Raw genomic sequence first — 57,671 nt, 5'->3', positions numbered from 1 at the left:
TGGCAATGAGCAATAATAGTTGGCGAATAAAGGCAAAGCGCTGACGAAAAGACAGCGCTACATAAAGCGCGATAGTAATGGTTAAAGCGCCTTCGACTAAGGCGAATTTACCCATTTTGCCCATGTATAGCCAGTTATAGGCGATAAAGAAAACCAGCGAAAGTACCAACGCTACCCCACCGACAATCAAAAGCGCTTTATCAAAAAATTGCAGCCATGTGCGCTTACTGGGATAAACGTCTAAAAGTAGTGCTGCGGTATCTGCCTTTTCTATAGGAAGTGTACCTTGGTTAAGCAACTGCTCGATTGTACGCCTTGATTGAGTCATAGCGCCCTCTATATAAAAACGGTGTGGCTTATCTTAGCTGTTTTTATATGGTAGAGGTGGACTTAAGTTTAAAATTTATCTGGCTCGTTTAACTCAATAAAACTCAATTTTACTCAACACATGCTCCTGCACTAGGTAGGCGCAGATATAAGCGCTGGGCCATGCAAAGATAAAGGCCAGTCCCCATGAGTGCATCAGCTCCATAAAGAAACCATCTATAAAGCCTACTTTGACCAATATCAATGCTGTCGAGATAATGAGCGACATCATCATCGCCATCAAACCCGTAAAAATAAGTCGGTAGTATTTGCGGCGCGTGCGTATTCTAATAGTGGGAAAATTGGCCATAGTATTCGGTTGTCCTACATGGTTATCGCGATGCTCAGCCTATGATGCTGGCATATATTATGTATATAATTTTTAGATGATCAATGATCAATGATCAATGATCATAACTGACAAAGCAGTTGGCTATCAGCGTTTATCATACTCTGTGAAATCGAGCGGGTAAAATCGTTATTACTCATCTCAAAGTTCGCCATATCTTAACGACCCTAATGTTTATCTTAAGAAAGCATTTTTTCAAAAATTAGCAGGCTTTAGTATGCTATTTTTGCTAAGATAAAATCGATCACCACAAACAAATAAGGCAGTAACATGACCGCTCAAAAGCAACGACACGCTCAACAAAAAACCTTAGGGATCATCGGCGGTATGAGTTGGGAGAGTACCGAGAGCTATTATCGTCTGATTAATGAAGGGATAAAGGATAAGCTGGGCGGATTACATTCAGCAGATTTGCTCATACATAGCGTAGATTTTGGCCCCATTAATGAGCTCCAAGAGCAAGATGAATGGGCTGAACTGGGTGTAATAATGGCCAGTAGTGCTCAGCGTTTACAAGCCGCTAGCGTAGACGGGATAATGATTGCTTCTAATACGATGCACAAATTGATCGATGACGTGCAAGCCGTGACCAGTGTACCCGTGATTCATATTGCTGATGCGACGACTGACGCTATCAAAAAGCAGAGTCTGACTAAAATTGCATTATTAGGTACGCAGTTTACGATGACCCAAGATTTTTATAAACAGCGTTTAATCGATGCAGGCTTGCGAGTGCTCATCCCTGAAAATGATGAGCGCGTAGAGGTACATCGGATTATCAAAAAAGAGCTGTGTGTCGGTCAATTTAAAGACAGCTCACGAGAATATTATCGCCAAGTGATTAAGGATTTAGCAGCACAAGGGGCAGAGGGCGTGATATTAGGCTGTACTGAGATTGGCTTGCTGATTAAACAAGCCGATAGCTCAATACCAGTGTTTGATACTACTGCCATTCATGCGGCAGCGGCGGTAGCATTCTTGCTGGGTGAAGACTAACGCATTTCCTCCACTCGCTTATTTAAAACACTATCAATTGCATAGAACATTGTCGATTGAATAAAGTAGATACCTTAATATCCTCGTTGTCGTAAAAACATTGACTTGCGCGTAATCATAAACCAATTTGCCATAAATGGGCTTATGCTAAGATTAAGTATTCAAGATTTTTTGCCAACCATAAACGAGGATGTTTCAATGACATTACTGCGCACGAGTTTAGCTGCTCTACTGACTCTTTCTGTCGTAGGATGTACGACGCCCAATAGTTTTACCGTCGCCACGACCCAAAAGCTCGTACAGTATGAGCGCAATAAATCAGACCTTGAGACCAAAGCTATGACGCTGGCATCTGGCGAGCAGATGACTTATTTAGAGGGCGGCAACTTAGCTGGCGAGCCTTTACTATTGATTCATGGTTTTGGTGGTAACAAAGACAACTTTACCCGTATCGCCGATAAATTAGGAGATTATCATCTGATTGTCCCTGATCTACTAGGTTTTGGTAACTCTAGCAAGCCATCAGAGGGAGACTACCGCGCAGATGCTCAAGCAAAGCGCCTGCACGAACTGCTACAAGCCAAAGGGTTGGCATCCGCTATCCATGTCGGGGGCAACTCGATGGGCGGTGCTATCAGTGTCGCCTATGCAGCGATGTATCCTAATAGCGTCAAAAGCCTATGGTTATTGAACAGTGGCGGATTTTGGTCAGCCGAGACACAACGAGAGTTCAAAGCGTCAGACCTTGATAATAGCCCGTTATTGATTGACAACACTGAAGAGTATTTTGCGATGTATAAGACGGTCATGTACAAGCCGCCTTATGTTCCAAAAAGCGTGCAAGCGGTCTTTGCCCAAGAAAGCATCGCCAATCGGGCGCTAAATACTAAGATACTCAAACAGATCATCGAAGACAATGTAGAGGCACGTGCCAAAGTGGTCGCTCAATACAACATTCCGACGTTAATCGTTTGGGGAGAAGAGGACAAGGTCATCAAACCTGAAACTGCCAAAATAATGAGCGAGCTGATGCCACAAGCACAGGTCATCATGATGTCAGAAGTGGGTCACGTGCCGATGGTAGAAGCGGTGGAAGATACGGCAAAAGATTATAAGAAGTTTCGTGCAGGACTAAAAAAGTAGTAATTTAGAAAAATTGTACTCAAAAAAAGGAACACTAGAATCAATGTCTGGTGTTCCTTTTTTTGTTTAGAGTAATAATTTGAATGATTTGACTATAATCAGTTCAGAATAAAATCGATACATTACTAGTTAGGTGCGACTGGTATAAAGTGAATCCACTGGACATAGTTAGGCCTGAAATTTAGCTATTATAAGCTGGATTTTTAATCCTGAAAAATGGCAAAATTAAAATGCTGAATTAGAACCTAACTGACGTCAATCAAACTATAGCGTTTTCACCAGTCGCTCTAACAACTCAATCGTTCTTTCTTGTCTGACCAAAGCGACCCCTTGTCCTGCCCATAAAGACTGATGTTCTGGGTCAAGATTATTGGTCGCATGGCCACGCAAAACTTTGGTCATCGCATTTAATTGTGGGTAAGGCGGCAGCTCATGCGCGCTTTCAAATTGCGCAAAGTCACGCAGATAATCGTTCAATAAACCACGTGCCTGCTTACCTGAAAACAGTCTTGTCAAGCGTGTCTCAGCACTGCGTTTATCTTGACTGGCATCGAGTAGCGCTTGCTTATAAATATTATTAATGCCGCATTTATCGGTGGTCAAAAAAGCCGTACCTATTTGTGCCAGCTCAGCACCAGCTGCTTGAATCGCTTTGATGGCTTGCTCAGTCATGATGCCACCTGCTGCGATTAACGGAATATCGGTACACGCGCGCGTTTGACTAATCAGCGTCAATAATCCCAATGGATCATTTTCACTTTGCGCGAGCCAGCCACCACGATGTCCACCCGCTTCGACCCCTTGTACACATACCGCATCTGCACCAATATCGGCCCATGCTTTCGCTTCTAATGGATGATTGGCCGTACCGATGACGCGCGTACCGAGACTCTGTAAACGTTGCACTTGCTCGGTGCTGATAATGCCAAAGGTAAAACTGGCAATAGGGACTGGATTGTCATAGAGCACTTGTAGCTGCTCTGCAAAGTTTGGCGCTGGGCGCTCAGGTAGCGCCATGTCTATGTCATTTACTTGATAGTACTGGCTCAACCAAGTAGGAATTTCGCTATCCAAGGTATTAGAATCACGCTCAGATAACACCATTAGATTGATCATAAAAGGGCGATCGGTGAGCGATTTAAGGCTATTAATGTGATCATGCAAAACATCTGGTGCCGTCGTCCCACTCCCTAACGACCCCAGTCCACCAAAGTTACTGACCGTTGCCGCCAGCTCAGGTGTGGTTGCGCCTGCCATGGGCGCTTGCACGATAGGGTAGGTTAGATTAAGGGTGTTCAGTAAGGTCATGACTGGCTTCCTTTTTATTTTTTACCAAACCCAAAAATACGATTAGCGGTATCAAACTCGCTTAGTCTACCAAATGTAGTACTTGCACTCGTTTTCCTTGCTACTCGGATTTTTAGGAATGGTATTATTAGAAAATTTTCATGACTTACTTTAGCAAAGCTGGATGGCGTGCGTGTTAGATAATGTGTATTTAGTTGCTGAATAGAAGGGAAGTGGATTTTAACTACAGTTTTGTAGTTAAAATAGTTGACTATAAAACTGTAGTTAAAGCTTATTAATACATATACTTGATATTACTAAATATCTAGCCAAAGAAAGTTGAAATAAATAATGAATAAAATATCTCAAATTACTCGACGTGACATATTTGATATCTTAAAAATAGAAGAGATTTGGTGGGCAGGAAAGCTAGATGAAATGGAATTTTTATCTAGACTGTACGATTTAGAAAGTATGCCTTCTAGAGACCCTAGATTTTCGGATGCAGCAGGTGATATTTGGCAACACAGACTTAATAATGATGATTGGGAAGATAATTGGATATTTAATGATGAAAGATTTAATTTATTAAAATGTAATGATGCGTCTTTTTTAAATTTTTTATGTGAAATGATACACCCAGTGGTAAGAGGATATTTACACGAAGTGGATAAGCTTCATCGTATATTCAATGATAGCCTGAGTAATGATGGGTTTGAAATTATCGAGAGAACACGTATCTCTAATAGACCAGTTTTTAGCGGTAGAATAAAGTTTACAGGCAAATCATCGATCGAGAAAAAGGGTAACGAAATTAAAGTTATTTTTAACGCTGATTACGTTTCTCAACAGATTAATTTAATGGAATCGTCAATTGAAACTTCTCCTTATCAGGCTATAGGAGTAGCGAAGGAGTTGATTGAAACTGCTTGTAAGTCAATATTTAAAGATAGGCAAGAAGAGTATGATAAAAACTGGGATTTATCTAAATTAATGAAAGAAACGACTAAACTGCTTAAAATTACGCCTGATGATATATCTAACGAAGCAAAAGCGGCAAGGTCAATAAGACAGATTTTAGGTAGTTTATCCGCTGTCGTACAAGGAATTGCTGAGGTGAGAAACGAATATGGTAGCGGTCATGGTAAAGATAGTGATTTCAAAGGTCTACAACCTAGGCACGCTAAGTTAGCAGTGGGAGCATCATCCACTTTAGCTATATATTTACTGGAAACACACGAAATTAGAAAGATAATTAAAATTTAGTTGCTAAAGTAATTATGCTTATTCAAAAGGTAAAAAATAGGTCAGCCTCCAAACCATCCAAACGATGACTAAGAAACTAACCCATTCTTATAACTTTGCTTTTTAACTTTTGCTACTAGTTCAACTGCAATGAACCCTTCGCATTCATCAGCAGCTCAACCACATCATCACCACTAATAACCGTGAAGCGTTTATCAATGGCCGATTCTTCTACGCCACCATGTTTCATACATGCGCTACAGACCAATACTTGACCGCCTTTTTCGATAAAGGCTTCTAACAACTCGCCAGCAGGTTCAAATGGCGCGCCAATATTGACGTCATCTAAAGCGTTCGGCAATGCCAAATGTACCGCATCAACCATCAATATCACTGAGGCAGAATGACCTTTTTTAAGCGCCACGCCTGCCATCGTGAAGGCTAGGGTAATTTTGCTTGGATTTGATTCACTATTATCAAATAATGTACCGACATAATCTGTTGTGTTAATCATATGGTTCTCCTATTAGCGTTTTGTCATAGTAAATAACTGACTGACTAATAGACTACCATTTATTATACTTTTTTATATAGTGTATTGTTATCAAATAGTATTGCTTAAGTTACTTAACCTACTGGTGGCCATGGACGATCACTATCACTCTCTATCCATTCAGCGACATAGCCAGTTGGCGGTAGTTCCCAGTCAGACTGATTTAACGCTGCAAGCACACGTGCCGTTTCGATGACTTTACCGCCTTCGGTCACGCCAGTACGTAATAGGGCAGACGAGCAGGGCTTGCCTTTGACCCACATCGACTGCTCGATATACATCCAGCGTTCATCGAAGCCTGCAATGTGCGTTTTCATCGTGACTTTATCAAAGGCGCGAATACGCTTGCGATACTGAATGGTACTGCCTGCGACCACCAAGCCCCAGCGATTTTTTAATAGCTGTTTGCCCAGTCCGGTACGTACCGCAAAGTCCGTACGCCCCATATCATAAAGGGTTAACACACGCCCATTATTCATCTCAAGGAAGTTATCAATATCTGACAACCGGCAGCGCAACTTAATCTCGCTGGTATCTTTAAACGTTAAGGTATTGCCCCTCTTTACTTGCAGCGCGGCATAGGCGATGGTACTGGCATAGCGAAGAAAAGGATACATAGAGCAGTCTCAAAAGTTAAAAGTTAGGATTTAGCGTGTCAGATTATCATTTATTATTAGAAGGTACGCCAATAGAGTTGAAATAAGCACTGACGGTTTCGGGTATCCAATTAATATCAAATTTTGAGGCTTTGGCTTTTTTACCCTTTGCCTGTTCACTCTGCGATTGTTTTTTGTCTGAGCGATAACGCAGATAGCCGATATGACCACCGTGCTTAGTGTCGAGGATGGTGACGCTGTCAGACACATCATTTGGCGTGGCGGTAAAGCCGATAAAAGGGTCGTCTTTGGCGCTGATTAATAGTAAAGGCTTGGTCACAGTGATCAAATAAGGGAGGGCAGAAGAAGATTGATAATAGTGATTGTTGGAGCGGTAGCCATGACGCGGCGCGGTGAAGATATCATCAAAGTCGCTGATGCGATTGACCGCTTTGATCGCATCGATTTCTTCTTTGGTAATGTCGTTTGCCAACGCTTTTTTGATAATGGGGTTGAGTAAGTAAGGGGTGTAGATGCGATGGCTCAAAAAGCTGTGCATACTGAGCGCAGCCGATGACATATCGACGGGCGCAGAGATGACAGCCGAGCCTTTGCAGATGGCTTTATCTCCATACTCGCCCATGTATTTTGCCAAGGCATTGCCACCGAGTGATACCCCAGCCGCATAAATATGGGCGTATTGCTCGCTGAGATTTTGTAGCGCGTGATGCAATTCATTGGTATCGCCCGCATTATAAAAAACTCGACCATTGGCTGGAATACCGCCACAACTGCGAAAGTGTGCCACCACAAAATGCCAGCCTTGTGCATGCATTTGATACGCTAAAGCGCGCGCATAATGGCTGTCGCTACTGCCTTCCATGCCATGGAACAGCACAATTAAAGGTGTCTGTTCACGCTCGTCATTTTCGGTTGCTTTTACAGGATGCGCATCATAAAAGTCATAAGCGATATCGGTCTCACCTAGTGAGTCTTGCATCACCATCCGACGATACTTCGGTGTTTTTGGCGCAAAAAACTTGGGCAAGATGCTTTGTAAATGCGGATTGGTCAGCCAAAATGGGGGGTTAAAAGGGGCGGGTGAGAAAGATTTGGTGGATTTTGAAGTTGGCATAGGGTGGTCTTATTTAATTATCATTGAAAAGCAATGGCTTATCATAACGCTAGCAATGGTGAAAACCAACGGTTTTCAGTGAACGTCTGGTTACTCAAAATCATCAATAGTTTAAGGGTCATCCAACACCCGTCCATCCATCGCAAGGCGTTCTTTTAAAGTCTCAATATCTGCCTCAGCGAGCGTCACGGTCAGGGTGACTTGCTTACTATATGTGACCTCATCAATACGACCGTTTAGACTCTCGACCACATAGCGGCATTGCGCTTCGGTTGCAAACTCTGCGAGTATCTGTACTTGCGCCATGGCTACATAAGGGCTTAAGGTCATCTGGTCGACCGCCGCTTGCGTTGAGCCAGCATAAGCACGGGTGAGACCGCCAGCACCTAACTTGATACCACCAAAATAACGCACCACGATGATGATGACGTTGCCAATAGATTTGTGTTGTAGGACGTTTAATATAGGTCGACCTGCGGTGCCACTTGGCTCGCCGTCGTCGTCGAAGCCTGCACTGGTGGTATTATCAGGGTCGCCAATGATATAGGCCCAGCAGTAGTGACGGGCATCCGCATATTGTACTCGTAGCTGTTCCACGTGAAACATTGCTTGCTCGCGTGAATGCACCGGATACGCATAAGCGATAAAATCAGATTTCTTGATTTCTAGGCGGGCAGTGACGGCACGTTTTAGCGTTTGATAGCTCATATTTCATCAGGTCTAGGTAGGATATGGTAAACTTGTCTAACTTTCACTGTCGCCATATTGGGTGCAGTGTTCATTTAATTTTTCATTATAGTACCATTTCTCACGCTTAAAGATAACGAGCGAGTCGCGCCCGAGTGCTAATCTAGTAGCCTCGGCGTGGCGGATAGAATTAGCGATTTCGCTAAGTTCATCCCGTTAGCGGTAGGGTTGGAAGTGGTAACATAACACTGATGGTAGTCAATCGTATGCGTTTAGATAAATTTATTAGTAAGGCCACCGAGCTGTCGCGCAAAGAATCCAAAAAGATTATGCACGCGGGTGAAATCACGGTCAACGATCAGATAATCAAAGATCCTGGCGTCCATGTCGATATCGTCAATGATGATGTCATGTGGGCAGGCGAGCCGCTGTCGGTCGCAGCGGGCAATCGCTATATCCTATTGCACAAGCCTGAAGGCTTTGAATGTACCTTAAAAGCGAAAGAATACCCCATCGTCACCGAGCTGATTTCGGTACCAGAATTGGGTAGCTTACGTATCGCGGGTCGTTTGGATGTCGATACCACGGGTGCTTTGCTCATCAGTGATGATGGCGGCTGGTTGCACCGTGTCACTAGTCCCAAGCATGAGCACGCCAAAGTCTATGAGCTGACTTTAGCTGATGCGATGGATAGCGCAGCGCAAGAAAATGCGGTCAAAGAAGTCGCCGAAGGAATTCTACTAGAGGGCGATCACGAAGAGACCAAACCTGCCGTCCTTGAGTTCATGGATGAGACGCATGCCCGTCTGACCCTAGAGCAAGGCAAATATCATCAAGTCAAACGGATGATGGGCTACTTTGGCAATAGAGTGACGGAGCTGCATCGTGCCAGTATCGGCCATATCAGTTTAGACGGTCTCGATAAAGGGGATAGCCGCTTCTTAACCGAGGAAGAAGTTGCCAAATTCTAAATTTTCGCCTTATTGAACCCTAAAATAATTTGTGAAAATAAGATTTAACATGAGCAGCCACTATTAAAGTGCGCTGCTTTTTGCTGTCTGTTATTTCTTTCAGTTATAGTCGATAGTGAATAAAGTAGATACAAGATATAACGCACGAAGCTGGTACAAATTTTTCTTGCTTGCTGTACCTACGCCGACAGAGGCTGCAAAAAATTATCCCAGCCTCGCTTTATCCTTTTTATATTGACCTATCTATATTGACCTATCTATATTGACCTATCTATATTGACCTATCTATATTTGTATTGCCTGTCTCTTAAAGCTCAGTAGCAATTTTGCAAATTTGGCCTTTTAATCGCTGTCAAAGTTAGCGCATATGCTAAAGTCCCGTTATCTTTTTAATCTATGTTTTTGCATAATGAAGTGGATGCTTGTTAGAGAAACTTGCCGAACACGTCTGTTAAAACATCTCTTTTATAACAAATGGGACTGTCTCCGTGAAACAATTTTTATTAAAGTCTGCTGGTTTGATGAGCGCGATACTATTGGCGACGACAGCTTGTGCCGAGCCGAGCGCCACTGATGCTACCAATAACAAAATCAGCTCAAGCGCGCAAACCACGCCAGCCGCTGGCACGGTAAGCCAGTCGGTGGACAAGCGCTTGCGCCAGTTGCTAACGCAAGCAGGGATTAAGACGCAGATAACCTCAATTGTGCCTTCTAAGTTGCCCAATATGTATCAAGTCAACCTAGCAGGACAGCTGCCATTGCATATCACTGAGGATGGCCGCTATGTCATCCAAGGCGAGCTACAGAAAAACCCCAGCAAGCGCGTAGTAACCAAAACGCCAGTACGCAGTAATCGTGACCAAATAGGCAAGCCAGTTAGTGCTGCTGTCAAATCATCGTTACTTGCCAATATGAGTGCGCTGAAGAATATGAGCGCTAAAACGCCTTTCTTTTATACGGCAGTGCCGGGCGTTATCTGGGGAGCAACGTTAGAAGGAGTGCCTTTCTTGCTATCGGACGATGCGCAATACATCACTGATAGTGAGATATCCGTCATCGAAAACGGTCAGTTTATCGGACTTGATGAAACGTTTGAAAAACGCAAAAATCAATCGGTGTTTGCCGCTTTAGATGAGTCGCAACTGATTACTTATCCAGCCATCAGCGCAGAAAAAGCCATTATCTATGTGGCTACCGATGTCAATTGCCCTTATTGCCGTAAGCTACATCAACAATTTCCTATGCTCAATACCAAAGGTGTCACAGTAAAAACCATTGCCTATCCGATATATGAGCAGTCACCTGCGCAAATGCGTGGTATCTGGTGTCAAGCTGATGAGGACAGCCGCCGCAAAGCCCTTAATAGAGCCATGCTGAGTGGAAAAATGACGCCAGCCGCTGCCAGCTGTAATGTTGATTATGTGACGCCCAATCGCGAAAAAGCGGCGGGACTGGCAGTCATAGCCACGCCTGCTATTTACCGTGAGGATGGCGTACTCTACCAAGCGAGCTTTGAGAGTCCTGAATTTTTAGAGTTTCTAGGTATTAAATAACCTTTGGGCATTAAATAACTTATCGTCTGTCAATTTTCATAAGTTATTTTTCATAAGTTACTTTTAAAATGACCTTTTTTATAAGTTACCTTCCTTAAAAAACGCATACCAAAGGCGACGACCTTCACTATTGAAATGCCTGACGGTATCAAAAAACTGTTGCCGTGCGCGCTCATTGACCAGTGGTGCAGGCAGCAATGGATCAAAAATCACACTGCGGATACCAGCATCACCGAGCATATAGACTTCACGTAGGGCAGTATCACGCGGTAGTGTATCTTTAGCAGCCAACCAGTCATGCAACCGTTGCGAGATTTCTTTATAGCTTTCTTCCAGCTGCATATCGGACCAGAGTGACAACGCCTTGTCCTGTCGAACGCTATCAAAGGCGCTGGCTTTAAAGACGGCGGCTTCCTCTCCTAAGCCGAGATCTAACAGTCGCGCGCGTATGGTTTCGACGCCGCCCGATAGATTGTTGGGGCGCAGATAAAGACCGGTCTGCAGCTCGCGGAAACCTAACAAAGAAAGCGCGCGAGCACGGGCGCGGAGCACTTTACGGTCGCTACGTGGTAGGCCGCCCGTGGTAACAGCAATCCATGAGTTGTCCCACTCTGTCACGCGCTGATCAGCCGTCGACCATGCCGCTACATCGGCACCCAGTTTTTGCCCCTCAGCACCCAAGCGATAAATAGCAGCATCGACTGCCTCGACCAGTCCCGCTTGCGTCAGCCGTGCCATGGTCACGCGCACGCTATTTTCGGTCATATCAAATAGCGCACCTGCGCGAACGGCCTCAGCAGCCGTCAAAGTTTCCTCGTCCGCTACAGTCAGTAGTCGCAAAAGGAGAAGGCGCGGCGTTGGCCAAGAAGTATTACTATTTTTGACAATATTTGATTCCATATGTAATATTAACATTGTACTATGGAAGGTACAAGCCAAAGCGATCTATCAAGTAAGGATGTTGTCGATGATGAATCAATTCAATACACATGAGGTGTGCAATCAGCCGGTTGCGCTAGAAAATTATAATGCATGGCAGACAGACATAGCCTTGATGGAAGCGGTTGCTCGCGAGGGCGGATCATGGGCGCAGGATCATCTGAGTGCATTTGGCGCTCGTACTGGTGGCGATTTAATTGATAGTGGTTTTGCTGCCAATGAAAATCCTCCTAAACTTTGCAGTTTTGACCGCTATGGTCATCGGATAGATGAGGTCGAGTTTCATCCTGCCTATCATGAGCTGATGGCAGCTGGGATGGAATACGGCATGAGTAGCTTTGCTTGGCGCCATGAAAATCGTGAAGGGTCGCATGTGGCACGGGCGGCGGTGATGTATCTTGGCTCGCAGGCGGATGCAGGCTTTGGTTGCCCGATGTCGATGACTTATGCAGCAATTCCTGCGCTACGCCATGCACCGGCATTGGCAGAAAAATGGTTGCCCAAGCTGTTATCAGCAGAATATGATCCACGTAGCCTACCGATGGAACAAAAGACGGGCTGTACCATCGGTATGGGCATGACTGAGAAACAAGGCGGCTCAGACCTACGGCGTAATACCACCAGAGCGCTTCGTCAAAAGGATGGAAGCTATGAGATCATCGGTCACAAGTGGTTTTTTTCAGCGCCGATGTGTGACGCGCATTTGGTGCTGGCACAGACCGAAGGCGGGCTTAGCTGTTTCTTAGTACCGCGCTTTTTGCCCGATGGCACGCGCAACGCGGTTCGGATACAGCGATTAAAAGATAAGCTGGGTGATTGGTCCAATGCCTCATCCGAGGTCGAGTTTCATGGCGCGTTCGGTGAATTGGTTGGTATAGAAGGGCGCGGCATCGTCACAATTTTAGAGATGGTAGCGTTAACCCGTTTGGATTGTATGATTGGCTCGTCAGCGCAGATGCGCCAAGCCGTTGTACAGGCGATTCATCATACTAGCCAGCGCGAGGCTTTTGGCAAACTGCTGGTCGATCAGCCTTTGATGCGCAATGTGTTGGCTGATTTGGCGTTGGAGTCTGAAGCCGCCGTTGCTCTGACCATGCGCGTTGCTCGCGCGGTTGAAATGAGCGGCAAAGATCCGCATGAGACTGTGTTGGCACGCATTGCGACCGCCATTGGTAAGTACTGGATATGTAAGCGCGCACCCGTATTGATCAATGAAGCGCAGGAGTGTCTAGGCGGTATTGGCTATGTAGAAGAGAACATTTTGCCACGCCTTTATCGGCAAGCGCCATTGAACTCGATCTGGGAGGGCAGTGGCAATGTGCAGTGCCTCGACGTACTGCGCGCTTTGCGCAAAGAGCCAGAAACGCGCGAAGCCCTATTCGCTGAATTGCAAAATGCTGCTGGCAAGAATGTGCATTATGATGCCGAACTTAAATGCTTGGCAGAACGTTTCGAGGATTTTGAGACGCTTGAGTTCCGAAGTCGCTATGTGATTGAGCGCTTGGCATTGACGCTACAGGCGTCGATTTTTCTGCTAGGAGATCATACAGACATCGCGACAGAATTTTGCCGCTCGCGCATTGCAGGCGAACACGGGCTGACCTTTGGCACCTTGAGCCCCGACGCACCAGTGGCGCAATTAATTGAACGTGCTGCGGGCGCAACCACAGCAGTACTATAGATTATCCAGCTAGGGTGGCGTCATGTATGGCGATTTTGAGAACTTTAAGGTAACTCGCAGTATAAATACCAGCGTCACTTTTTTACGGTGTATCTTTTATATGCTGGGCAAGTAAGGCAATGTGCTCGACGCCAATCCCGCAGCAGCCACCGATGATATCCGCGCCAGATGCTTGCCAAAGTGTGGCCCATTTTAGGTAATGCTTAGGTGTGGTGTCTGTGCGTATTTGGCGCAATTGAGCATTGGCTTGCTTATGGACTTGCTTGGAAGCAAAGGCATTGGCGTAGACACCAAGTTGTTGCGTGTCTCCTGCTTCGTTGACAATGGCTTTGGCGACCTGCAATGCTGAATCCATGACCTCAGGTTGACTACAGTTGAATAGTATTGCCGTCACATCCAGAGCCATCATGGCGCGAACGGCCTCTGCTACTGTTTCGCCAGAACGTAGCGTAGGTGTATTTACTGGGTTTGCTTCGCTGCTGTTATCAGCGATGTCTAGCTGACTGTCGTCTAGCGTAAAGGCAATCCAAATAGGTTTTGGCGTCGTTTTGTTTTCATTTTCTGTAAATTCGGTAATCAACTGCTGCCATGTTGTCGCTTCTATAATGCTGCTTTGTGTTTCCACCAGCCAAATATCCACATAATCTATCTGCGCGGCTAATAATGGACGGGCTATCACCGGTGCTTGCTTTGGGTCGAATAGATCGGGTCGATAAGAGCCAAACAATGGCGGCAAGCAACCAGCGATTTTTACGGGGGCTATTATAGGGGCAGCACTGGCAGTAGAGGTTACGCTAATAAGCTTTTTGCTTTCTTGTACAGCTTCAAAAGCGAGCTTGGCGGCCGTTTCTATCAGCTGTTCGCCCTCACTAAAGAATTTATCGCCCAAATGGTAAGGGGTCACCGCGTAGCTATTGACCGTGATGACAGTAGCACCAGCTTTTATATAATCTAAATGGATATCACGAACGCTCTCTGGTGCCAAGCTCAGTGCCAGCGCCGACCATTCAGGCTGCCGAAAAGGCGCACCGCGCCGTTCAAGCTCACGTCCCATTCCACCATCTAACAACGTGGTTGGAGGACGAGCGTCAGATTGAGCACGAATGCCCTGAGGTCTTATTTGAGTTGGCATGACAGTCTCACTTCTAAGATAGTGCAATAGTAAAGCACGCGTATTAAGGCAACAAGATATCAACGATTTTCCAATGAATCAGACCGTCGCGCTGCATCTCTATCGTGAGCGGATAGCCTTTTACTTGACCGCTAATAGTGAAGCAATTAATACCACAATAGCTCAATGTCGGCTTGTCACTGTCTGATCCTTGTGCCGCCTGCTGCTCGAGTTCCGCTGCTTGTTTTTTCATGATTTGCTGCATTTGGCTTTGGACCACCGCATTGACATCGCCGCGCTGGATGATTAAGTTTTGAATCAGGTTTTTAAGGTCGACTTGATTGCTCGCGATAGCCCATGCAGCGGCCAGCTCTTTGGTCGCGCTATTGGCTTGACCTTGAGTATTGATGACTTTTTCGATGTTTTGCGGGGTGATGGCACCCGCGACTGCCTGCGTGATAAAGCCATTGGCTGCGTCAGTTAACGGCGCACCGCCCAGCTCAGCAACCAATGGATATTGAGTCATGGTATTGGCAAATTGATCGGTCAGCTGAGCTTCGATACTCGGACGCAGCTGCTCATAATCAATGGCGGCAGCGATGGTGGCACCGTCTTTGGCATCGTAAGCGTTTTTGAGCTGATAAGCACTATAATAAGGTGAGCCCGCATAGATGGTCACAGCAATTGTGATCAATAAAACCAGCAGTTTTTTCATAAAAATTCTTACCTTATTGCAAACTTAATCGGCATCAATATGGCGCTAAATATTAGCACGACTTAACCTTGGGCGGGTATAAAAAGCTTTGTCCATTTACTACTAGGGCGTGTCCTCAATTCAAGCGATTGTATCTAAATGGGCTAAAAATGTCTAAATTTTACCAAACATCGTCAAACAGCTGATTAATATCCCAATATTATTTGCGCTATTTTCCTCGTTTGACTGCAATTTATCTCATTTTTATACCCATTTTTAAAATGAGGACACGGCCTAGAATCTTTTTTAATCTGACCAAACCTAGCGAGTCGGTAATTTCATGACGTCAAAGCTTGATAAATTACTCAGCTATCTCCATAAATAGCGCAAACTTTTAATAATTGATTTGGCTAAGCAGCATCCCGCCGTATTCGCTTATAAGATTCATACCATTATTGCTTCCATTCGCTCGTGTTCTGCTATGTTTCATGTGAAACCTAAAAGAACAATCGAGTACAGAAACAAGATGATAATTGATTTGGTTTGGTGAATCGACCAGCAGGCGGCACTGTAAAGACGATAGGAGAGCCCATGAGTAAGCGCGATTTTTATGAAGTATTAGGTGTCAATAAAACCGCTGATAGTAAGGAAGTGAAACGAGCTTACCGCAAGCTGGCGATGAAATATCATCCAGACCGCAACTCTGATGATCCTGATGCCGAAGACAAGTTTAAAGAAGCGTCGATGGCTTATGAAGTGCTTAGCGATGAAAGTAAGCGCTCCGCTTACGATCGCATGGGGCACTCAGCCTTTGAAAATGGCATGGGCGGTGGCGGCGGTGCTGGTGGCGGCAACTTCCAAGACATCTTTGGTGATATCTTTGGCAACTTTGGCGATATCTTTGGTCAATCACGTGGCGGCGGCGGTGGACGTTCACGTCGCGGCTCGGACTTGCGTTATGTCATAGAGCTGACCCTAGAAGAAGCAGTGCGCGGATGTAAAAAAGAAATCAGCTTTACCGCACCTGCACCTTGCGATACTTGCGATGGTAAGGGTGCAAAAAATGCCTCTGATGTCGTGACTTGCCAGATGTGTCATGGTCAAGGTCAAGTTCGTATGCAGCAAGGATTCTTTGCCGTTCAGCAAGCTTGCCCACAGTGTGGCGGCTCTGGAAAACAGATTAGAAACCCTTGTTCTGACTGTCATGGTAATGGCGTCAAAGACAAATCACGCACGTTAGAAGTATCTATCCCAGCAGGCGTTGATGATGGTGATCGCGTCCGTTTATCGGGCGAAGGTGAAGCTGGCGGCGCAGGCGTGCAAAATGGCGATCTATACGTTGAAGTACGCGTCAAACCGCATAATGTCTTTACCCGTCAAGGTGCCGATCTCTATATGGACGTGCCAGTGAGCATTACCGATGCGGCATTGGGTAAAGAAGTTGAGATTCCAACCCTAGATGGCAAAGTCAAAATCAAGGTCGCCGAAGGGACGCAAAGTGGTAAATTATTACGTGTCCGTGGCAGAGGTGTGACGCCAGTACGTACGACTATGAAAGGTGATTTGATCTGCCGTGTGGTCATCGAGACGCCAGTTAATCTGACTCGCGAGCAAAAAGACTTGTTACGTCAATTTCAAGATACGCTCGATGGTGATAGCAAGCATCAGCAGTCACCGCATAAAAAATCATTCTTCAAAAAGATTGGTGACTTATTCGATTAACTGAGTTGTTTTAATAACTCGTTTGGTTGAATGACTAGATACAAAACCCCCAGTGTTTCACATGAAACACTGGGGGTTTTTATTGGAAGTATAAAAAACCATTCAGGCGGTGATATTTGCTAAACTTACGACAAATAGTATTCAAAATCTTTCTTATTAATATAGAGCTTTTAGGGTAAAAATATGAGCCAACAGATAACTGAGCAAGTAATCACTAGTGGAAACAAAGAAGCCATCAAAGTCGGTGTCATCGGTGCTGGTGGTCGTATGGGGCGTATGCTCATCGAAGCCGTACAAGATAACACGCAAACCACGCTTAACGCCGCGATTGAACGCCAAGGATCTAGCCTTGTGGGTGCAGATGCTGGCGAAGTCGCTGCTATCGGATGTTTAGAGGTGCAAATTGTCGACGATTTGCAGACAGTGATAAATGACATCGATGTGCTGATTGATTTTAGCTTGCCTGATGCCACTGAACAAAATATGCAGATTTGCGCGGCCAACGATGTGGCGATGGTCATCGGCACGACTGGCTTCAATGAGCAACAAGAGCAAGTATTGGCAAAGGCAAGTGAACAAATTGCCATCGTCTATGCGGGTAATTATTCAACAGGCGTTAATCTGTCATTAAAGTTGCTCGGCATGGCGGCAAAAGCATTTGGCAATGATGCAGATGTAGAAGTCATTGAAGCGCATCATAAGCATAAAATCGATGCACCGTCGGGTACGGCTTACATGATGGCAGAAGCGGTCGCAGAAGCACGTGGACAAAACCTAAAGGACGTTGCTGTCTATGGTCGTGAAGGGCAAACGGGCGAGCGCGAAGCAGGCACTATTGGTATTCATGCCATTCGCGGTGGTGAAATCATTGGTGATCATACCGTGATGTTTATTGCTGACGGTGAAGTCGTCGAGATTACCCATCGCGCGCGCGCACGGATGACCTTTGCAGCTGGCGCTGTACGTGCCGCAACTTGGGTTATTCAGCAAAAAGTCGGGCAATATAATATGCAGGATGTGTTGGGTTTAAATGACTAAAATTTGAATGATTAATGTTTGAGTGATTATAGCTTCTTGATTGCTGGTGTGATGGGTGCTGAATAGTGGTGAGGATAGGCGTATGAATAAGGCTAAATTGACTATAAGAGCTAAGCTCAGTAGCGCTTTGACTTCTCTCAAAAGTGCTAGCTACGTACTTCAAACAGTATTTACCCTGACCTTTAGCGTAATCATAGCTATCTTACCAGCCACCGTACAAGCGGCCACTTACCAAACCTACGTCATTCATACCTATGGTGGCGATGCATTATTGCCATCAGTGCGTCAGCAGCTAAATACCAGTCGCGATGGTGGCACAGTTGCAACTTATCAGGATAAGCTGGTACTCCGCACGACTGCTGCCAACTATCAGGCAATACAGCAGCTATTGAGCCAAATTGACCGCCAACCACAAGCGTTAACGGTCGCTGTGCGTGTGGGCAATAATAGCAGTGCTAAAGATAGTATCCAGCAAGGGCAGGTTATTATCACCAATCGAGGTATTCAAGGCGCAGGCATGATTAACCAGCGCAACAGCCAACAGCAAACAAATAATTTATATCAAGTACAAACGCTGTCAGGCAGTGCCGCGAGTATCAGCACAGGCACGCTCTATGCGCTGACTCAGACTAATACGTACCCAACTTATAATCGCCCGTCGGGACAAATTATTATTCAGCAGCAAGTATTATTGCCAACGACGCAAGGTATTGCCGTTACGCCAAGGCTGCTTGCTAATGGTCAAGTCGAAGTGCAGTTATCACAAGTTGAAGAGAGGCTCGTGCGTTCTAATGCGTCTTATGATCAAAATAGTCATCAAGCCATTCAAGGTCAGCGCTTAGATAGTACCATTATCGTGCCACGTGGACAGTGGGTGACTATCGGTCAGATTTCACAGAATAGCCAAACCCAACGCTCAACTTATGCAAGTAATCGCGCTATGAATAATACTAACAGTACGCCAATCTGGATAATGGTGCAGTAGCATTGCATGGATTGATATTGTTTTTGTCATAAAAAAGCGCGGCACTGCTAGTCACAGTACCGCGCTTTTCTTATTTCTGACCATTCACTGAGAATTAGTCAATATAAATCACTTCTAACGGTGGAAAACCATTGAACTCAACAGATGAGTAAGAATTAGTATAAGCACCAGTGGTTAACCAAAAGATTTTATCACCAATTTCCAGCTCTTCTGGCAACTGATAGCCTGCTTCTTCATACATGATATCAGTCGAATCACAAGTTGGACCGGCTAACACGACCGTACCTTCGCTGGTTGACGTTTCCATCTTAGGCGTATAAACCGGATACTTGATCGCTTCACCCAAGGTTTCAATTAAGCCTTGGAATAAGCCCACATCGGTGTATACCCAACGCGTCAAGTCGGTGTTCGACTTACGCGAAATGAGCACCACATCGCTGACCAGCACCCCTGAACCACCAACCAATGAACGACCGGGTTCTAGGATAATCTCTGGCATGTCTTCGTCATTATAGTCATCCGTCAAATAACGAGTGATTTCTTCAGCATAGACTTTTACCGGATTGACTTCACTGATATAGTTGGCTGGAAAACCGCCACCTAGGTTAATCATTTGCAGCTTAATATCTTCTTCGTTTTTCATCCAGTCAAACATATATTTGACTTTGGCTAAAGCATCATCCCAAGCGGCAACGTCTTTTTGTTGGCTACCCACATGGAACGAGATGCCATAAGGCACCAGACCTAAATCACGGGCTTGAATCAACAGCTCAATCGCCATATTCGGATGACAACCAAATTTGCGGGATAATGGCCATTCAGCGGTCTCAGAGCCTTGTACTAAGATACGGACAAAGATTTTTGAACCAGGGGCATGCTTAGCAATATTTTTTAAATCGGCTTCTGAGTCAGTCGCATACAAATCAATGCCTTTCTCAAATGCATATTTGACATGTTCCGCTTTTTTGATGGTGTTACCGTAAGAAATACGCGATGGCTCAACGCCGCAGTCAAGGACACGGTCAAGCTCATAAATGGACGCACAATCAAAGTTTGAACCAAGCTCGGCCAGTAAATTAATGACCTCAACTGCAGGGCTGGCTTTCATCGCATAATGCAACTTGGCATTCGGAAAAAAACCAACCATTTCATGATATTTGGTTTTGATACGGCTAAGGTCCACCACTAAAAATGGGGTTTCGCGACCTTCGGCAGCTTTGGTGAATTTCTGCCAGCCGGCAGGGTCAAAATATTGGTCAATTTTGATCATGGTCATGGTAGGAAACCTTTAATAAAAACAATATGTGGTGGATAATAAAAAATAGCGTCGCTTTAGAATGATCGAGCAAAAAATCCCCAAACGCTCTAAAGACGGGTTGTATTAAGCATTGGTGGTTTGCGGCTGTTTTTCAGCGGATTGCTCACCCTGTTTTTCACGTATTTTGAGCACTTTACGAACTTTGTCACGCGCTCGAGTTTGTTTGAGACGTGATAAATAATCGACGAATATGACCCCATTCAGATGATCCATTTCATGCTGAATACAGACGGCAAGCAAGCCTTCTACTTCTTCATCGATTTTTTGACCATTCTCATCTAAGGCTTCTATACGCACTTTGTTTGGGCGCTCAACACTGTCATAGACTTCAGGTACGGACAAACAACCCTCTTCGTATGGTTGCTTTTCTTCCACTAATGGCGTGACTTTCGGGTTAACAAAAACCTTAGGATCATTTTTGTCTTCTGACAAATCGATAACGATGAGCTGGATATGACGATCTACTTGACTGGCAGCCAAACCAATACCTTGGGCATCATACATGGTCTCAATCATATCAGCGATTAAGGTTTTTATTTCAGCAGTGACTTCCTTGACAGGCTTTGCAAGGGTGCGTAAGCGCGGGTCTGGATAGCTTAAGATAGGGAGTAATGCCATACGGCTCACCTCAATAATAAATATAAAATAGTGGAGCTATTATAAGATAAATGGGGACAAAAGTAATGCTTATCAATGCCACCTGTTGATATCGCTGTGTTTATGTCGCTATGGATAAGCGCAATACAGCCAGACAATAAAAAAGGTCTCGCTTATCGCCAGACCTTTTTTTGTGAATCGTATATCACATTAAACGTGATTAGATACGACGCTTGCTCATAATCATCTCATAGATGAATAGTAAGATTATGGCACCGATTACTGAGAATATTAGACCAGTAAAACCACCGTCAGCATTTATGCCGATTAGTCCAGCCAAGAAGCCACCTACTAAAGCACCAACAATACCCAATACGATGGTCATTATCCAACCCATAGGGTCGCTACCTGGCTTGATAGCTCGTGCCAATAAACCTGCGACCAAACCTACAATAATCATCCAAATAAAGCTCATATCATTCTCCTAAATTTATTATCAATTATATGTTATTTATTAATTCGTTTATTAATTTCGATAACTACATTGTAGGGACTGTCTAGAACTAAAGGTAAGCGCGAAATGTTACCAGTGTATGAGCTGTGTGAGGAAAACTATCGATTTGCTAAGATACACGTAGGATAGGTAAATGAAAGGTTAAGAAGGTAGCGAAGTCGCAAACGCAACTCATGACTTATCAGTTGCGTTTGCAAATGCTGAGACATTCCAAAATAATCAAAAAGTCTGATAATAAAAAAGCGTTGCTCTTTCATAATAAGCAACGCTCTTATTCAAAACCAAATCTGTACTAGCTTGGGCATGTCATCAATTGGCACATTGATACATTTTACATAGCCTTGTTACGTGGCCTTTTTATATAGCTTTTTTATATAGCTTTTTTATATAGCTTTGTTATATAGCTTTGTTATGTAGCGCAGTTAATAAGCGTTGATGAATACCTTCAAAACCACCATTAGACATAATCACAATGGCGTCACCAGCTCTTGCATGCGTGTCGATATGTTCGATAATGGCATCGACACTAGAGAGCACTTGTTGGTTGCTCATAGTGGAGTTTGTAGTATTAGTGCCTGTAGCAGTGGCCTGATCAATGACGTCTTTTAGACCCCATTCTAGTCCTGTCGGCTCATACCACAGTGTATAGTCGGCGAGAGCCGCGGACTCAGCCAAGCTGTCTTGATGAATGCCCATTTTCATGGTGTTACTACGTGGCTCAATGATGGCCCAAATACGTCTGTTCGCTAGTTTCTTTTTGGCACCATCTAACGTAGTGGTAATGGCAGTGGGGTGATGGGCGAAATCATCAAAGACCAAGATGTCATTTACCTCACCGATCAGCTCCATGCGACGTTTAATACCAGCAAAGGCAGACAATGCAGCGCAAGCCGTTTTGACACACACACCAACATTATAAGCTGCCGCAACAGCCACCAGCGCATTATTCACGTTATGAATACCGCTCATCGACCAATCCACGACTCCCGTGGCGTCTTTATCCGCAGCGTCAGCAACAAAACTTACGCTAAACTGACCACCATCTTCGCTGATAAGCTCAGCCTGCCACTCGCTGTTATTGTCTAAATTATCATCTTTTACATTGGTAGTGTTTGCTGCTGAATCGAGCACGGTGGTTCGCCAAACGGGTGTCCAAACGCCTTTTGCCAACGTATCCTCTAAGCTAGCAGTCGCCGCGGGCATAATGATTTTACCAGTGCTCGGAATCATGCGCACCATATGATGAAATTGGGTCTGAATAGCATTGAGATCCGCAAAAATATCCGCATGGTCAAATTCAAGGTTATTTAAAATAGCCGTACGCGGGCGGTAATGAACGAACTTTGAACGCTTATCAAAAAATGCAGAGTCATATTCATCTGCTTCAATGACAAAATAGCCAGTATTTGCCGAATCGTCATTATCAATTTTGTCAGCGCCCAAATAACTGCTGTGAGCGAAGACCTGCTGTAAACGCTCATCAGTGGTATCGACAAGTGGCACACCGCCGATTAAAAACCCAGTGTCGATACCTGCATAATGTAATATCCAAGCGAGCATGGTCGTCGTCGTGGTTTTGCCGTGAGTACCGGCAACAGCTATCACATGACGCGATTGCAATACCTGCTCAGATAAAAACTGCGGCCCTGAAGTATAGCGTAGACCCGTGTCCAGCATATACTCGATGACATCCATGCCGCGCTTCATGGCATTACCAACGACGACCAAATCTGGCGCTGGTTGCAAATGCGCCACCAGATAGCCTTGCTCAATGGTCACGCCCGCGTTTTCAAGTTGGGTGGACATCGGCGGATAGACATTGGCATCTGAGCCTGTGACCGTATGTCCAAGCTCGCGCGCCAGCAAGGCCAACGAGCCCATAAAAGTACCACAAATACCAAGAATATGAATATGCATAGACGTTCCGTGCGAGCTTAAATGAAAAGAATAAAAATACAGTATTATCCCAAAAATTACCGATATCAACCGTGGCTTTTTAGGACACACTTAACCTAAATGTCGCTATTACTGGTTATATTGCTGTAGCAAGAACTAAAAGTAATCGCCAACCAATCAGGAGGGCAGACAAGGGCTTATTGTAAAGTAAACACTGTTGGATGACCAATAAAAAACGCCCGATAGATAGGCGTCATTCAACGGATGGTTTGGCTTATTTAGCATCATTGGATGCCGCGATATTAGGGTGTGTTTGATCCTTCGACGATAGTATTAAAAGCGCCTATTTACGACTGTCCAACATACCCTAAATATTTTGTGCCGCTGCTTTTTTATTTGCGTGACAGCGTGTAGTCGTTGTCAGGTTTTTTATACTCGTCTATCATCACCAAATGGTTGTCTTGGATATGGTAAGTTTCGATATTTTTGCTTTCATAAACAATCGTAATCGTATCATTGTCTTGTCTATAGATACCCGACTCAAGCAGTGGCTGGCGCGGCGGCTCAGCATTGTTATAGAGGCTCTTTTTTAGTACTGAGCCATCAGCAAACAAGTTCAAAGTAATGTCGATATTATCGCAAGACGAGCAAGGAACCATACCACCATAATCGCCCATCAATGTAGCTTGTAGCGCACTATCATTATTCGACTCTGAAATCATCGGTGCGCTACGTGCATGCGTGTCATCAGTGGGCTGTGCGGCGCTAATAAGGGATTGTCCAGTATCTGCATTAGCCAGCGCATCAGCGTTCGCTTGCCCATTGTCTTGCGAGTCATCGGCGACCCCTTGCAGGTCAGAGCGCTCCGCATTATCGACGGGGGCAACTTTAGTGCTCACCCCTTTATTAGTCGTAGACGAAGAACTGTCGCAACCGAGAAGTAGCAAACAGATGGGCACCGCTAACAGCAGTCGACCAGAGCGTTTTATGGTTTTAGAAGTAGTAGAGAAAATAGACGTAAGATATATCATGGCATACCAAAAACAGTTTTTAATATAGATTCTAGAAACGTTACGAGTATTGTCAGTTAAGATCGATTTGGCGCTATTATCAGGGACAAAAGCGGACAAGCTTACCGAGACTAAATCAGCATTAGGCGCTGATAGTATGCGTTTATCGGTTGGTATCGATCAGTAATAGGGTCAAGCTTATTAGGGCGTGTCTTCAATTCACTCGATAGTCATCTAAATGGGCTAAAAATGGCTAAATCTTGCCAAACATCGTCAAATAGCTGGTTAATATCCCGATATTATCTGCGCTATTTTTCTTGTTTGACGGCAATTTATCTCATTTTTATCACCATTTTTGAAATGAAGACACGCCCTAGATATTTAACTTATTAGACATGGTACTTATTAGGCAATGGCTTGCAGTTAATGACAGGATAGCCAAAGCATATCCTTATGCCAACTGTGCACATAAGCTTTCATACAATATCAAAGCATCACAGATGCCTATGTGGACTTTTTGTTATCAAGCGGTATGATAAAGAGGATAAGTGGGATGAAGGGGCAGTGAATGCAGTGAACAAGGGCGTTTAGAATTAGTAATGACGATAAAGAAAGAATAAAAAAATGGCAAACCTCTATATCTAGAGAGTTGCCATTTTATGAAAAGATAAAGGGTTACCGTTTTATTGAACCGTCAACCGCTTCAGTTATCATTAAGCACAACGAACAGCTGCGGTAGGGCGGATGATACGCCACAATATCAGTACGTGTACGATTAATAGAATACTAAAAAGAATCAGTGATTGCTCAGGAATACTTAAGCCCATAAGTGTCCAGTCGACAGAGGCGCATTCGCCAGAACCTGCAAAAACTTCTTTAAACACTTGCAGAATAGGAAGGGTGTCCATCCAATAGTTCAGACCTGGACCACACGAAGGGACTTGATCAGCAGGTAGATGTTGTAACCAGACATGACGCGCAGCAACCGCAGTCGCCCAGCCAATACCTGCTAAGCTACCAAGCCATAATATGAGTCTTACCACTTTAGATTTTGGATTAAACAGTGCTGATATTAAGGCAAAACCGCCCATTACTATGAGGCCAACACGTTGAAAAATACAAAGTGGGCAAGGTGATAGACCCAGATGGCGCTGTAAATAGAACAGTGCAAAACTCATTCCTATCACTGCCATTAATACTAAAAATACTTGCAAGTTACGATAAGTGGTTAGCTGTTGCATTGGTCGAGTACTCTTATAATATAATCAATAAAACACTATCAGCAATAACAAAGGTTAATTAGCGGTACTGTTGTAAGAAGTCCATAAAGTCTTCTGTTTCAGCCACTTCAATCTCTGCTTGCTGTAGTATTGATTTTTCAGCCAATACTTCATATTTGGCTTGGGTATTGGGGCTAAGGGTTTGCTGCAATAGAGAGTCACGATGCTGCTGCGCTAGGGTAAAGCCCAGCTGCCATAAACTGCCTAGACGCTTGCTATCAGAGTTTACTTGCGCCGATATGGTCGACTCAGAATGTCCTGCTTTGCCTTGCATCAACGCCACCGCCGCACGGTAATCATTGCCACCATAATGCGCATCGAGTAGGGCTGCTAGTGGTTGCATACGACCTAAGTGCATCAGCATCCAGCTTTCTAGTGACTGCTCCGCACCATTGTTAATGATGTGCAAATTGTCACGGCGACCTTCATTGACCACGCGCTCAAGATTGATGGCCAAAGCTTCTTCCTCTTCAGGCATCAATTCAGGCGAATCATTTAGCAAGCAATACAGCGCCATCACTTCTAAGAAACAAGCACTAGATAGACGGATACCGATATCGCTATACGGATCAAGATCGATGGCGCGGAACTCGACGTAAGCAATCCCGCGACGCTCCAGTGCCTCGGTAGGGGTCTCGCCACTCATCGCAATTTGTTTAGGACGTATCGGGCTATAGTATTCATTTTCTATTTGCAGAATATGATTATTAATCTGGATAGGATTGCCATCAGCGTCATTTAAACCAAGCTTCTCAAAGCTCTCATGTGGCGTTTGAATCGCACGGCGCAGTCCAGCGACATATTCTGGTAGATAGTTATAGCGGATATCAAGGTGTTCTTGCACACTATTGGTATAGCCAAGCTTGCCCATACGTAGGCTAGTGGCGGCAGGCTTATAATAGGTTGAATCGTTCAGCAGCTCCAAATCGTGCTCGCGCCCTGATATAAAGCAAGGGCACACACTTGGACTGGCACCTAACAAATACAGTACCAGACTGGTTAAGCGCTTGAAGTTGCGAATAAGCCCTAAATATTTCTCGTTCTTGAAATCTGTCAACGTTTGGGTTGGGGCGGCGGGTGCTTTCGCTTGCCACGCTTCAAACAGGCCATCACCGAAAGATAAGTTGTAATGTAGACCAGCGATGGTCTGCATGCGGCGACCATAACGAATGCCTAGACCACTGCGATATAGGGTTTTTAGCTTACCAGTGTTAGAGCTGCCATAATTCGCCAATGGGATATCTTCATCTTTGGACGACAGCATACATGGCATAGACAGTGGCCACATCAGCTCACCCTCAGGCATACCCTGATACACCAATACGTGCAGCTGACGCAGCATGTTTAGCGTCTCTTTTGGGGTGGCTTTTGGGTCGGTGATGAGCTCAAGCAAGCTCTCTGAATAATCAGTGGTGATAAACGGATGGGTGAGTTTTGAGCCAAGTTTGGCTGGATGCGGGGTCTGTGCCAAAAAACCATCAGGCTTAACGCGTAAGCCCTCTTTTTCGATACCGCGGAGCATACCCGTTAAATGCTGAGTATCAAACCAATTGGGGATTTCAAAGCTAACAAAGCTAGGCACAAAATTACTCATAATAGTCATCTATTGTTATTTGTTATGGCGGCTCAAAACACGACTGGTGTATGACCATCAAAGAGGTGGGTATTTAGGTTGATAATGACGTCAGTTTAGCTCAAAGCGGCCCTGAAAACCACGGACAATTACAAATACAATAAGCTTTAGGCGAAGTGATTTGTCTGGATTTCGGCACTTTTTTTTAGGAAAACTGGTCAAGAATACAGCTTGGTTATTACTACTAGGTCTTTATAAAAAAAGCATCTACCCGAGAGATAGATGCTTCGACTGTCATATTTCGGGCTATTTAACATAGTGCTACAGTCTATTCAGATTAAATAGAGAATGACGACCCACAGCCGCAAGTCGTGGTTGCATTTGGATTGGTCACGACAAAGCGTGCGCCTTCTAATCCTTCGGTATAGTCAACGGTAGAGCCTTGCAGATACTGATAACTTAGCGAATCGACAACCAAGGTCACATCGTCATTGTCAAAGTTGGCATCATCTTCATTCAACTCATTGGCAAAGTTGAAACCGTAAGAGAAACCTGAGCAGCCACCGCCAGTCACATAGACGCGTAGCATAAGATCGCTATCACCTTCTTCTTCACGTAGGCGACGTACTTTTTGTGCGGCACTATCAGTTAGGCTTAATATCGTTGGATCTACTGGCTGGCTTGAGCTTGGGCTAAATTGGTTGGCTGATTCGTTCATATCTACCTCAGTTGCTAGGATCAAATGCGGTCGTCGTCCTGTTTGGGTTTGCAACTGACATCGTTGCAAATAAAGATACGCGCGGCGTTTGATTCGATTGGGTGCTGTCGTTATGGCAAAGTCGTTGCAATATTATAAGGTTGGTATTTGGGCTACTACTATATTAATAGTCTGCTGGCATTAATCTTTTGGCAGTATATCATAATGGGGGTGACGATTCGTTTGTCAAGAGTGACAGTCGTCAACGCGGGTTTTATGACAGGCTTTTTTAGTATAATAACTGATTGGTTTTGAAATAGTTATTTAATCGTTTGCCTATAAGGCAAGCGTTTGAAATAATAGCCGCCAGTCAGCATGCCAGATGTGTGTTTTTCTTATTGCCTTATATTTTATATTACTGTTGAGATGAAGAAATTATATGATCGAATTTAAAGACGTTGGTGTTCGCCGTGATGGTCGTGAATTGTTTGCAGGTGCAAGCTTCCAGCTCCATCCGGGCCACAAAGTTGGCTTAACGGGTAACAACGGCACTGGTAAATCGACCTTGTTTGCTTTACTGCTGACTCGAATGGGCACTGGCGATACCGAGGTCACACTTGATAGGGGCGAAGTGAGCATCCCTGATAGCTGGCATGTGGCGCATATGGCGCAGGAAGTTGGTGCAAGTAGCCAGTCTGCGATTGATTATGTATTGAGCGGTGATGAGCAATGGTATGAGATTAATGCCTCTTTGAATGATTTGAGCAGCGTTAGTGATGAGCAGATTGGGGTGTTGCATCAGCAGTTCGACGAAATTGATGGGTATCGCACACCGACCAAAGCCGCGCAAATCATGGCAGGTCTTGGCTTTAATACGAGTCAGCATGAGCTACCGGTAGAAGGGTTTTCGGGTGGCTGGCGCATGCGTTTGAACCTTGCCAAAACCTTGATGAGCCGTGCTGATCTTATGTTACTCGATGAGCCAACCAACCATTTGGATTTGGATGCGATCCTTTGGCTAGAAACGTGGATCAATGCGTTTACCGGTCTAGTGATCGTCATCTCGCATGACCAAGCATTTTTGGATGCGACGGTTGGTCATATTCTTCATGTAGAACAACAAAAAATCACCCTTTATACGGGTAACTATCAGCAGTTTATTCGTACTCGTCATGAGCGTATGGCGCAGCAGCAGCAAGCATTTGAAAAACAAGAAGCGACTAAGGCGCATTTGGATGACTTTATTCGTCGTTTCCGTGCCAAAGCCAGTAAAGCCAAGCAAGCGCAGAGCCGTATCAAGCAACTTGAGCGTATGGCTGAGCTGTCACCAATGATGGCGGACAACCCGTTCTCGTTCCGCTTTTATGAGCCAGCAAATATGAGCTCACCGCTGATTGAGTTGACCAAAGCAGATATTGGTTATAGCGACGTACCACTGCTGCATAATGCCAATGTGCAGGTGACGCCGGATACGCGTCTCGGCTTGCTAGGCATGAATGGCGCAGGTAAATCAACACTTATTAAGGCATTGGTGGGCGAGCTTGGCGTATTAACAGGAACGTATCGTGTCTCTGATACCCTTAAACTTGGCTATTTTAACCAGCATCAAATGGATATTCTTGATGCAAAGGCCACCCCAATAGAGATGTTGCGTCGTCTAGCAGGCAAAACGTCTGATGCGATGCTACGTTCGTTTTTGGGTAGTTTTGACTTCCGTGGAGAGCGCATTGATACCCCAAGTGAATTATTCTCTGGTGGTGAGCGTGCGCGTTTGACGCTAGCATTAATTGTCTGGCAACGTCCGAACGTCCTTGTCCTTGATGAGCCAACCAACCATTTAGACTTGCAAATGCGTCAAGCATTGACCATCGCGCTACAGGGCTTTGAAGGGGCAGTGGTACTTGTTTCGCATGATCGCGAATTGATTGCGAATGTCTGTGATGATCTGTTTTTGGTACATGATGGTATTATCGAAGAGTTTGATGGTGACATCAGCGACTATGGCAAGTGGCTGGCAGAAAAGCGTAAACAAGAGAATGCACCAGATAAAAACACTGGCAAGAAAAAAAGCAAAAAAGAGAGCAAGAAGTTCGTTTCACGTGAAACAACTGACAGTCAAATCAGCAATAAAGCGTCTAATGCACCCTCAAAAAACAAAGCCGCTGAGCCTACGCTTAGTAAAGAAGAGCAGCGGAAACTGGCCGCCGAACAACGTAAGCTGACCGCACCAATTCGCCGTGAAATTGAAAATATAGAGAAAGCACTGGCTAAAATTGATGCGCAGTTAATTGCTCTAGAAAAAAAACTGGCCAACACGGATCTCTATGAAGACAGTCGAAAGTCTGATTTATTGGTGTTGCTCAATGAGCAAACCGCGCTACAGCAGCAGCACAGCGACCATGAAGAAAAGCTATTGCTAGCGATGACCACGCTAGAGGAAATGGAAGCAAATGCTCGTTAAGCAATATGGTTAGCACAATTAACGGCTTATTGTATGGTCGCTAATTGATAAAATCAGACATAAAAAAGGGAGAGCGTTAGCTCTCCCTTTTTCATTACATTATTCCTTACGGTATCTACCATCACCATAAGAGAGTATCTTCATACTGGTCGTACAAAGTTGACAGTCTATCTTACCAGCAGCTGCTTTAGATAAATCAAGAATGCGTCCTCGGATGAAAGGTCCTCTATCCGTAATTTTTACTATCACGCTCTGCTTTGTCTTTCTATTGGTCACTTGTACCTTCGTACCGAATGGCAACGTTCTGTGCGCCGCAGTCAAGGAGTTCATGTTGAAGATACTGCCACTGGCTGTGCGCTTACCATGAAACTTATTACCATAATAGCTGGTGTTACCGGCAAAAACGGTGGTAGTCAGCAGTAGTGATAAAGTGATAACTAAAGACTTGATGAAATAAGACATTTAATACCTTTAAACGATTTATAAAATAGACAGATAAGCTTGCCTATATTATTCATACTCCCTATGAGTATAAACATTATATTCATTTTACAATACATAGCTTGTCATATCCTTACCGTTCTGTAAAAGAACGCTAGAGGTCACATATTCACATATCGAAAATTAAGAAAATGGACCGTTAAAGTGCAAAATACAGCACGAAATCCAAAGAAAAACCATTGTGTTGTAGATGATATTAGCAGTGATTTGAGCAACATTTTTATAGTGGTTAGGCCTTATAAAATAGTGGCTGTGGCTGAATCTTTAATCAATTTATTAAAAGAACTTAACGCTGTTATATTTTTAGTAAAAACTGAACATAAGTTAATGTAAATAAAACTTGCCAGATTCTTACATTTTTGTAAAGCGTATCAACTGGGATATTATTCTAGGGCGTATCTTCATCTCAAAAGTGGTATGTTGAACAAGTTGCGATGGTTTTAGTCGCTGCTGCCATGATTTTTTTTGGCGAGAATTTCAGCAGACCCCAATATAATGACGCAGGCGAAAAATTAAATATTTATTCATTATCCCCATATTATGTATTAACTGAATTTATTAGAAATAAATACGATAAGGAAAAACAATATGGCAGAGAAAAATTACTATGACATTTTAGGGGTCAAAAAAGACGCCTCAGACGCCGATATCAAGAAAAAATACCGTAAGCTCGTCCGTCAATTCCATCCTGATGTCAGTGACGATCCAGACGCTGACAATAAGATTGCTGTGATTAATAACGCTTATGAGACCATCCGCGATAAAGACAAGCGTGCTGAATACGATGCGATGCTAAACAATCCGTTTGCTGGTCAAGGTGGCGCTAGTGGTTTTGGTGGTCAATCAGCGGGCGGCGGGCAGGGCGGTTTCCGCTGGGAAGACATCAAAGACCAGTTTGGTGAAGGTGAAGCGTTTGGCGATGGTAGCTTTCGCTTCGATGATATCTTTTCGGCATTTGGTCGCGGTGCACGTGGCTCAACGAATGGGCAGGCAGGTGGTCGCTCTCAAAATGGTGGCTTTGACCAATTTGGTGGCGGTTTTGGGACGCAAGATAGCAAAGGTCAAGACCAACATGCAGAGATTACCGTTGATTTGTCTTCGGTGTATAGCGGTGACGACTACAGTATTAAATTAAACGTTCCGGTTCGTCAGCCTAATGGCAGTGTCGATTACGAAAATAAAACCCTCAAAATTAAAATTCCTAAAGGCATCACTGATGGCAAACAAATTCGTTTGACAGGTCAAGGTGCGGCTGGCGGCGGTAATGGTAAAAACGGTGATTTATTTTTAAAAGTGAAAATCCGTCATGCAGACAATATTCGTATCGAAGGTGTTGATGTTTATCAAACCGTCAACATCGCCCCATGGGAAGCCGCGTTGGGTGAAAAAATCAACCTCACGACACCAGCAGGTACGCTTGGTGTGACGATTCCTAAAAATAGCAAATCCGGTAGCAACTTGCGCTTAAAAGGTAAGGGCATCCCTGCCAAGCAAGCGGGCGATTTGTATTTAACTTTAAACATCGTCAACCCTGATATCAGTACCGAAACCGCTACCCAAGCTTATGAGCAGCTGAAACAAGCTTTTTCTGATACCAATATCAGTCGTTAATGACCGCCAAGAAATACCTAAATCGAAGCAGAGATAAAGACCATACGATAACAATAAAATAAAGAGCAAACGAGGATAATCGCTATGAAACACTCGCCTGAATTTACCGATATTATCATGAGCTTAGATGAGCTAGTATCGGCCTGTGGCCAAGAGCGCCAATGGGTTATCGAATTGATTGAAGAAAATATCATCGAATATGATGTGCCAGAACGTCAGCAGTTTACTGGCTATCAGCTAACGATTGTACGCCGCGCATCGCGTTTGAGTCGTGACTTTGAAGCCAGCGTGCCAGCGATTGGTTTGATACTAGAGCTATTAGGTGAGGTGGAGCAACTCCGCCAATTAAAACAGCAGCTAGATATGCAAGCACCAGTGATTGAAGTGGATATTGAACACTCAAAGCAGCCGCATTAGCAGTAAAGATCAGATAACAAAAAAGGGCCTTATTAGACCCTTTTTTATTGCCAGAATGAATAACGAACTAAAGCTTAACGAGAATACGTTGGATCAGCAGCTGCCGTAAATAGTACGTCAGTTGACGAATTCAGTGCTGTTTCTGCCGAGTCTTGTATCACACCGATGATAAAGCCAATTGCCACCACTTGCATGGCGATTTCGTTTGGAATACTAAACAAGCTCGCCGCCAATGGAATCAGTAGTAACGAACCACCAGCGACACCAGATGCACCGCAAGCACTAATCGTTGCCACCAAACTTAGCAGAAGCGCTGAAGCAAACGTCACTTCGATACCCAAGGTATGCGCCGCTGCAAGTGTTAAGACGTTGATCGTAATCGCCGCGCCTGCCATATTAATGGTCGCACCCAGTGGAATCGTCACTGAATAAGTATCTTCGTGCAGCCCAAGCTTACGTGCAAGGTTCATGTTGACGGGAATGTTGGCAGCCGAACTACGCGTAAAGAAAGCCGTGATTCCTGACTCACGCAGGCAAGTGAATACCAGCGGGTAAGGGTTTTTGCCAGTCTTAACAAGGACAATAATAGGGTTGGCGACCAAGGCGATAAATAGCATACAACCGACCAGCACCATCAAGATACGCGCATAACCAGCCAACGCGCCAAAGCCTGTCTCCGCGACAGTATTAGCAACCAAGCCTAAGATACCAAAAGGCGCTAAGGCAATGACCCATTTCACCACTTGTGAGATGGCATCTGCGAAATCACCGACGACAGTACGAGCCGTATCGCTGGCTTGACGCAGCGCAAAGCCAATGATGATTGCCCATGCCAATATACCAATATAGTTGGCTTCAGCAATGGCGCTGATAGGATTGGCCACCAAATTCATCAGCAGATTGGTCAACACCTCTTTTAAGTTCGCTGGTGGTACTTGCTCGATAGTAGCGTTCACCAACGTCAGCTCGGTCGGGAATAAGAAGCTTGCGCCCACCGCAGTCAGGGCGGCCAAAAAAGTGCCGAACATATACATAATGAGCACGGGCTTAACGAAGACTTCATTGCCGCTACGATGCTGACTAATCGCTGCGATGACCAAAGTAAATACCAGTATCGGTGCCACCGCTTTTAGTGCACCCACAAATAGCGTCCCTAACAAGCCTAGTGCTATACCAGTATCTGGTGCTAGCCAACCAATCAATACGCCTAATATCAAACCAATAATAATGAGCGGCACCAGCCCTATACGCTGGTACATCGCAATTAGTGAACGCATCTATACATCCTCGATTTAGTCAATACTCCAAATTATTCATAAATGATGACCGCATTAACCTTGCTTAAAATATGCAGTGTACGCTCGGTTGCTTGGTTGCCATTTTGAAATAATTCGACTGTAAATAAGACAATTATAGTGAAAACAGAAAAATAATCGAAGGATGGTAGCATTTTTTAGGATAAGAGCCTACCTTTACCACCAACCGACATAGGCGGGACAGGTGAAGGTAGAGACTTAATATGAGAAAAATTGACGTGGATTCTCTGATGAGAAATCGTGCTTTTCGTGAGAAATGAGGAGGAATTAGGGCGCAGGCTGCAACTTAAACTTTAAAATGAGTCAGCTCATAGCCTAATTGTTGATAGGCTTTATATTTATTACGACCTTCTTGAACACTGGTCGCGTCAGGTTTAATCAGCTCAAGAATACGGGTAGGTTGTGCATTGCTGGTTGCTTGCATAAAAGCATTGACGGGCTGTGTTGTTGTATTAATAACGATACCGTTGAAATCTGCTGGCATATAGCCGCCAAGCAATACAGGTGCTAATCGTTTGTTAATATCAACCTCAGAATCATCGCCTTCAGTATTGTTAGCTAAAAGGCGTTGATGCGGTATAAAGCTTGTCGCTTCTTGTGCCCATAGCGCTTCATCAAGCGTCGACAGTAACGCATCATCTTCGACAAGAATCAGCAGCGATTGGCTGCTTTTATTGAGTGCCGTTTGGGTCAACTGACAAATAAAGCCCAAGAAATCTTGGGCTTTACTGTCGCTTAATACATAAAAGCTAACTTTCATAAACTGATTTTCATAAGTTGGTTGTTCATCAACGGATTAGACCATATTCGCGCTGTTTTTTAAATATTGCATAAATAGCGGTACAGGGCGACCAGTTGCGGCTTTATCTTTACCCGAGTTCCATGCCGTGCCAGCGATGTCTAAATGCGCCCATGCTTGACCTTCTTCGACGAAGCGCGATAAGAAGCATGCAGCAGTTACAGCACCTGCACCTTTACCGCCGATGTTTTGCATGTCAGCGATAGGCGAGTCGATCTGTGCTTGATACTCGTCATCCAACGGCATATGCCAGATGAGATCGCCAGACAGGTTGCTGGCATTTTCTAAATCAAATAAGACATCTTCATCATTACTAAAGACAGCCGAGCGGACATGACCCAGTGCAACCACGCAAGCACCGGTCAATGTGGCGACATCGATGATAGTTTTTGGTTGATAACGCTGTACGTAGCATAAAGTATCTGCCAATACTAAGCGACCTTCCGCATCGGTATTTAAGATTTCAACGGATTTGCCATTCATGGCTTTTACGATATCGCCTGGGCGCGTGGCATCACCTGATGGCATGTTTTCAGCACAGGCGAGAGCACCAACGACGTTGATCGGTAGACGCGCTTCACATAGTGCTTTAATTGTACCGAGTACAGAAGCTGAACCACCCATATCAAATTTCATCTCATCCATCGCCGCACCGGGCTTGATTGAGATACCACCTGAGTCAAACGTGACCCCTTTACCGACTAATACGATAGGCGCGTCATCATTTGTTGCTTGCACAGTGTCATCGTTCTTTTTAGAGGCTTTTTTGTTAGCAGCCTTGGTTGGTAGTTTATCAGTCAAGGCTTTTAGGCCGCCACTAACTTTGGCACTGCTAGTCGTGGATTTACCAGCGTCGGCGCTAAAGTTTGACTTACCGCGATACTCCATGAGTACCAGCTTGCCTTCTTTGGTAGAGCCTTGCGCGACTGCTAAGAAGCAATTCATGCCCAGCGCTGACATCTCATCTTCACCCAGTACGGTGACTGTTAATAGGTCAGGGTAGGTTGCTGCTAGCTCTTGTGCTTGTTCTGCCATGTAAGCTGGGAAGCAGATGTTACCTGGTTCATTGGCTACATCGCGAGTCAAGCTTTGACCAGCGAATACTGACTCTGCGAATTCTAATGCTGGCTGTAGTGATTCGTCAGCTAGTAGATAAATATCAGTTAGCGCAGGCATGCTTTGCTCAGATTTGTATTTGTCAAAACGATAGGTCGCGGCCAACAGATTGAGGGCAAACTGGCCAAATTGGTTTTCTTCAAGCGTGTCGCCTAACGCAACGGTAATAGAGGCTACCCGTTTTTGTGTGCTGCTATAGATGGTTTGAGTGATTTTTTGCAAGACTGTATTGTTGAGCTTATCAACGTTGCCAACACCGACCAATAATAGCTGGATAGGGTTTTGCTTAGTGGTTTTTTTATCACCCGCTAATGCATAATCAACTACCGTTTCGCCAGCTTTACCGTTGAAGTGCGAGACTTCGATCAATTGCTCGATACGGGTGCTATAGTCTGCCAACACCGATTGAGCAAGGATGTTTTTTTTGTCATCGATTAGGACGACTAGGCAGGCCTCATCTTTATTTTTGGCTTCTTTTTTTAGAATTTTTTGAGTATGAGTTTTTGGCAGGTGCTGAGATAATTTAATATTCATATAGTTATCCTTATTAGAGTTATAAATTTAGAAGTGCAAATCAGTGATGAAGACAATATCAGCATTTTACTACTCTTATGTCGCCTCACTATTTTTTAAATTGCTTATTATTGTAGTGTAGCATATCAGCGAATCGCTGCGCAGTCGGCAAGGGTTAGGTAATGTTTTCGTTTAAATTTGCTGCGCTATCTTGCTAAGGCGTATGGAACGTTCTACGACGAGTCTGCTAGTAATTGACAAAGAGTCAAAAGCGAGCTAAAAGCAGGCAACCGCCATACTATCGAATGTATGACGATTACGCACAGTGACATTAACCATTAACCAAGTCGTCAGTCGCAACCAAAGCCGCAAATCTATCTTGTAAGGCCGCCATGGCAGTATCGTGCATCACTTCAGCGCTGATGCCCTCTCTTGTAGCACTAGGAAGTGCGCGAGTGGCACAGGCATCATGGCAAACAAAATTATCAAAGCCTAAATCAAACGCCGCTCTGACGCTAGAGCTGACACACATATGACTCATAAAACCCGCAAAAATAATCTGTTTTTTTCCGGTCGCTGAGATAAGTGCTTGAAGCTGAGTGTCATGAAAGGCATTAGGATGCTTTTTGGTGATTATTTTTTCGCCATCCATTGGTTTTAGCTCGTCCATAATACCGACGTTAGCAGACAAGGGGTCAAAAACATTGCCATTGTCTTCGCCATGATGAGCGATATGAAAGATAGGAACGTCTTGTTTACGGGCTTTATCAAGCAATAGGCGCGCGTTTGCAGTGGCTTTGCTGCCTGCTTGACCTAATGGCATGGCGCCATCGACATATTCGTTTTGATAATCAATAAAGACGATAGCGCAGTTTGACCAATCAAGGGTATCAAATTCGCCACCAGCCAGCTCAAGTAGGGTAGAGGGATTAGACATTTTATTTATGCTCCAATAATTGTGGTAGAGATGAGTATTGACAATCAATCAGTCTAGCAATTAATGCTGCTCATATTTGTGACTTGATACGAATGACAAACAAACCTTTCTAAAAGCAAAAACACTGGCTAATTAAATTGACGCAATACCGCAGCCAGTCATGCCTTACCATTTATGCGATTTATTGACTACTGGTAACGTCTACCAGTGTTTATTCATGCTGAATCATGCGTCATCAGCAAGGCTTGGGTGATTTTTTAGCACACATTTCACAGTCATTTTTTATCAAAATATGCTAGCATTAGCGGTTACGTTTATCGCTTATCTTTATATCATTTGACTTATAAGTGGCACCGTTACGTTGATATCTATTTAAGTGTTTGTCTGTTTAGGCATTTGAGTAGCATTACGCTGGTAACACCATACTATTGCGCTTGGCTCTGTCAGTCAGCACGCGATACACCGTCCACATATCCACTGTTAAAGAGTACCTATTGTGATATTACGCCGCTACATGACCCAACAAGTTGCCTCAACCACCGCTTTGGTATTGGGGTTTTTGGTGGTTATGATGCTTGGTGGCCGTCTGATACGTTACTTTGGCATTGCCGCAGAAGGCAATCTAGATATCAGCTTATTATTTACCATCATTGGTTATAACTTGCCGTATTTTTTAGAGCTGATTTTGCCCTTGGCTTTTTTTATTGCTCTAATGCTGGTATTTGGGCGCTTATATGTCGATCAAGAAATGGCGGTTATCAACGCCAGTGGTGTCTCACGCGGCAAGCTGGCTCGGCTGATGACTCCCTTGATACTGGCCTTATTCGTTGGCGAGGCTGCATTATCAGTCGTCGGAAAACCGTGGGGTGTACGCTCATCTGAGGCTATTTGGCAGCAGCAAGCCTTTACCAGTGCCTTTGATTTGATTCGCCCCAATGAGTTTATCAGTAGTGGCAATTACCATCTCTATGTTGGCAGCCTTAGCGACGACAAAAAACAGCTACAAGATGTGATACTTATTCAGTCTGAGCCAAAAGCTAAAGGTAGCAACGCTAAAGCGGCTGCCATGGATGTCGATAATACGATTGATCCTGAAACCGCAGAACAATTAGCGATTCCAGATGTACCGCAAGCGCTGATAAGCAAGGGCGATAAAAACATAAGTAAAGACACCATTACTTTGGCCAAAAGAGCCGAGCAAGTACAGACAGGTGACAAGGGCGTGACCCAGTTGGATTTATTCCAAGGGCGTCGTTACGAGGTCGGCGCGGGCAGCTTGAAGTATAACCAAGTCGGCTTTGATCGCTATCGCATTACCTTGACGGAATCCTCACAAGATGTGATCACCGAAGACAATATCGAAACCCAAGCAATCGGACCGTTATGGCAAGCGGCAACTGGCAGTGCCCAGTTCGGTGGTGAAAATGCGCTGCGTGCGGCACAGGGTGAGCTTGGCTACCGTTTTGCTTTGCCGTGGTTGATGATTATTGCACCGATGCTCGCTGTACCACTGGCGCAAGTACGTCCGCGCCAAGGTCGTTGGTTACGCCTATTTCCTTCGATTTTATTGTTTGTCAGCTGTGCGCTGGGTATCATTTCACTCAAAAACGCTGTGAGCAAAGGTAGTGTGAGCGTTTGGGCATATGCTTGGCTGATTTTAGGATTTATGGTATTGGCACTTTATATGAATTGGGGTAGCCGTGTGCAGCACCGATTGCGCTTTCGCAAACCAGAGAATAGGTCTTTAACAGTTGCCGATCATCAAAGCAGTGGCTCACAAGGAGGGCAGTCCTCATGAGTGCTTTATTCTCTAAATCTCCCAATGCTAACTCGCAAAACGCGAATGCTCAGTTTGCCAAAAAACCTGCCAATCTAAAAGTCCTTAGCCGTTACGTCAAACTGAATGCTTTGCTAGCAATCGTCGGAGCGGTTATAGGTCTGTGGGCATTACAACTGGTATTTTCTTATTTGTCTGAGCTGGATTCGTTAGATGATAGCTATACGATGGGTGAGGCGATTAAATATATCTTTTATCGATCGCCTTATTTTTTGGAGCAATTTATCCCAACTGGTGCATTGCTCGGTGCGGTTGTGGGCTTGGGTTTACTCGCCAATAAAAGTGAGTTGGTCGTCATGCGCGCCGCTGGCGTCAGCGTCTATCGCATCGTTGGCTGGGTATTACAGCCTGCTTTGATTTTTGTACTGCTTGCCTTGCTCATCAATCAGTTTATTTTGCCGCATTCTAATCAATTGGCAAAAGAGATTAACGATGAAGACAGCACCTCGTTGGTCACATCGGTGCGCGGTTATTGGACAGTGCAACCACGTTTTGAGAATACAAAAGCTGGTCGTACCAAGCCGGATGGTAGCGATATTTTGTATATAGATTATGCCGATGTGCAAGGCAATATCGGCGAGGTCAAACGTTGGCATTTAGACAATAATGGCAATCTACAAACGGCTGTTCACGCTGAGGGCGGGCAGTATATCGGTCGCGAACCTTTGGATACAGTCAGTAGCGAGCCGAGCGAGCAGTATCGTTACGAGTGGGCGTTGAATAACATGACCAAGCTGATGATTAATCAAGGCTTTGAGAGTAGCCAAGCGATCTCGCCGTCAGATACCTTAAGCTTGCCCTTTGCGCCTGAATCAGTATATTTGCTCACCCGCAAAGCCGAAGATCTGTCATTGACCCAGTTGTACGAGCATCGTCAGTTTATGCGCCAACAAGGTCAACGCTCTTTGAGTCATGAGCTGGCTTTTTGGCAAAAATTGCTATCACCCTTATCGATATTGTCGTTGGTGATCGTTGCTTGCTCCTTTGTCTTTGGTTCACTGCGGACGCATAGCTTGGGCTTGCGTATCGTGGTGGCATTATTGTTTGGCTTGCTGTTTAGTTATGTGCAAGACTTGGTTGGCTTTGTCTCATTGGCGACTGGATTTTCGCCATTATTGATGGTGCTATTGCCTATTATCGCTAGTGCGATATTGGGTGGATATTTGCTTAAGCGGCAGATGTAGTTAAGTGTAATCTTCTACAAAGAAGCCCGCTAAAACGATATGTTTTAGCGGGCTTTTTATTTGTGTCATGTTCAAAAATTTATATCATTCACAAAAATTAGAGTAGCAAGGAAAAAGAGTACAAGTACTACGCATTGTAGGCTAAGCGATTTTGACACAGCTAATCGTATTTTTGGCGTTTGGTATTAGTCTTTGGTCGCCATGGTAATCGTATAGGTTTTGCCTTGTTTGATCTTTTCGCTGTTGCCAAACACTTCGGTAAATGAACGCTTCACAAACTGACGTAGGCCATTGATTGTCACCACATAAAAGCGGCCACCTTTACGCATGCGCGCATAGGCATCGAGGAAATATAGATAATGCTGCTCTTTACCCACTTTGGCTGGCAAGTTCGACATCACAAGGCTAAAGTCTTTGTCTTTTGCCACATGATTGAAGCCGTTTGATAAATGTACATCGACATTTTTCAGACCGTTTTTCTCACAATTCAGGCGCGCATATTCTACCGCCATAAAGTCTTTATCAATCAACGTATGCAGACCGTTTGGACATTCACGCGCTGCCGTCATACCAAGCACGCCATAGCCACAGCCCAAATCTATCGAATCATCATCCGCTTGAAAATCCACATAATCGAGTAGCATCAAGCTACCATCATCGAGCTTTTGCGGTGAAAAAATACCCCACGTGGTCGAAAAATCAAACGGCTTGCCTAGCACATCTTGGCGAAAGTTAATGTCTTCGCGCCAATGTTGGGCACTTTTCAACAGGTCAGCAGGGGGTCTATGGCTCATAGGATTCTCGAATAATGGATAAATAAAAGGCGGTGCGTTGCTCAGTTATGCAGCGTGCACGTTATACGCGTATTGTAACGAGAAAAGGGCGGGTTTGCAGCTATGGATTAGTAGAATTGTATTGTGGGAAGTCGTTATTGCAAAAATTGTGATGGGAGCTGATCCTGCCGTCCGCTATTATCTGCCATATCTGCTAGGGCACGGCTATAGGCAGGTCAGGTTGCTGCTACCGCGACATTCTGACCCACCAAGCCTTTGCAACCTAGCAGTCATGACAGGATAACTGCTCCAGTCAGGGCTAAACCGCACCGCAAAGTGACTATTTTATGATTGCGAGTTTTGATGTAGGCTGGGCTGTTTAGCCCAGCAAATGAGTTGTCATGTTAAAATTAATTTTACAATAAACACAGTTTAAGCGTACGTAGTGCGTAGGGTGGATTAGCGGATGCGTAACCCACCTTATATAAACGTTATAGTCAGCTGACTCCAAAAATGTTATAAAGTAAATCAACTAAATGATTATCACTATAAATGACCATGACTTACTCCCTAGATTATCGCAAACAAGTCATGAAAAGCTTAGATGAAGGCATGACCTTTGCTGAAGCTGCTGTTTTCTATGATATCAGTCCCACGACTATCCAGAAGTGGAAAAAGCGGCTTCACAGTAAAACCACTCGAGATATTAAGCCCTACAAAATAGAGGATGAAGCCTTAGCTCAAGATGTCAAAGACCACCCTGACGATTACCACTATGAGCGGGCACAGCGTTTTAATTGTAGCCCAACAGGCATCAGTAAAGCCTTAAAGCGTATTGGTATTAGCAAAAAAAAAGACACTTGAGCATCCCAAAGCTTGTCCCCTAAAGAGAGCTCGCTACCTAAAAAAACTCAACCACTTCATCTCTCAAGGCTTTGCTATTGTCTACATGGATGAAAGTGGCTTTGAGAGTGAAACGGTGCGCCCTTGTGGCTATGCACCCATTGGCAGCCCTTGTATTGACAGTTACAACTGGCAAGCTAAAGATCGAACCAATGTCATTGGTGCACTATATGGCAAAATGCTCTTTGCACTCGACTACTTAAAAACAAACATTAATAAAGAGATTTTCTATCACTGGTGCAAGTTCATACTAATACCAACGCTTAAAAGAAAATGCGTGATTGTGATGGATAACGCTGCCTTTCATAAAAATAGGCGTATTCAAAAACTACTCAACAGACATGGACATCGTATTCTATGGCTACCACCCTACAGCCCTGATCTAAATCCCGTCGAGAAGAAGTGGGCTCAAGTGAAGTTTCTACGACAAGGCTGGATGGAAAATGACTTATCTAAATTGTTTTATGATATTCATCCAAGTCATAACTCTTTTATAGTGCAGTGACTATAAGCTTACTCATTCAATCTAATTTCTTAAACTAGTTATAGGATATCCATACTGAGAAAATTGATAGAATTCTCCTGTATATCCTATAATATGAAATATCAATCTAAAAAAAACTTCCTCTAAAAAATTTGAGTCATCTAGTATTTTTTCTAAGGAACTTTCATCTTCAAAGCTTAATTTTCTTTCAATCCCATGCGCTGATTCGTTTCTAATAGCCTGCCAATTAGAGTGCATACTTTGACTTAAAATATCTAAATCTACTAAATTTTTAAGAATTAAAACGATAGGTTTGCTAGAAGAGTTTAAATTACCAACATATTTTTGAACTTTGGTTTTTAGATCTTTAGAAGCATCTGAATCTTTGATAAGTTTTCCTATTTTTTTTATATCATGAAAGTCATAAATTTGATCGATATTCTGAACTTCTTTTACATATTTTAAACTCAATGCCTCAATTGCAACACTTAAAATGAGAACATTATTTTCAATATCTGTTTTATAGTTATATAAGCGATACCACCATGTATATAAAGGACTTGAAAGTTTAGATTCGTTTTCTAAAAAATAATTAATATAATTCGATATAAAATTATCAATATTTTTATTATCGATATGACTAGATGGTATTAAACTTGAAGAATGGCTACGGTTCTTTCCATAACTATTGATTTGCAAGGTAATCGAATCAGATATCTCGTCATATTTCTCTTCTATAGTATAGTTTATTAAGTGAAAACTGATAATGTTTATTGCTTCACTGGCTAGTTGATATATACGAAATATTACTGCCTTTGACTCAATGCTCGAATATATCGAGTATATATAGTTTTTTTCAAACTTTCTTATTTGAATAACTGAGGTATTTCGTATTTTCAACTCATATTTGTTTAACCTGTTTTGCCCAGTGAGAGTTCTTGAGTAATCATTAGGAATAATATTTACTTCATCAGAAGAATAAGAATGTAGAGAGCTGTTATTACGAAAAATATTGGTCAGGTTAATATTATCAATGATTAAACTAATGATAATTTTTCTAGAATTTATTTTTAACCCGCTGATAGTTAGAATCCTGCTAGAAATCCAAACTCGATCTTTTTTATCAGTGAATTCTAATTTAGAAAATTGAAACTGCTTATACATCTTACCACTTTGCAGACTAGATGCTATTTGCTCTTGTTGTTCATATAAAGCTTTCTGCTCAGAATAGCTAATTTCCTTCTCAACATAGAACTCTAACTGATTGTTCTCGTTAAATTTTAGCTCGCCACATAAATTATCATAGCAAATACTATCTTTATCATTATTTAGTTGATAGATTTTGCCATTAGTTATCGGCCACACAAAATTATAATTTAAAATGTCTCTTATTTCTCTTACAGTCAGCATGTTTTACCCTACCTATAAGCGCGCAGGGTGAGCTAGCGGATGCGTAACCCACCAAATCTAAAATTAACACAATCAAAAAAGGTGGGTTACCCTCTCAACCTCTTCTTCAACAAATGATCAAACACAAACGGCCCAAATGGCAAAAATGAGCCAAGCACACCTGCAGGCATTGCCCATAGTGGCATTTTTATTTTGCTGGTTGCAATCAATAGCATCAAAATATAGGCGATAAACAATGCCCCATGCGCCATACCGATATATTTCACTGCCTCAGGAATACCCATCATATATTTTAGTGGCATGGCGATACCAAGCAATAATAAAAAAGAAGTGCCTTCTAAGTAACCCATGATGGTCAGGTTTTTGAGTGCGGAATTTTGCCCTTTTGTTAGGGTAGGCAGAGTAGATGGCTGAGCTTGCAACACGTTTTATTCCTTTTACAATCATCAATAAATAGTCAGTTTTAATTTTAACCGCGCGGATGATGCTCCGCATGCAATTTTTGCAATCTTGCCGTCGCCACATGGGTATAAATCTGCGTCGTTGATAAATCACTATGCCCAAGCAACAACTGCACGCTACGTAAGTCCGCGCCATGATTGAGCAAATGCGTGGCAAAGGCATGGCGAAGGGTATGCGGCGATAGTTCTTTATCGATACTAGCAACTTTGGCGTACTTTTTAAGCAAATACCAAAAGTTCTGCCTTGTCATATAACCGCCTTGAGCCGTTAAAAACACCGCTTGGCAATTTCCTGATTTCAAATGCGCAATCAAATCACCACGAGCATGCGTCAGATAATCCTCTAGCGCATCGCTTGCATATTCGCCCAATGGCACCAGTCGGGTTTTATTGCCTTTACCAGTGATTTGTAACCAGCCAGAGTTTAGATTTACTTGCTCTAATGACAGGTTAATCAACTCGCTGACACGCAAACCGCAGGCGTATAGCACCTCTAGCATGGCTTTATCACGCAGTCCTAGCGCGGTGCTGGTATCGGGTGCAGCGAGTAGATTATCAACATCCCCCTCGCTTAAGTCCTTTGGTAGTGGACGCCCAAGTTTAGGGCTTTTGATACGCTCGCAAGGGTTGTCTTCGCGTAGATTACTGGCAATCATCCATAGATAAAACTGACGCAAGCTTGAGAGCATGCGTGCTTGGGTACGTGGGGTTTTGCCTTCTTGGGTAAGGGTTGATAAGCAGTGCAGCACGTCATCAGGCTGCCAGCGGGTCAGGGCGATAGGATTGGTCAACTCGCAAGAGCGCAAATCGCGCACATAAGCATTACGCGTACGTGTTGCTAAACCACGCGCCAGCATCGCTTGACGAAACTCAGTGATATAAGTTGGTTCGTCGTCTACTGCCAGCGCCTTGGGTTGGCGCTGTTGCACGGCACGGTCGCGACTCATAAGTGATGGCTCATAAAATAATGCTCAATTATTAAATATTAGGCAGGTTCTAAGCACCATAAAGAAGTGATTTCCGCACTACGCGCTGCATATAGAGGATCGGTATCGTCTTGGCTGCGACCATGCTTAGGTGTGGTATCGAGACGATATTTTACTTTCAAACCGCTATCTGCAAACCAACCCAATAACTCATCACGAGTACGTAGGTGTAGATGTTCCGCCAAATCCGACAGAATCAACCAGAGCTCACCTTGCTTAGCTAAATGAGATTTCGCACCCTGCAAAAATCCACGCAGCATCGCGCTATTGGCATCATAGACGGCGTACTCTAAAGGCGAGCTTGGCTTAGCAGGTAACCAAGGTGGATTACAGACAATCAGATTGGCGAGAGGCGCATCAGTCGGATACAAATCTGCTTGCTGCAACTGTACGTTAGTTAATTGTAGGCGTGTAAAGTTTTCGCTGGCACAAGCCAAAGCACGTGGATTCAAATCCGTTGCTATCACTTGCGGAACACCACGCTGCGCTAAGATAACGGCCAGTAAACCAGTGCCAGTACCGATATCATAAGCAACCTCATGAATTTTTGGCAGTGGTGCATCAAGCAATAGCGGTACATACTCATGACGGGTTGGCGCAAAGACACCATAATGCGGGAATATCGATAGACCTAGGCTCTCAATTGGGACGCCTTTTTCGCGCCACTGCGCTGCACCAAGCGCCCCTTGCAAATCACGAAATGATAGCACGCATGATTCGTCTATCGTTTTATCCAACTGGCCAAAAGCTGATGTGCAGGCCGCACTGACATCAGGGGCGCGGCGTAGCTGGCTGACATAATTGGCATCAAGCTCTAGTAGCAAACGGCTTAATATACGCGAGCGTTGAGCTTGGATTTGGCGCTGCTGATGAAATAGGTTGGGTATTTCTTTAGAGCTGGCTGAATCAGATTCTGCTGTAGACTTGGCTGCTTTGTTAGCCGCTTTCTTTATTTTGCGCTGCTCGGAGCGCTCATTGGTACGCTCGATGCGCCGAGCGAGGGCTTGTAGTAATTGCTTGGCATTATGAAAGTCACCACGCCACAGCAGTGACGTGCCTTCGCAAGCCAAGCGGTAGGCCTCATCTGCGGTCGTTTTGTCATCGACCAATACAATACGCGCAGGCGGTAGATGATTGCTTTCCGATAACCAGCGGGCATTATGGAAAACGTCGTTTCCGTCTTTGTTTTCGAGCCACTGCACATACTGTTTTTCGGTTAGTAACACGTTATCTACCTTTAATTTGTGAATGGTATGTTTGGTACAAAGCAAAGATATCTTGATGCTATTAAGACACTGCCAGTTCCACATTTGAATCATCAAACAGACTCTATATAGAGCTAATTGAATGCGTTCAAATATTCTTTTTCTTAACCAAATAACGATAAAGCGTGGCGCTGATTGGTGCATCCTCATCGCCAGCGACCGTTATTTCATCGGGATCGATACTTAGATCTACATTTTCAGCCAGCGTTTCTTGCTGGACAAGCTCATGCCCCAAATGACGGCAGAAATTAGGAATGTCACGAGTGGTGGCTGGGTCGGTAGCGAGTATTTCAATCACCTCGCCAGCATCGGCTTTGCGGATGGTTCGATGCAGCATCATGACAGGCTCAGGGCAGATCAGCCCTTGAGTATCTAAATGATGATTGATCGTCGTTTGCGTGGTAGAAGTGCTCATAATAGTCATTCAAATCGATAGTATAAGGTGAAAGGTTTTTGCGTCATTTATAAGTATATTTTTATAAGCATGTTTTACGCTTCTTCAGCGATTTCAGTGTCTTTTTCTACTTCTAAAAAATTAAAAAAGCGCTTAAAGCTCACTTTAAATAAAAACGCCACACCTAGCCAACAGGACAACCCCAACCAAGCGGTATCAGCGAATAATAATCCACCAATCAATATAATGGTCGAGACGCCAATACTCATGGCAATCATTGACGCTTGGTTTAAGCGATAACGATAAATCACCAGCGCATCATAAATAGTAATAGGAATCGTGAGCGCAACCAAGGCATAGGGCAGGTTATAGAAAAGTTGATAAAGCAGCTGATTGTCATGAAAGGCTTTGATACTGGCAATGGTGCCAAAGACCACAAAGGCGAGAATGGCGGCATAAATAAGATAAATCGCTATTTGATTCGCTCGCTGTGCGCCTTTGATACGAGCGATGGCAAGCGGCGCAAAACCATGTTGCGATTTTTTTTGCAGAGAGTGGTCTGAGACAGTGGTCATAATAATCAGGCATTTATCCGTGTAGAGTGACGATATGTCAGAAATTGGCGCTGTTTCAATAGCAGGCTTGTCGCTGATTTAATCGGCTTTGATGGCGTCGATGGCGATACTGCTACTCGGGTCAGCAAAGTAAGTCGACATCAGAATACAGGCAGAGATGTCATCGATTGGGTCGCGTTCGTGCTTAATCCAACTATTATCCCACGCGATCTCACGCGCCGCTACTGAGGTCAGGCGCTCATCACAGAGGCTTACGACAACCGGCAGATGCTGTTCCATAACTCGATGCGCTAAGCGACGGGCAAATTTATGCGCACGCTTCGACAGCATTGAGCTGCTACCATCCATATTAAGCGGCAACCCCACCACCACTTTTGTTACACCCCAGACTTTGATAATACCTAGCAGATTATCCCAGTCCGGTTGACCATTATTCATGGCTAAAATATCAAAGGCACGCGCAGTCTCAGTAATGGTGTTGCCTAGCGCCATCCCCATTTTTTTAACCCCGTAATCGAGCGCCAAAATAAGATGAGGCTTAATAACTGGTTCCACCACAGCAGTGTCAGCAGTTTCGATTTCAGTGCTAGTATCAGACTCTACCATCATTATGCGCGCTTCCTGTTTCTGTTGGGCGTGATTCATTTGGCTTAACGGCTTTAATTTGAATGCGGCTTTATTTAAACGGATAATTTAACCATCATAACCAATCATTAAGCATGACCAATATCACTACTAAGGTAGTCAAAGTTAACACCAATCTTATCAGCGGCGATTTGCCAACGTTCTTCAAATGGCGTATCAAACAATAAATTCAGATCAGCAGGACAGACGAGCCAGTCGCCACTAGCAAGCTCTTGATCGAGCTGTTTTTTACCCCAGCTGGCATGACCCAAGCACAGCTGATAATGACCAACGCCTTGACCGGCGGCGATATGCTTGAGGATATCTTGGCTGGTAGTAATACAGACATTCTCTGATATAGCAAAAGACGAGGCCCATTCTGGTTGACCCGTATGCAGCACAAATCCAACCTCGGGATACATCGGGCCGCCTTCTAATGCCACATCTTCCATCACTTGTGCATCTGTGACTTCAATGTCTAAATCTTCTAGCAGTTTGCCCACGCGTGCCTGCTCTAATGGACGATTGACCATCAGACCGAGTGCACCGTGTTTATCATGACGGCAAATATAAATCAGCGCCTGCTCAAACCTTGGGTCTGACAGTTCTGGTGCCGCGATTAAGAAATGATGGGTCAAATTGGCTTTAGACATAGAGACAAACGCAACCTAGTATTAAAGGTAAAATAACAGAGATGACACACCACTATATGGCGATACTGAGGTGAAAATCAACCAAAGCAAATATTTAGCGGTTATGAGACGCTAGGGCGTGTCCTCATTTTTAAAATGAGGACACGCCCTAATGACGACAAGGTTCTTTACTTAACGTCCGTTAATAAACTGCGGGCGTGGTCGCGGGTAACGTCAGTGATGATCACACCACCAGACATGCGTGCCAGCTCATCGATTTGCGCGCTATCGGTCAGTATTAATAGCTCGCTTTCGGTTTGCTCGTCATGGTGTTTTTGTACCAAGATATGCCGATGCGCTTGCGCCGCAACTTGTGCTTGGTGGGTAATGGCCAGTAACTGCTGCGTCTGTCCAAGCGCGCGCAGCAGCTCACCGACCACTTGCGCCGTGCCGCCACTGATACCGACATCGACTTCATCAAATACCAGCATGGGCTTGGCAGCATTACTGTCAGCATTGGTTGCTTGTAATACCTGCATCACCAGTGCCATTCGTGACAGCTCGCCGCCTGAAGCGATTTTATGTAGTGGTTGCATTGGCATGCCGACATTGGCGCTAAATAATAGGTCAATATCATAGCAACCTTGCGCATTATATTGGCTAGGTTCGGTCTTTTTGGTAAAGACAAACTCGCAGCGCGCATTGGGCAAAGCTAGCGGTTGCAACTGTTTAACCAGTTGTTTACTGACAGTGGGCGCAGCTTTTGAGCGCTCTTTATTTAGCTGCGTTGCTAGCGCAAGGTAATCTTTCCAAGCCTGTTCAATTTGCACTGCCATGGCATCGCTGCTTGGCTCGTTTTCTAGCTGCTCTAATTGCGTCTCCCAACCTTTGGCTTCCTCGATTAAGTCGCTCGCTGGCAAGCTATGTTTACGAGATAAGCGGTGACCTAAGCTGATAAGACTGTCTAGCGTTTGCAAACGCTCAGGGTCGGGCAGTTGTTGTTCAGCATAATCTGACAGTAAGCCTGTTACCTCAGTGATTTGCTGCTGTGCTAAATGCAGCTGCTCGGAGGCTTGCTCAAAGGTTTGACTGACGCTCATTTGGTTATCACAAAGCTTAATCGCTTGCCCGAGCAAGGTCATGACATCTGGCTCATCCGTGTCATTGTCAAGCAGATGCAAGCCATGACTGGCCTCGATCATCAAGGCTTCGATATTAGACAGCTCTTCGTGCTCCGCTTCGACTTCTGCATAATCAACCGCCAATAACGGCGCAATGTCAGCTAGTTGACTCTGCAATAATTGCATACGGTCTTGGCGCTGAGCCTCACGGCTCGCAATGTCATCCGCACGGCGTTTAAGCTGCTGATAAGCTTGATAGCTGCTGGTCGTTTGTGCAGCAAGTGGGGTGATTTGTGCCATCTCATCAAGCCATTGCACCACAAACTGAGGCTTAAGGAGCGCTTGCTGAGCATGTTGGCTATGAATATTAACCAGTAACGTACCAAGGTTTTTCAGTTCAGCCAAACTGACTGGCGTGCCATTCAACCACGCTTTTGAGCGTCCGGTATTGCTGAGCTGACGACGAATCAATACTTCTGGTTCTTCTAATGGTCGGTCATTTTTGGCAAACCAATCGGCGACGACGCTGTTATTTTCCACATCAAACTGGGCATAAATATCAGCGTGCGCCGCGCCATGTCTGACCATCGCACTGTCTGCACGTTCGCCTGCACATAAAGATAGCGCATCCAGTAATAGCGACTTGCCAGCGCCCGTTTCACCAGTGATGACATTAAAGCCTTCAGCCACACTCAACTCATGCTGAGCGATCAACGCAAACTGATGTAAAGTTAATGATACAAGCATCAACGCCTCTCATGACAGACAGTCGACCTCGCATGAAATCATAAGAGGCCATATCTAAAATAGGATAAATAAAGGAATGAAGTCGTTCAGTTGATAATGTTAGCGAGACAAATATGGTTGGCAAATAGTATGATGTTAAATGCCATTAAATACAAATTTTAAAGCCATTAAATCCTGTAAGTAAATCTAAAAAGACTGTCGTAAAAATCCATTAAGCTTATGATAAATCTGTGATTACTATCTTAATGATGGTCTTTGTAACGGCAATAATAGGGAGGATAATCCTAATTAGGAGTCACTGTAATAGCAGGGTGTCAGTATAGTAGCGCATCAGCAATAATAGCGCTCAACGCTTCAGTCCTATAGGCGCAAGCCGATAATCTAAGCATGAATCATCAAGCATTCTTTAACCCAAAAACCAAATAAAATTTTCATTGCCGCTGTAACAAACTTTATAGATATAATGTGGTAGCATAATCTCACATAATGATAAACTCTTACCACTAGATTTTTAATCATTGTGCGTCATGACGTGTTGTTACCATATCGCAAATGAATAGTACAACCTAGGTAGAGTAAGCAATTAAATTCGTTACTTATTTTTTAGTTTGGCAATAATTATTTGATAAGGAAGCCACTATGACAGCGGCGCAATTTACCAGTGTAACAGTCAACGCCCAAGCCACGATATCGTATGATGGTCGTTGCTCAAGCCATACCATTATGTTTGAGGATGGTCGGCATAAAACATTAGGTGTGATCTTACCTTGCGACAACTTGGTTGAGCATTATCACTTCAGTACTAACACTTCCGAACGTATTGAGATCATCAGCGGCGAGTGTGAAGTCAAAATAAATGGTGATGAAGAATTCAGCTACTATCGTGCGGGACAATCATTCGTCGTTGAAGGCAATAGTGGTTTTAACTTACGCACAGAGGAAATCGTGCAGTATATCTGTCATTTAGAAGGTTGAGACTATCCCAAGTTAAAGTTTTTAAAAGACAATTTATAACGCCTAAGCCCTCAAAAAGAAATAAATCTTGCGATAAGGTTTATTTCTTTTTTTTGGTAACATTATTTTTTAAGCTCTTGATTAGTTGCTACAATTATCGTCATATTTCCCCTTTCTATCGCAGTGTGCGATACCCACTTTATAATCGGCAGTCCTATTATGGCAAAACCCATTTATTTCTATGGCATTCATGCTATTGACGCGTTACTCGAACACCGTCCTCTTGATGGCCTTAGCTTGTTTGTACAGCAAGGTCGCGAGAGTGACAGTCATGTCCGAGCGATTATGACGCAGGCAGCAGACAATGGCATCAGCATTCAACCGACGCAAAAAGACAAGCTCACGCAATTGTGTGGCAGTCCGCAGCATCAAGGCGTGGTGCTGAATGCGCGTCCGTTAGGTTTCGCTGATGAAGGCTTGCTTGATATTATTATCGGCCGCGAACAGTGCTTGTTATTGGTCTTGGATCAAATCACTGATGCACATAACTTTGGTGCGTGCTTGCGTACTGCTGTCGCGATGGGTGTTGATGCGGTGGTTTGTCCGAAACATCATGCGGCTAGCCTTACGCCTACGGTTGCTAAGGTATCGGTAGGGGCGGCAGAAATGATGCCTATTATTAGCGTCACCAATTTGGCACGTACACTATCGCAAATTAAAAATGCAGGTGTTTTTGTATTCGGTACGGCACTCAATGCAGAGGCGAAGCCGATACATGAGGCAGATTTGACGGGCAAGACGGCGATGATTATGGGGTCAGAAGGAGAGGGCATGCGCCGCCTGACGACAGAGAGCTGTGATGAGCTGGTTTATATTCCGATGTCAGGCAATGAACATGGCAACTTACAAAGTCTAAATGTAAGTGTTGCTACGGGCATGGCGCTGTATGAGGTTAATCGGCAGCGTACTTTAGCTGCTGGGCAAGCGTAAGATAGCTCTGATGTAGCGGCTCTAATTTTAGGTAGAGATCAGCCAGATTACCCTCATTAAGCACGACATCATCAGCGTGTTGATTACGCTCTTCGCGGCTTAGCTGATTGACCATAATGGCTTTAATTTTTTGTACGCTTTGTTCATCTCGTTGGCTGGCACGGGCCAGCTGAGTATCTACCGCGGCGTCCATGACTAAAATACGCTGGCACAAGTTAGCCAGACCCGCCTCCGCCGCTTCAATAAGTAGTGGCGCTGACAACACCACATAAGGTGAGGTACTGGCGGCCAGCTGTAATTTTGCGGTTTCACGTATCGCTGGATGGGTAATCGCCTCTAGCTCAATGAGTGCCTCAGGGTGGGTAAACACATGGGTGCGCACGGCGGCACGATCCATTTCGCCATTGTCATTTAATACCCAATTACCAAACTTCTTCTGAATTTTGCGTAGGGTTGAGCTGCCTTTAGCAACGACCTGATGAGCAATGACATCCGCATCAATAATATCAATGCCTTGTTCAGCGAACCAGTCACTGGCAGCAGACTTGCCACTACCGATGCCTCCGGTTAAGCCAATGACTAACGTTTTGCTTTTCTTTTGCGGGGTCTGAGGCTCATAAGAATAAGGTGAAGATGCTTGTTTTGACATAATAATGACTTATCTACTCGATATAATGACAGTGATGGTTGTAAGTTGAGACAGTATTTTGATGCTTATTTTAAGATTTGATGCTTGTTTTAAGAGGAGCGATCAAAACACTTTCTAAGACAATCTAGTAAGTATACATGCCGAGATACCAGTTGACGATATCTGAGCCATATAATAAAGCAACAATACCAGCGATAGCGATGTAAGGGCCAAAGGCAAACGGCTTGCTCTCACCTTGTTTCTTCATCAAGATAATCCCAACGATTGAGCCGAGTAGGGAAGACAGTAAAATAATCAATGGCAACATCATGGGCCCAAGCCAAGCACCCAATACCGCTAGTAGCTTAAAGTCGCCTTGTCCCATACCGTGTTTTTTGGTGATGAGGAAAAATACCTTGACCACTATCCATAGTGATAAAAATCCAAACAATAAACCCCAAATAGACTGAGTTGGAGAGACAAACCAGCTTTGCGAATTGACGGCCAATCCTAAGCCCGCTAAAGGAAAGGTTAGGCGATCTGGTAGTAGTTGGGTATCAAAATCAATACCAGTTAGCGCAACCAATGTCCATACTAAAACTAAGGCTGATAACCCAGCGGCACTGACCCCAAACTGATAAATGACCAATATTGACAGTAAAGCAGTCACTAGCTCAACCACAGGGTAACGCAGGCCGATAGGAGCTTTACAGTCTGAGCAGCGCCCACGTAACAGCAGCCAGCTTATTAAGGGTATGTTTTCATACCACTTTATTTTGTGCGTGCAGTGAGGACAGCGTGACGCTGGTCGACTCAACGTAATAGGGGTATCCGCTGCGACGATATTGGTCAGTGGTATGGTATGCTCTTGCGGCATGTCTGCTTGCTGAGACATAAATTCACTGCATTCTTGACGCCAGCTATAGACCATCATCAGCGGCATACGGTGAATCACCACATTTAAAAAACTGCCCACACAAAGGCCCAACAGACCAAATACGACCAATGCTGCCGCCATATTACTTTGTAGTAATTCTATAAATTGCATTAAGTAGCTTTCCTTTCCGTCATCTTTAACCTACTACTGCACCCATTTGGAAAATCGGCAAGTACATCGCAATCACCAAGCCACCAATCAATACACCCAGTACTGACATAATTAAAGGTTCCATTAAACTGGTTAATCCATCAACGGCGTTATCGACTTCGTTTTCGTAATAGACTGCTACTTTATCTAGCATTTCTTCTAAACTACCAGACTCTTCACCGATACCGACCATTTGAATGGCTAAGCTTGGGAATAAATTGGTAGAGCGTATAGAAAACTGTAGTTGTTGACCAGTAGATACGTCATTTTTTATTTGCTGAATAGCATTGTAAAAAACGACGTTATTAGCCGCTCCCGCCGTTGAGTCTAAGGCATCAATAAGTGGTACACCAGCGGCAAAAGTGGTAGATAAAGTACGCGCAAAACGAGCAATGACTGCTTGATAAGCAATGTTGCCAAATATGGGAGCTTTTAGCACTGCGCGGTCTAAAAGGTCACGGAATTTTTTAGAGCGTTTTTTGGCTTCTGAAAAACCAATAATCGCCCCACCAATGATAATAATTAAAACAAACCACCATGCTTGCATCCACTCAGACATGGCTACTACCATTTGGGTGAATGCTGGTAGCTCCGCGCCAAATGATTCAAATAATCCAGAGAATACAGGGACTACTTTTACAAGTAGAATTATAGTCACGATAATGGCAACAACGATGACCGCAATAGGATATTTCATCGCCTTTTTGATTTTGGCTTTTAATAGTTCACTTTTTTCTTTATAGGTGGCAACCCGCTCTAGCATGGTCTCAAGCGCACCCGACTGTTCTCCAGAGTCAACGAGCGAGCAAAAGAGATCGTCAAAATAGCGAGGATGCTTACGCAGGGCAGAGGCAAAAGTACTGCCGGCTTCAATATCAGCTTTTATTTGCAAGACCAGCTCTTTCATACTAGGATTATCGAGGGAGTCGGCGACAATTTCAAAGGATTGAGTCAATGGCACGCCAGCCTTCATCATGGTTGCCAATTGCCGAGAAAAAATGGCAATATCAATAGGCTTAATAGACTTTTTAAAGGTATAAAGGGGCTTCGGTTTTTTCTTAATACCTTTGACGGTGATGCCTTGTTTGCGCAGAGTAGCTTTTGCCAGCTCTAAGCTACGACTGGTCGTTTCACCTTTTACTTTTTGTCCGCGTCGATTTACACCGTCATAGACAAAGTCTAACAGCATGTCGGTCTTTGCTTTTGCCATGATAATACCCTCAAAATTTGTCTAATATAAATATTGCAAAGATGTACAACGATGCCAGACTTATTACACAAAGATGGCATACTTTATTTTAACGTAAAAAACCAGTATAACTCTGTTTTATTTTTAAGTACATCTGAGTGGATATTATTGCTCATTTATAAAAGCCAATCTATTAAATCTAAAAGCTATCGATACTGAAATTTCTACCACCGTTATTTCTACTTTTAGCATTTACGATTATTCAGAGGTGACACGCATCATCTCTTGAATACTGGTCACGCCTTGCAATACCTTCAAAATACCAGAACGGCGCAAGTCTCGAAAACCATTTTTGAGGGCGGCATCTTTGATATCTATCGCGTTGCCATCTTCCATGATAATCCGCGAAATATCAGGGCTGACTTTCATCACCTCATAGATACCCACACGGCCTTTATAGCCTTCACGGCATTCGTTACAGCCTACCGGTTCATAGATCACATTGTCTGGGTTGTCTAAATCGGTGTCATTAAAGCCAAGCTCAAGCAAGCTTTGCCGTGGGACGTTGATGGGTTTTTTACAGTTTTTACATAAGCGCCTTGCTAGGCGCTGGGCGATGACCAAGTTTACTGACGTGGCAATGTTAAAGGAAGCCACACCCATATTGCGTAGGCGGGTCAACGTCTCTGGTGCTGAGTTAGTATGGAGAGTTGAAAGTACCATGTGTCCCGTTTGCGCGGCTTTAATCGCAATCTCTGCTGTTTCAAGGTCACGAATCTCACCCACCATGACGATATCAGGATCTTGACGCAAGAATGACTTCAGAGCATTGGCAAAGGTCAGACCAACCTTAGCGTTCACGTTGACCTGATTAATGCCTTCGAGGTTAATCTCGACTGGATCTTCGGCAGTGGAGATATTCGTTGCACCCGTGTTTAAAATGTTAATGCCGGTATATAGCGATACCGTTTTACCAGAACCCGTCGGTCCAGTAATCAGCAGCATACCTTGCGGTTTATGCAAAGCTTCCAAAAACATTTCTTGTTGGTCCGGCTCATAACCAAGGGCTTCGATACCAAGCATAGCGGATGACGGATCCAAAATACGCAACACAAGTTTTTCACCAAACAGGGTCGGTAATGAGTTGACCCGGAAATCGATGGCTTTATTTTTAGATATTTTAAGCTTGATGCGTCCATCTTGCGGTATGCGACGCTCTGAGATGTCCATCTGTGACATTACTTTTAGCCGCGCTGCGATTTTGCTGGCAAGTTGCACGGGTGGGTTGGCCATTTTTTGCATGACACCGTCGACACGAAAGCGGACACGAAAGGTTTTTTCATACGGCTCAAAATGTAAATCTGAGGCACCCATACGGATGGCATCGACCAGCATTTTATTGACAAATTTTACTACCGGTGCTTCCTCAACACTGTCGCTAAGCTCAGTTTCACCCTCTTCTTCACCATCATCAAAATCCACATGTAAGTCACTGCTAGAAAAGCTATCAAAACTTTGCATGGTATCGGCATAAAGATTTTCAATGCGTTTTTTGAGCTTATCTTCTTCGACGACGACGGTTTCGATAGAGAGGCGAGAGTTAAAGGCAATCGCATCAATGGCATCTATACGGGTTGGGTCGCTTAAGGCGACAAATAAGCGCTGCCCACGTTTAAAGAGAGGCAATGCATTAAACTTACGCACGATTTTTTCATCGACCAAGTCTTTTGGAATGACATCCAAACTGATCGCGTCAAGATCAAAGAGTGGATCACCAAAAGCTTGAGACAGCATTTGTGCTAGCTGATAAGCATTGGCCA

56 protein-coding genes (2 of these 56 running past the window's edge) are annotated in these 57,671 nt (G+C 44.3%); 19 read left to right on the top strand and 37 right to left on the bottom strand.

Annotation, left to right across the window (positions count from 1 at the left end):
- Both AAEY72_RS05845 and AAEY72_RS05840 read right to left on the bottom strand, forming a co-directional pair.
- Window positions 1-328, bottom strand: partial view of a DUF2157 domain-containing protein gene (locus tag AAEY72_RS05845; protein ID WP_352309800.1) — the beginning only. Its footprint begins 839 nt before the window's first position; only the first 328 of its 1,167 coding nucleotides appear in the window; it begins with the start codon at window positions 326-328; its stop codon lies beyond the left edge, outside the window.
- A gap of 93 nt (window positions 329-421) precedes the next feature.
- Entirely contained in the window at window positions 422-676 is a 255-nt protein-coding gene (locus AAEY72_RS05840) for a DUF2798 domain-containing protein (protein WP_352309799.1), read from the bottom strand.
- A gap of 309 nt (window positions 677-985) precedes the next feature.
- On the opposite strand from AAEY72_RS05840, the gene AAEY72_RS05835 reads away from it, so the two are divergent.
- Window positions 986-1,711, top strand: a complete 726-nt coding sequence (locus tag AAEY72_RS05835; protein WP_352309798.1) for an aspartate/glutamate racemase family protein — start codon at window positions 986-988, stop codon at window positions 1,709-1,711.
- A 198-nt stretch (window positions 1,712-1,909) separates the two neighbouring features.
- Window positions 1,910-2,854, top strand: coding sequence for an alpha/beta fold hydrolase (locus AAEY72_RS05830; protein WP_352309797.1), 945 nt, complete (start codon window positions 1,910-1,912; stop codon window positions 2,852-2,854).
- A 264-nt stretch (window positions 2,855-3,118) separates the two neighbouring features.
- Here the strand turns inward: AAEY72_RS05830 and AAEY72_RS05825 are convergent, their stop codons facing one another.
- Window positions 3,119-4,162: an NAD(P)H-dependent flavin oxidoreductase gene (locus AAEY72_RS05825; RefSeq protein ID WP_352309796.1), complete on the bottom strand. Its 1,044-nt coding sequence runs from the start codon at window positions 4,160-4,162 to the stop codon at window positions 3,119-3,121.
- 330 nt (window positions 4,163-4,492) lie between these two features.
- Between AAEY72_RS05825 and AAEY72_RS05820 the strand changes: the two genes are divergently transcribed.
- A complete protein-coding gene (locus tag AAEY72_RS05820) occupies window positions 4,493-5,407 on the top strand; it encodes an abortive infection family protein (RefSeq protein WP_352309795.1) in 915 nt (304 codons plus the stop codon).
- A gap of 115 nt (window positions 5,408-5,522) precedes the next feature.
- Here the strand turns inward: AAEY72_RS05820 and AAEY72_RS05815 are convergent, their stop codons facing one another.
- The 4 genes from AAEY72_RS05815 to AAEY72_RS05800 form a co-directional block, all read right to left on the bottom strand.
- Complete coding sequence (locus AAEY72_RS05815) at window positions 5,523-5,900, bottom strand: DsrE family protein (protein WP_194620548.1); 378 nt, start codon at window positions 5,898-5,900, stop codon at window positions 5,523-5,525.
- A gap of 113 nt (window positions 5,901-6,013) precedes the next feature.
- A complete protein-coding gene (locus AAEY72_RS05810) occupies window positions 6,014-6,556 on the bottom strand; it encodes an acyl-CoA thioesterase (RefSeq protein ID WP_352309794.1) in 543 nt (180 codons plus the stop codon).
- A gap of 46 nt (window positions 6,557-6,602) precedes the next feature.
- Window positions 6,603-7,670 carry a YheT family hydrolase gene (locus AAEY72_RS05805; protein WP_352309793.1) on the bottom strand — a complete coding sequence of 356 codons (1,068 nt, stop codon included), beginning with the start codon at window positions 7,668-7,670 and terminating at the stop codon, window positions 6,603-6,605.
- Window positions 7,671-7,781: 111 nt separating this feature from the next.
- The gene (locus AAEY72_RS05800) at window positions 7,782-8,378 is read right to left on the bottom strand and encodes a YigZ family protein (protein WP_352309792.1); all 597 of its coding nucleotides are present in this window, start codon (window positions 8,376-8,378) and stop codon (window positions 7,782-7,784) included.
- Between the two features lie 245 nt (window positions 8,379-8,623).
- Between AAEY72_RS05800 and AAEY72_RS05795 the strand changes: the two genes are divergently transcribed.
- Together AAEY72_RS05795 and AAEY72_RS05790 are read left to right on the top strand one after the other, a co-directional pair.
- Window positions 8,624-9,328, top strand: coding sequence for a pseudouridine synthase (locus tag AAEY72_RS05795; protein ID WP_210540969.1), 705 nt, complete (start codon window positions 8,624-8,626; stop codon window positions 9,326-9,328).
- Between the two features lie 488 nt (window positions 9,329-9,816).
- Window positions 9,817-10,881, top strand: a complete 1,065-nt coding sequence (locus AAEY72_RS05790) for a disulfide isomerase DsbC N-terminal domain-containing protein (protein WP_352309790.1) — start codon at window positions 9,817-9,819, stop codon at window positions 10,879-10,881.
- Window positions 10,882-10,959: 78 nt separating this feature from the next.
- Here AAEY72_RS05790 and AAEY72_RS05785 read toward each other — a convergent pair whose 3' ends face one another.
- The gene (locus AAEY72_RS05785; RefSeq protein WP_352309789.1) at window positions 10,960-11,781 is read right to left on the bottom strand and encodes a PaaX family transcriptional regulator; all 822 of its coding nucleotides are present in this window, start codon (window positions 11,779-11,781) and stop codon (window positions 10,960-10,962) included.
- Window positions 11,782-11,848: 67 nt separating this feature from the next.
- Here AAEY72_RS05785 and AAEY72_RS05780 point away from each other — a divergent pair, with 67 nt between their 5' ends.
- Window positions 11,849-13,501, top strand: coding sequence for an isovaleryl-CoA dehydrogenase (locus tag AAEY72_RS05780; RefSeq protein WP_352309788.1), 1,653 nt, complete (start codon window positions 11,849-11,851; stop codon window positions 13,499-13,501).
- Window positions 13,502-13,583: 82 nt separating this feature from the next.
- On the opposite strand, the gene AAEY72_RS05775 is transcribed toward AAEY72_RS05780, so the two are convergent.
- On the bottom strand, window positions 13,584-14,633 hold the full coding sequence (locus tag AAEY72_RS05775; protein WP_352309787.1) for a homocysteine S-methyltransferase family protein: 1,050 nt from the start codon (window positions 14,631-14,633) through the stop codon (window positions 13,584-13,586).
- 43 nt (window positions 14,634-14,676) lie between these two features.
- Window positions 14,677-15,327, bottom strand: coding sequence for a DUF2939 domain-containing protein (locus AAEY72_RS05770; RefSeq protein ID WP_352309785.1), 651 nt, complete (start codon window positions 15,325-15,327; stop codon window positions 14,677-14,679).
- 570 nt (window positions 15,328-15,897) lie between these two features.
- Between AAEY72_RS05770 and dnaJ the strand changes: the two genes are divergently transcribed.
- From dnaJ to AAEY72_RS05755, 3 genes are all read left to right on the top strand, one after another.
- Window positions 15,898-17,028 (top strand): molecular chaperone DnaJ, encoded by a 1,131-nt coding sequence (gene dnaJ, locus AAEY72_RS05765; RefSeq protein ID WP_201589129.1) that lies wholly within the window; start codon window positions 15,898-15,900, stop codon window positions 17,026-17,028.
- A 183-nt stretch (window positions 17,029-17,211) separates the two neighbouring features.
- A complete protein-coding gene (gene dapB, locus AAEY72_RS05760; RefSeq protein WP_352309784.1) occupies window positions 17,212-18,066 on the top strand; it encodes a 4-hydroxy-tetrahydrodipicolinate reductase in 855 nt (284 codons plus the stop codon).
- An 82-nt stretch (window positions 18,067-18,148) separates the two neighbouring features.
- Window positions 18,149-19,051 (top strand): secretin GspD/PilQ domain-containing protein, encoded by a 903-nt coding sequence (locus AAEY72_RS05755; protein ID WP_352309783.1) that lies wholly within the window; start codon window positions 18,149-18,151, stop codon window positions 19,049-19,051.
- Window positions 19,052-19,145: 94 nt separating this feature from the next.
- On the opposite strand, the gene AAEY72_RS05750 is transcribed toward AAEY72_RS05755, so the two are convergent.
- The 8 genes from AAEY72_RS05750 to erpA form a co-directional block, all read right to left on the bottom strand.
- A complete protein-coding gene (locus tag AAEY72_RS05750; RefSeq protein ID WP_010197659.1) occupies window positions 19,146-20,321 on the bottom strand; it encodes a type III PLP-dependent enzyme in 1,176 nt (391 codons plus the stop codon).
- A gap of 111 nt (window positions 20,322-20,432) precedes the next feature.
- Window positions 20,433-20,987 carry a peptide deformylase gene (gene def, locus AAEY72_RS05745; RefSeq protein ID WP_352309782.1) on the bottom strand — a complete coding sequence of 185 codons (555 nt, stop codon included), beginning with the start codon at window positions 20,985-20,987 and terminating at the stop codon, window positions 20,433-20,435.
- Between the two features lie 199 nt (window positions 20,988-21,186).
- A complete protein-coding gene (locus AAEY72_RS05740; RefSeq protein WP_010197661.1) occupies window positions 21,187-21,441 on the bottom strand; it encodes a GlsB/YeaQ/YmgE family stress response membrane protein in 255 nt (84 codons plus the stop codon).
- A 435-nt stretch (window positions 21,442-21,876) separates the two neighbouring features.
- Complete coding sequence (gene mpl, locus AAEY72_RS05735) at window positions 21,877-23,397, bottom strand: UDP-N-acetylmuramate:L-alanyl-gamma-D-glutamyl-meso-diaminopimelate ligase (RefSeq protein ID WP_352309781.1); 1,521 nt, start codon at window positions 23,395-23,397, stop codon at window positions 21,877-21,879.
- A gap of 371 nt (window positions 23,398-23,768) precedes the next feature.
- Window positions 23,769-24,407, bottom strand: coding sequence for a copper resistance protein NlpE N-terminal domain-containing protein (locus AAEY72_RS05730; RefSeq protein WP_352309780.1), 639 nt, complete (start codon window positions 24,405-24,407; stop codon window positions 23,769-23,771).
- A 692-nt stretch (window positions 24,408-25,099) separates the two neighbouring features.
- The gene (locus tag AAEY72_RS05725; RefSeq protein WP_352309779.1) at window positions 25,100-25,627 is read right to left on the bottom strand and encodes a disulfide bond formation protein B; all 528 of its coding nucleotides are present in this window, start codon (window positions 25,625-25,627) and stop codon (window positions 25,100-25,102) included.
- A 58-nt stretch (window positions 25,628-25,685) separates the two neighbouring features.
- Window positions 25,686-27,260, bottom strand: a complete 1,575-nt coding sequence (gene gshA / locus AAEY72_RS05720) for a glutamate--cysteine ligase (protein WP_194620562.1) — start codon at window positions 27,258-27,260, stop codon at window positions 25,686-25,688.
- A gap of 316 nt (window positions 27,261-27,576) precedes the next feature.
- Window positions 27,577-27,957, bottom strand: coding sequence for an iron-sulfur cluster insertion protein ErpA (erpA, locus tag AAEY72_RS05715; RefSeq protein ID WP_227669969.1), 381 nt, complete (start codon window positions 27,955-27,957; stop codon window positions 27,577-27,579).
- Window positions 27,958-28,375: 418 nt separating this feature from the next.
- On the opposite strand from erpA, the gene AAEY72_RS05710 reads away from it, so the two are divergent.
- The gene (locus tag AAEY72_RS05710; RefSeq protein WP_352309777.1) at window positions 28,376-30,397 is read left to right on the top strand and encodes an ABC-F family ATP-binding cassette domain-containing protein; all 2,022 of its coding nucleotides are present in this window, start codon (window positions 28,376-28,378) and stop codon (window positions 30,395-30,397) included.
- Between the two features lie 99 nt (window positions 30,398-30,496).
- On the opposite strand, the gene AAEY72_RS05705 is transcribed toward AAEY72_RS05710, so the two are convergent.
- Window positions 30,497-30,859 carry a septal ring lytic transglycosylase RlpA family protein gene (locus tag AAEY72_RS05705; RefSeq protein WP_189583719.1) on the bottom strand — a complete coding sequence of 121 codons (363 nt, stop codon included), beginning with the start codon at window positions 30,857-30,859 and terminating at the stop codon, window positions 30,497-30,499.
- Between the two features lie 183 nt (window positions 30,860-31,042).
- Between AAEY72_RS05705 and AAEY72_RS05700 the strand changes: the two genes are divergently transcribed.
- The 3 genes from AAEY72_RS05700 to AAEY72_RS05690 all read left to right on the top strand — a co-directional run bounded on the left by AAEY72_RS05700 (window position 31,043) and on the right by AAEY72_RS05690 (window position 32,926).
- On the top strand, window positions 31,043-31,231 hold the full coding sequence (locus tag AAEY72_RS05700) for a hypothetical protein (protein WP_194620564.1): 189 nt from the start codon (window positions 31,043-31,045) through the stop codon (window positions 31,229-31,231).
- A 255-nt stretch (window positions 31,232-31,486) separates the two neighbouring features.
- Entirely contained in the window at window positions 31,487-32,509 is a 1,023-nt protein-coding gene (locus AAEY72_RS05695) for a DnaJ C-terminal domain-containing protein (RefSeq protein WP_352309776.1), read from the top strand.
- A gap of 84 nt (window positions 32,510-32,593) precedes the next feature.
- The gene (locus tag AAEY72_RS05690; RefSeq protein ID WP_352309775.1) at window positions 32,594-32,926 is read left to right on the top strand and encodes a chaperone modulator CbpM; all 333 of its coding nucleotides are present in this window, start codon (window positions 32,594-32,596) and stop codon (window positions 32,924-32,926) included.
- A gap of 74 nt (window positions 32,927-33,000) precedes the next feature.
- On the opposite strand, the gene sstT is transcribed toward AAEY72_RS05690, so the two are convergent.
- The 4 genes from sstT to AAEY72_RS05670 all read right to left on the bottom strand — a co-directional run bounded on the left by sstT (window position 33,001) and on the right by AAEY72_RS05670 (window position 37,607).
- Complete coding sequence (gene sstT / locus AAEY72_RS05685; protein WP_189583694.1) at window positions 33,001-34,203, bottom strand: serine/threonine transporter SstT; 1,203 nt, start codon at window positions 34,201-34,203, stop codon at window positions 33,001-33,003.
- A 325-nt stretch (window positions 34,204-34,528) separates the two neighbouring features.
- The gene (locus AAEY72_RS05680) at window positions 34,529-35,002 is read right to left on the bottom strand and encodes a DNA polymerase III subunit chi (protein ID WP_352309773.1); all 474 of its coding nucleotides are present in this window, start codon (window positions 35,000-35,002) and stop codon (window positions 34,529-34,531) included.
- Between the two features lie 36 nt (window positions 35,003-35,038).
- Window positions 35,039-36,691: a leucyl aminopeptidase gene (locus tag AAEY72_RS05675; protein WP_352309771.1), complete on the bottom strand. Its 1,653-nt coding sequence runs from the start codon at window positions 36,689-36,691 to the stop codon at window positions 35,039-35,041.
- A gap of 310 nt (window positions 36,692-37,001) precedes the next feature.
- Window positions 37,002-37,607: a cysteine hydrolase family protein gene (locus AAEY72_RS05670; RefSeq protein ID WP_352309770.1), complete on the bottom strand. Its 606-nt coding sequence runs from the start codon at window positions 37,605-37,607 to the stop codon at window positions 37,002-37,004.
- 514 nt (window positions 37,608-38,121) lie between these two features.
- Here AAEY72_RS05670 and AAEY72_RS05665 point away from each other — a divergent pair.
- Both AAEY72_RS05665 and lptG read left to right on the top strand, forming a co-directional pair.
- Window positions 38,122-39,405, top strand: coding sequence for an LPS export ABC transporter permease LptF (locus AAEY72_RS05665; RefSeq protein ID WP_502945354.1), 1,284 nt, complete (start codon window positions 38,122-38,124; stop codon window positions 39,403-39,405).
- Window positions 39,402-40,628, top strand: coding sequence for an LPS export ABC transporter permease LptG (gene lptG, locus AAEY72_RS05660; protein WP_352309768.1), 1,227 nt, complete (start codon window positions 39,402-39,404; stop codon window positions 40,626-40,628). The genes AAEY72_RS05665 and lptG overlap by 4 nt, the downstream gene beginning before the upstream one ends.
- A gap of 185 nt (window positions 40,629-40,813) precedes the next feature.
- Here lptG and AAEY72_RS05655 read toward each other — a convergent pair whose 3' ends face one another.
- The gene (locus tag AAEY72_RS05655; RefSeq protein WP_352309767.1) at window positions 40,814-41,422 is read right to left on the bottom strand and encodes a class I SAM-dependent methyltransferase; all 609 of its coding nucleotides are present in this window, start codon (window positions 41,420-41,422) and stop codon (window positions 40,814-40,816) included.
- Window positions 41,423-41,953: 531 nt separating this feature from the next.
- On the opposite strand from AAEY72_RS05655, the gene AAEY72_RS05650 reads away from it, so the two are divergent.
- Entirely contained in the window at window positions 41,954-42,265 is a 312-nt protein-coding gene (locus tag AAEY72_RS05650; protein WP_352309766.1) for an IS630 transposase-related protein, read from the top strand.
- On the top strand, window positions 42,237-42,809 hold the full coding sequence (locus tag AAEY72_RS05645) for an IS630 family transposase (protein WP_352309765.1): 573 nt from the start codon (window positions 42,237-42,239) through the stop codon (window positions 42,807-42,809). Before AAEY72_RS05650 ends, AAEY72_RS05645 begins: the two co-directional genes overlap by 29 nt.
- Before the next feature lie 21 nt (window positions 42,810-42,830).
- Here AAEY72_RS05645 and AAEY72_RS05640 read toward each other — a convergent pair whose 3' ends face one another.
- The 9 genes from AAEY72_RS05640 to recN all read right to left on the bottom strand — a co-directional run bounded on the left by AAEY72_RS05640 (window position 42,831) and on the right by recN (window position 51,003).
- Window positions 42,831-44,198, bottom strand: coding sequence for a hypothetical protein (locus AAEY72_RS05640; RefSeq protein WP_352309764.1), 1,368 nt, complete (start codon window positions 44,196-44,198; stop codon window positions 42,831-42,833).
- An 86-nt stretch (window positions 44,199-44,284) separates the two neighbouring features.
- Window positions 44,285-44,623: a DUF3817 domain-containing protein gene (locus AAEY72_RS05635; protein ID WP_352309763.1), complete on the bottom strand. Its 339-nt coding sequence runs from the start codon at window positions 44,621-44,623 to the stop codon at window positions 44,285-44,287.
- A gap of 44 nt (window positions 44,624-44,667) precedes the next feature.
- Window positions 44,668-45,606, bottom strand: coding sequence for a site-specific tyrosine recombinase XerD (xerD, locus tag AAEY72_RS05630; RefSeq protein WP_352309762.1), 939 nt, complete (start codon window positions 45,604-45,606; stop codon window positions 44,668-44,670).
- Window positions 45,607-45,644: 38 nt separating this feature from the next.
- Complete coding sequence (locus AAEY72_RS05625) at window positions 45,645-46,871, bottom strand: methyltransferase (protein WP_352309761.1); 1,227 nt, start codon at window positions 46,869-46,871, stop codon at window positions 45,645-45,647.
- Window positions 46,872-46,998: 127 nt separating this feature from the next.
- Window positions 46,999-47,325, bottom strand: a complete 327-nt coding sequence (tusA, locus tag AAEY72_RS05620; RefSeq protein ID WP_240216351.1) for a sulfurtransferase TusA — start codon at window positions 47,323-47,325, stop codon at window positions 46,999-47,001.
- A gap of 74 nt (window positions 47,326-47,399) precedes the next feature.
- Window positions 47,400-47,879 (bottom strand): hypothetical protein, encoded by a 480-nt coding sequence (locus AAEY72_RS05615; RefSeq protein WP_189583652.1) that lies wholly within the window; start codon window positions 47,877-47,879, stop codon window positions 47,400-47,402.
- 78 nt (window positions 47,880-47,957) lie between these two features.
- Window positions 47,958-48,488 carry a Holliday junction resolvase RuvX gene (gene ruvX, locus AAEY72_RS05610; protein WP_502945353.1) on the bottom strand — a complete coding sequence of 177 codons (531 nt, stop codon included), beginning with the start codon at window positions 48,486-48,488 and terminating at the stop codon, window positions 47,958-47,960.
- A gap of 104 nt (window positions 48,489-48,592) precedes the next feature.
- Window positions 48,593-49,156: a YqgE/AlgH family protein gene (locus tag AAEY72_RS05605; RefSeq protein ID WP_352309760.1), complete on the bottom strand. Its 564-nt coding sequence runs from the start codon at window positions 49,154-49,156 to the stop codon at window positions 48,593-48,595.
- Between the two features lie 167 nt (window positions 49,157-49,323).
- Window positions 49,324-51,003 carry a DNA repair protein RecN gene (gene recN / locus AAEY72_RS05600; RefSeq protein ID WP_352309759.1) on the bottom strand — a complete coding sequence of 560 codons (1,680 nt, stop codon included), beginning with the start codon at window positions 51,001-51,003 and terminating at the stop codon, window positions 49,324-49,326.
- 639 nt (window positions 51,004-51,642) lie between these two features.
- On the opposite strand from recN, the gene ppnP reads away from it, so the two are divergent.
- Together ppnP and rlmB are read left to right on the top strand one after the other, a co-directional pair.
- The gene (gene ppnP, locus AAEY72_RS05595) at window positions 51,643-51,978 is read left to right on the top strand and encodes a pyrimidine/purine nucleoside phosphorylase (RefSeq protein WP_010197725.1); all 336 of its coding nucleotides are present in this window, start codon (window positions 51,643-51,645) and stop codon (window positions 51,976-51,978) included.
- Between the two features lie 198 nt (window positions 51,979-52,176).
- On the top strand, window positions 52,177-52,947 hold the full coding sequence (gene rlmB / locus AAEY72_RS05590; protein ID WP_194620578.1) for a 23S rRNA (guanosine(2251)-2'-O)-methyltransferase RlmB: 771 nt from the start codon (window positions 52,177-52,179) through the stop codon (window positions 52,945-52,947).
- Here the strand turns inward: rlmB and coaE are convergent.
- From coaE to pilB, 4 genes are all read right to left on the bottom strand, one after another.
- The gene (coaE, locus tag AAEY72_RS05585; protein ID WP_352309757.1) at window positions 52,910-53,596 is read right to left on the bottom strand and encodes a dephospho-CoA kinase; all 687 of its coding nucleotides are present in this window, start codon (window positions 53,594-53,596) and stop codon (window positions 52,910-52,912) included. The genes rlmB and coaE overlap by 38 nt on opposite strands.
- A gap of 124 nt (window positions 53,597-53,720) precedes the next feature.
- Entirely contained in the window at window positions 53,721-54,623 is a 903-nt protein-coding gene (locus tag AAEY72_RS05580) for a prepilin peptidase (RefSeq protein ID WP_352309756.1), read from the bottom strand.
- Between the two features lie 25 nt (window positions 54,624-54,648).
- Window positions 54,649-55,872: a type II secretion system F family protein gene (locus tag AAEY72_RS05575; protein WP_010197733.1), complete on the bottom strand. Its 1,224-nt coding sequence runs from the start codon at window positions 55,870-55,872 to the stop codon at window positions 54,649-54,651.
- 237 nt (window positions 55,873-56,109) lie between these two features.
- Window positions 56,110-57,671 carry the 3' portion of a type IV-A pilus assembly ATPase PilB gene (gene pilB, locus AAEY72_RS05570; RefSeq protein ID WP_352309754.1) on the bottom strand. It continues 145 nt past the right edge of the window, so 1,562 of the gene's 1,707 nt are visible here — the last part of the coding sequence; the start codon falls outside the window, past its right edge — the gene reads right to left on this strand; its stop codon occupies window positions 56,110-56,112.

It is taken from the genome of Psychrobacter sp. W2-37-MNA-CIBAN-0211 (assembly GCF_040309405.1).
GTDB classification, from domain to species: Bacteria; Pseudomonadota; Gammaproteobacteria; order Pseudomonadales; family Moraxellaceae; genus Psychrobacter; species Psychrobacter glaciei.
The sequence above is the reverse complement of the archived record's forward strand: the minus strand, read 5'-3'. Positions and strand labels throughout refer to the sequence as shown.

Coding starts and splice junctions, on each gene's coding strand:
- AAEY72_RS05665 (WP_502945354.1), top strand. CDS start 38,122: ATGACCCAACAAGTTGCCTCAACCACCGCTTTGGTATTGGGGTTTTTG.
- AAEY72_RS05705 (WP_189583719.1), bottom strand. CDS start 30,859: ATGTCTTATTTCATCAAGTCTTTAGTTATCACTTTATCACTACTGCTG.
- AAEY72_RS05800 (WP_352309792.1), bottom strand. CDS start 8,378: ATGAGCTATCAAACGCTAAAACGTGCCGTCACTGCCCGCCTAGAAATC.
- coaE (WP_352309757.1), bottom strand. CDS start 53,596: ATGTCAAAACAAGCATCTTCACCTTATTCTTATGAGCCTCAGACCCCG.
- AAEY72_RS05605 (WP_352309760.1), bottom strand. CDS start 49,156: ATGTCTAAAGCCAATTTGACCCATCATTTCTTAATCGCGGCACCAGAA.
- AAEY72_RS05615 (WP_189583652.1), bottom strand. CDS start 47,879: ATGACCACTGTCTCAGACCACTCTCTGCAAAAAAAATCGCAACATGGT.
- AAEY72_RS05830 (WP_352309797.1), top strand. CDS start 1,910: ATGACATTACTGCGCACGAGTTTAGCTGCTCTACTGACTCTTTCTGTC.
- tusA (WP_240216351.1), bottom strand. CDS start 47,325: ATGAGCACTTCTACCACGCAAACGACGATCAATCATCATTTAGATACT.
- AAEY72_RS05815 (WP_194620548.1), bottom strand. CDS start 5,900: ATGATTAACACAACAGATTATGTCGGTACATTATTTGATAATAGTGAA.
- AAEY72_RS05835 (WP_352309798.1), top strand. CDS start 986: ATGACCGCTCAAAAGCAACGACACGCTCAACAAAAAACCTTAGGGATC.
- AAEY72_RS05650 (WP_352309766.1), top strand. CDS start 41,954: ATGACCATGACTTACTCCCTAGATTATCGCAAACAAGTCATGAAAAGC.
- mpl (WP_352309781.1), bottom strand. CDS start 23,397: ATGCATATTCATATTCTTGGTATTTGTGGTACTTTTATGGGCTCGTTG.
- AAEY72_RS05680 (WP_352309773.1), bottom strand. CDS start 35,002: ATGAAAGTTAGCTTTTATGTATTAAGCGACAGTAAAGCCCAAGATTTC.
- ppnP (WP_010197725.1), top strand. CDS start 51,643: ATGACAGCGGCGCAATTTACCAGTGTAACAGTCAACGCCCAAGCCACG.
- gshA (WP_194620562.1), bottom strand. CDS start 27,260: ATGAGTAATTTTGTGCCTAGCTTTGTTAGCTTTGAAATCCCCAATTGG.
- AAEY72_RS05675 (WP_352309771.1), bottom strand. CDS start 36,691: ATGAATATTAAATTATCTCAGCACCTGCCAAAAACTCATACTCAAAAA.
- AAEY72_RS05810 (WP_352309794.1), bottom strand. CDS start 6,556: ATGTATCCTTTTCTTCGCTATGCCAGTACCATCGCCTATGCCGCGCTG.
- AAEY72_RS05825 (WP_352309796.1), bottom strand. CDS start 4,162: ATGACCTTACTGAACACCCTTAATCTAACCTACCCTATCGTGCAAGCG.
- AAEY72_RS05710 (WP_352309777.1), top strand. CDS start 28,376: ATGATCGAATTTAAAGACGTTGGTGTTCGCCGTGATGGTCGTGAATTG.
- AAEY72_RS05725 (WP_352309779.1), bottom strand. CDS start 25,627: ATGCAACAGCTAACCACTTATCGTAACTTGCAAGTATTTTTAGTATTA.
- rlmB (WP_194620578.1), top strand. CDS start 52,177: ATGGCAAAACCCATTTATTTCTATGGCATTCATGCTATTGACGCGTTA.
- AAEY72_RS05640 (WP_352309764.1), bottom strand. CDS start 44,198: ATGCTGACTGTAAGAGAAATAAGAGACATTTTAAATTATAATTTTGTG.
- AAEY72_RS05770 (WP_352309785.1), bottom strand. CDS start 15,327: ATGAAAAAACTGCTGGTTTTATTGATCACAATTGCTGTGACCATCTAT.
- AAEY72_RS05740 (WP_010197661.1), bottom strand. CDS start 21,441: ATGAGCTTTATTTGGATGATTATTGTAGGTTTGGTCGCAGGTTTATTG.
- lptG (WP_352309768.1), top strand. CDS start 39,402: ATGAGTGCTTTATTCTCTAAATCTCCCAATGCTAACTCGCAAAACGCG.
- AAEY72_RS05785 (WP_352309789.1), bottom strand. CDS start 11,781: ATGGAATCAAATATTGTCAAAAATAGTAATACTTCTTGGCCAACGCCG.
- AAEY72_RS05840 (WP_352309799.1), bottom strand. CDS start 676: ATGGCCAATTTTCCCACTATTAGAATACGCACGCGCCGCAAATACTAC.
- AAEY72_RS05750 (WP_010197659.1), bottom strand. CDS start 20,321: ATGATCAAAATTGACCAATATTTTGACCCTGCCGGCTGGCAGAAATTC.
- erpA (WP_227669969.1), bottom strand. CDS start 27,957: ATGAACGAATCAGCCAACCAATTTAGCCCAAGCTCAAGCCAGCCAGTA.
- dapB (WP_352309784.1), top strand. CDS start 17,212: ATGAGCCAACAGATAACTGAGCAAGTAATCACTAGTGGAAACAAAGAA.
- dnaJ (WP_201589129.1), top strand. CDS start 15,898: ATGAGTAAGCGCGATTTTTATGAAGTATTAGGTGTCAATAAAACCGCT.
- AAEY72_RS05690 (WP_352309775.1), top strand. CDS start 32,594: ATGAAACACTCGCCTGAATTTACCGATATTATCATGAGCTTAGATGAG.
- recN (WP_352309759.1), bottom strand. CDS start 51,003: ATGCTTGTATCATTAACTTTACATCAGTTTGCGTTGATCGCTCAGCAT.
- xerD (WP_352309762.1), bottom strand. CDS start 45,606: ATGAGTCGCGACCGTGCCGTGCAACAGCGCCAACCCAAGGCGCTGGCA.
- AAEY72_RS05670 (WP_352309770.1), bottom strand. CDS start 37,607: ATGTCTAATCCCTCTACCCTACTTGAGCTGGCTGGTGGCGAATTTGAT.
- AAEY72_RS05780 (WP_352309788.1), top strand. CDS start 11,849: ATGATGAATCAATTCAATACACATGAGGTGTGCAATCAGCCGGTTGCG.
- AAEY72_RS05820 (WP_352309795.1), top strand. CDS start 4,493: ATGAATAAAATATCTCAAATTACTCGACGTGACATATTTGATATCTTA.
- AAEY72_RS05580 (WP_352309756.1), bottom strand. CDS start 54,623: ATGCAATTTATAGAATTACTACAAAGTAATATGGCGGCAGCATTGGTC.
- AAEY72_RS05695 (WP_352309776.1), top strand. CDS start 31,487: ATGGCAGAGAAAAATTACTATGACATTTTAGGGGTCAAAAAAGACGCC.
- AAEY72_RS05775 (WP_352309787.1), bottom strand. CDS start 14,633: ATGCCAACTCAAATAAGACCTCAGGGCATTCGTGCTCAATCTGACGCT.
- AAEY72_RS05730 (WP_352309780.1), bottom strand. CDS start 24,407: ATGATATATCTTACGTCTATTTTCTCTACTACTTCTAAAACCATAAAA.
- sstT (WP_189583694.1), bottom strand. CDS start 34,203: ATGCGTTCACTAATTGCGATGTACCAGCGTATAGGGCTGGTGCCGCTC.
- AAEY72_RS05805 (WP_352309793.1), bottom strand. CDS start 7,670: ATGCCAACTTCAAAATCCACCAAATCTTTCTCACCCGCCCCTTTTAAC.
- AAEY72_RS05755 (WP_352309783.1), top strand. CDS start 18,149: ATGAATAAGGCTAAATTGACTATAAGAGCTAAGCTCAGTAGCGCTTTG.
- AAEY72_RS05795 (WP_210540969.1), top strand. CDS start 8,624: ATGCGTTTAGATAAATTTATTAGTAAGGCCACCGAGCTGTCGCGCAAA.
- def (WP_352309782.1), bottom strand. CDS start 20,987: ATGGCATTACTCCCTATCTTAAGCTATCCAGACCCGCGCTTACGCACC.
- AAEY72_RS05575 (WP_010197733.1), bottom strand. CDS start 55,872: ATGGCAAAAGCAAAGACCGACATGCTGTTAGACTTTGTCTATGACGGT.
- AAEY72_RS05655 (WP_352309767.1), bottom strand. CDS start 41,422: ATGAGCCATAGACCCCCTGCTGACCTGTTGAAAAGTGCCCAACATTGG.
- ruvX (WP_502945353.1), bottom strand. CDS start 48,488: ATGATGGTAGAGTCTGATACTAGCACTGAAATCGAAACTGCTGACACT.